Origin of the sequence: Lunatimonas lonarensis, assembly GCF_000390185.1 — a bacterium.
GTDB lineage: Bacteria > Bacteroidota > Bacteroidia > Cytophagales > Cyclobacteriaceae > Lunatimonas > Lunatimonas lonarensis.
Genome location: NZ_AQHR01000096.1, coordinates 1 through 57,671, shown reverse-complemented (window position 1 = coordinate 57,671; position 57,671 = coordinate 1). Strand labels below are relative to the sequence as shown.

Here is a 57,671-nt window from a genome sequence, read left to right as displayed (position 1 = left end):
AGCTATAGAAGAAGCGTTTTCCAACGCCAATCGAGTCACCTTCGTAGGATCGATTACACCAGCCTCAAACAGGTCTTCGTACTTGTCTGTTCTTGCATTGTATCCATAATCGCCTTCGCTCTCTTTGATTCTGTTCACCACTACTGAACCTTCTCCGCCTGAATTGGCGACGATGGTACGAAGTGGAGCTTCTACTGCTTGACGAATGATGTTTACACCCGTGTCCTCGTCATCATTGGCACCTTTTAGGTTATCAAGGACTTTGGCTGCCCTGATCAAGGCAACGCCACCGCCTACAACTACACCTTCTTGGACGGCTGCTCTGGTAGCATGAAGGGCATCGTCTACGCGGTCTTTCTTCTCCTTCATCTCAACCTCCGTAGCTGCACCGATGTATAGAATAGCTACCCCGCCAGAAAGTTTGGCAAGCCTCTCCTGAAGCTTCTCTCTGTCGTAATCGGAAGTTGTCTTCTCGATTTGGGTTTTGATCTCGTTAATACGGCCTTGGATGGCTTCTTTGGCACCTGCACCGTTTACGATGGTTGTATTGTCCTTGTCGATGTTGATCTTCTCGGCTGTACCCAAATAGTCAAGGGTTACATTCTCCAATTTGTAACCTCTTTCTTCAGAGATAACTGTACCACCGGTTAGGATGGCGATGTCTTCCAACATGGCTTTTCTTCTGTCGCCAAATCCTGGAGCTTTTACAGCAGCTACTTTCAAAGCTCCTCTGATTTTATTCACCACCAAGGTAGCCAATGCCTCACCATCTACATCTTCGGCAATGATCAGCAAAGGACGTCCAGACTGAGCCACCGGCTCAAGCACAGGAAGCAATTCCTTCATTGCGGAGATCTTCTTGTCATAGATAAGGATGAATGGATTGTCCAATTCAGCCTCCATTTTTTCGGTGTTGGTAGTGAAGTATGGAGAAAGGTATCCTCTGTCAAACTGCATACCTTCCACTGTTTTCACTTCTGTTTCGGTACCTTTTGCTTCCTCTACAGTGATCACACCATCTTTGCCAACTTTTTCCATCGCGTCAGCGATCATGTTTCCGATTTCTTCGTCGTTGTTGGCAGAAATTGTTCCCACTTGGGCAATTTCTTTGCTGGTGGAAATTTGTTTGGATGAATCCCTTAGAGAATTGACCACCGCTTCTACGGCTTTGTCGATACCTCTTTTCAGGTCCATTGGGTTGGCGCCGGCGGCTACGTTTTTGATACCTACAGAGAAAATCGCCTGAGCAAGTACGGTTGCAGTTGTAGTTCCGTCTCCAGCATCATCAGCCGTTTTGGAAGCTACCTCTTTTACCAATTGGGCACCCATGTTTTCGATACCGTTTTCCAGTTCAATTTCTTTGGCAACGGTAACACCATCTTTGGTAATAGCGGGTGCTCCAAATTTTTTATCGATGATAACGTTTCTTCCCTTAGGACCCAATGTGACCTTTACTGCGTCAGCAAGAGCGTCTACGCCTCTTTTCAGTCTGTCTCTAGCGTCTGTTTTGAAAAATAATTCCTTAGCCATTTTTCTTTCTTTTTTTGTTTTTTTACTATTGATGAATAATGATTAAAGGATAGCGAAGATATCTGCTTCCCTCATGATCAAGTAATCAGTGCCGTCAACACTCAGCTCGGTGCCTGAATACTTGCCGTAAAGCACGGTGTCACCTACTTTAACTGTCAGGGGCTCGTCTTTTTTACCATTTCCCACTGCTACGATAGTGCCTTTTTGCGGTTTCTCTTTCGCAGTATCAGGAATGTAAAGACCTGAAGCGGTTTTTTCTTCGGCTGCAGCGGGTTCTACCAAAACCCTGTCTGCTAAAGGCTTAATGTTCACTTTTGACATTTTTTTAGCTATTTAATAAAGTTAAAGTTCTCGAATTACAATTCCCTACTAAGCACTTTTAATGCCAATCAGCCAAAAAAGCCAAATACTGACATTTAGTCCTACACAAGCCCTGCATGTGTCAGGTTCTGACCGCCCCGGTTGGGAATTGGTATGACATTTTTTCTACAAGGGGTTGATCGGTTTGACAGTTTTTCTTAAATTTTGATTCGAGAATTACGTTTTGTAACCTATGAATAAGTTGTCTGAAAATTGGCTGTCCGAAGGATGGATGGACTTCGAGTACAAAAAATACCTATTGCTTGCCTACTTAAAGCATGTGGATGATCAGTTTAAAGAGGTGAAGCTTTATCCTCCCCTGGCTGATCTGATTTATCACTATGAAAAACTAAAGGCGTTTGAGTCGGGTAAATCCATGCTCAAGTCGTCGTTTCCGAAAAGGCTGGATGGAATATCGATGGAGAATCTAAGCCTATCCTACAAGGAGAAGGTACAGGATGAAGATTGGGTTACGGAACTGCAATCCATTGTGGAGTACGCCATTCCGCAAATTAAACATCAAATCGAAGAGGGGAAGGCGATCTATGAAATTATCGAAAGAGGAATAGCCATAGAGCCGGTAGGTATTACACCCATCTATCAGCGGGAAGGCTATGCCCTTCTTACCTTTGAAAAATGCAGGGATATCTTTATTTACAGATATACCGTCAGCATCTTCCATCACAGCGGAGATGTGTTACGCGGCATTGCCATGCAATTTGTAGAGAAAATAAGGCAATCGTTGGTCAATACATTTCAGCGGATCAAACTTGACTTGGCCAAGCGGTACTCCGATCTCCCGAATCCCTCAGCGTGGAGGATTCACTCCGAAAACCAAGTTCCCTTTGAGGAGAGTTTTATCCCCATCAGTAAACGCTTACTCCTTAAAACAATCAATGCCTAAACGGCTGCCGTTTAGGCATTGATTCAAAGTATTTCCGACTCGACGTATTGAAATCAGTCTTCTTTTTTCAAAAGTGATTTTTCTTCTCTAGTAAGAACGGGAGAGGGGCTGAGTTTTGTCTGCTCCAGCTCCATTTGCTTGGCTTTTTCCTTGTTTTTGATGATTTCAGCTCCTGGTTTGGAAAACAGGATTTGATATCCCTCCGAAAAACTTTCCGCCTTCTTCAAATCCTTGAAAATATCAATCCATTCGTGGAAAACCAGGTAAACGGGGTTGTAGGAGTCAACGTTTTTGGTGATACCGTACGTTGGGCGTTCCTTCTCAGGCATAAATGTGCCAAACATCCTGTCCCAGATAATAAATGTAGATCCGTAATTTTTGTCAAGGTAATGCGCGTCACTAGCGTGGTGCACCCGGTGGTGCGACGGAGTAGTGAAGAAAAACTCAATGGGTGCCGGTAATTTTTCGATGTATTCTGTATGAATCCAAAACTGATATAAAACAGCAATTTGATGGCAAATGAAGAACACAAATGGATCAAACCCCATCAGCATTACGGGGACAAAAAATATGATTTTGATGTGCTGCGTCCACCCCAAGCGAAACGATACGGAGAAGTTGTACTTCTTTGAGTTGTGGTGGGTAATGTGGGTAGCCCACCAAAAACGCTGCTCATGGGATATTCGGTGCGCCCAGTACCTGGCCAAATCCACGGCAAAGAAGCACAGAATAAATGACCACCAGGTCGCTTCTATCTTGAATGGGCTGATGTTCCAGCAAAAAAGGGCTATACCGAAGGTGAAAACTTTGATCAGAGCACTGATGCCCACATTTACAAGGCCTATGGTAGCTGCGGCCATAAAATCTTTGCCATCGTAGGAGTCCCGATTTTTGTACAAACTAAGTCCCCATTCGGCAAATACGAGCAGGAACATAACAGGAGCGGCCCACAGGATTATATTGGGCCAATTCTCTGCGCCTAGGTCCTGCATGGTTAAGTGATTTTCAAACATAAGGTAATAAAGGTTGATGTTAGTTGATTCGATATTCCTAAAGGTACTAATAATTATGTTCTTGTCAACAAGTGATGTGTTTTATGTGTACAGTCTCGATCAGGGATTTTCTTGGCGGGAAACTGTTTAGAGGGGAGGCATAAGGTTATAACGTCTTTGTAGGCTGCTTCATTATCACTCAAAAAAAACTCCCTAAAGTTTTTGAAACTTTAGGGAGTAAATGGTTTATCACTAACCAATCGCTTTTACTCACTGTCCGGCGTCTCTTCAATAATCGGAGCTTCATCGGATGGGCTGGGCAACAGCGAGTTGTCGTCAAAGCTGGGAGTGAGAATTTGCTTTCTGGCATTCTCAATATTTGGCGAAACAACAGAGGAAGAGGTCCCCCCACCATGGAAGGCCGAAGAAGCCAACGACAAAACAAGTATGCAAATGGCCAGTATCCAAGTCGTCTTTTCGAGGATGTTTCCGGTTTTGGTGACGCCCATTATTTGGGATGCACCTCCACCGAAAGCGGCACCGACCCCTCCCTTAGAGTTTTGTCCCAGGATAACCAAAACCAATAGAACTGCTAATACGATAATAATACCGATAAGAATCGTGAACATGCTGACAGTTATTTTTTTTCCAGTTTTTTAATACAATCCGCAAAGTAAGCTTTTTTATCTGGATATTTCAACTGCAACTTTCCATAAATTTCGATGGCCTCTTGGAGTTTTTTCTGCTTTACCAAGATTTTGGCAAAACCCTCGGAGATCATAGAATCGTTGATTTGGGTACTTTTTACCGAAAGATCCTCCACATCCACCGGTGGTTCCATTGGGTTGTCCAAGGGGCTTAACCTGATCGATTTATTCGCAAATTGACTTATTATCTCTATTTGCTCCCGCCCTTTGTCGTTGGATATTTCTTTCTTTTCCCGTTTTTTGATAGATTCAATCAGTTCATCTGTAGACTGGGTTTGGTTGGCAGGCTGTGAACTTTTTGGTTCCGAAGGGTTTTCCAATCCGTTTTTTTGGAGCTTTGAGAGGTTTTCTTCCAGTTGCTTTAAGATGTCCATTCTGTTTGCCACTGGTCCTGCCGAAGGCGACTCATCAGGTTGGGTTGGCTCGATGGATTCCTCTTTCAACGTCGATGGGTCAGCAACCAAATCCTCCGGTACCTCCGTTTGCTCCATCGGTGTGGGTAACGGTTCATCCGATGGAATGCGTTCCGGGGTAAATGTAGGTACAGGGATGAATGTCCATTCCTCGTAAATCAGCTTCTTTAGTCGGCTTCGGTTTGGCACCCGGATAGCCGCCTGCGAAATATAGAAGGGGGCATTTTCGTTTTCTGTCCGTGCAGCCGCTTTTGCTGCCACTATTTGCGGAATTGAAAAATATGGAAATTCATCTGCCAGTTGCCGTGCTTTGGCCAAATCTCCGTCGTCAAGGGTATTTCCTCTATTTATTATCCTCAAAAGTTCCTGTGGCGTCACGGTATTAAGATTGTTTTCCCTAAAGATAAAAATTTATACGGTAAAATCACCAGTTTGCAACCGTGGAAGTAAACACATCTTGAATGATATTCTCGAAAATAACCTCCACTAAATCGGTTTCCACTTGAAGCAAGGAGGTATTGCGGGGATCATAGTCTTGAAAAAACGAAAAGGTTCGCTTCATGTTTTCCGATTCATCTGCCAGATTGACAAATTCCACCTCTACGCCTATGGTGATTCTCATCTGACCGGCACGGTCCGGTTGGGTGGGACTTTGACTGGATACGGTGGCCTGCGGTGTGATTGTGTATCGGCTTATTGCCCCCGAAAACTGCAGATCCCCATTGTTTCGAATTAACTCCAATTGGGTGTTTCGTTGAAAATAGTCCTTGAGGTTTTCTGTAAATAGCTGCCCCATATTTGCCGGTCCCCCGCCGGAATCATTGAAGAAGTTTTCGACAGAAAATGTCTTGGTAATGTTATAGTCAAGTGTGGTTCCCGTAAAGCTATACTCTACCCTGCACGATATCAACAGGAAACCTAAGCAGATGGAAACCAACGATGCCAAACAGGGCTTATTCCTCAATGTCATATTGTTTGATTTTTCGGTAGAGGGTTCTCTCAGAGATCCCCAAATCCTGTGCTGCATATTTTCGTTTGTTCCCGTGTTTTCTAAGGGCGCGGATGATCAGCTCTTTTTCCTTTTTTTCGATCGAAAGCGAGTGGTCGTCTTCCTCATGGGCTATATCCTCGATGATCTCCTCTTTATATTCCCTTTTGGCTAGGTTGATGTCCTGCGTTTCTTTTTCCGGAAGATTTTCCAGTACGAGCGGAAGGTTCGGGGACAGCGATTCCTCGGAGGGGAAGTTATCTACTTGCATGTCCATATCCTCGAACAATCCCTGGTGTTTTTTAATGATGGCTTGATTGAGCCCCCCCGATTGGAATGATTCCAACACCATCTTTTTGAGTTCTGTCATGTCCTTTTTCATGTCAAAAAGAACCTTGTACAAAAGCTCTCGTTCCGAAAAATCCTGTTTATCAGACCCAAAGCTTTGGCTTGGCAGCGAAGCGGGCAAATTGTATGTGGTACTGGGAAGGTACTTGGCAAGAGTTTCTGCATCCACTTCACGGGTGGATTCCAGCAGGGAGATCTGTTCCGCCAAATTTTTGAGTTGGCGAATATTTCCCGGAAATGGGAACTTCAAAAGCAAGGCTTTTGCTTCATCGGTCAGCGATATGGGCTTTACCTGGTATCTGTCAGAGAAATCGGAAGAAAATTTACGAAACAGAAGAATGATGTCGTCACCACGCTGTCGTAGCGGAGGCACATAAATGGGTACCGTGTTCAGTCGGTAATACAGGTCTTCGCGGAATTTCCCCTTTTCCACCGCTTTCAATAGGTTTACATTGGTAGCGGCGATGACCCGGACATCTGTTTTTTGTACTTTCGAGGAGCCTACCTTGATAAACTCGCCGTTCTCCAATACCCTCAGGAGTCTAGCCTGCGTTCCCAACGGCATCTCCCCAATCTCGTCCAAAAAGATCGATCCCCCGTCGGTTACTTCAAAATATCCCTTTCTGGCCTCGTACGCACCGGTAAAGGATCCTTTTTCGTGGCCAAACAATTCGGAATCAATCGTTCCCTCGGGTATCGCACCGCAGTTGATGGCTATGAATTTACCGTGTTTTCGGGTGCTGAGCGAATGGATGATTTTGGAAAAAGATTCCTTTCCGCTCCCGCTTTCACCGGTGATCAATACGGTCATGTCGGTAGGAGAAGCCTGCATGGCTACCTGAATGGCATGGTTTAGCAGGGGACTGTTCCCAATGATGCCAAAGCGCTGCTTTACACCCAGAATCTCCGCGTCACTAATCATCATCATAATAAACGGGCAATTATCCGACTACCTCACCGAAGAGCGTTGCCGATGAGCAATCTGTTATCTTTACTGTGACGTATTGCCCGATTCCTAGGTTTCCTTTCGGTACAATCACTACTTTGTTTGCCGTATTACGTCCCTTAAGGAAATCTGGGGACCGTTTGGAGGTGCCTTCTATCAGGATTTCCTGAGATTTGCCTATATCCATTTTGTTTCTCTTCAGCGAAAGCTGGTTTTGCTTCTCGATGATTTCCTGAAGACGGCGTTTTTTGGTTTCCAGCGGAATGTCGTCGGCGTATTTTTTGGCGGCCAAGGTGCCCGGTCGCTCCGAATAATAGAACATGTAGGAAAAGTCGTATTCCACCATGTCCATCATGCTTAGCGTATCCAGGTGTTCCGATTCAGTTTCGGAGCAAAATCCCGCGATCATATCGGAAGAAATGCCGCATTCCTCTCCCAATATTTCCCTTATTTTCGCTACACGCTCCAAATACCATTCCCTGTCGTAGGTTCGGTTCATGAGCTCCAGAATTCGGGAGTTGCCACTTTGAACAGGCAGGTGAATGTATTTGCAGATATTGTCGTACCTCTTCATCGTGTAAAGCACCTCATCGGTGATATCCTTGGGATGCGAGGTGGAAAACCGAACCCTCAGGAGAGGACTTACCTGGGCAACCATTTCCAGTAAGTTAGCGAAATTTACAATTTCCGTTTGAGGAGCATCCAGTTTGTTCAGTCGGGCTTTGTTGTTCTCTTCGGGAGACCATTTGTAGCTGTCCACGTTTTGCCCCAAAAGGGTTACCTCTTTATAACCTTGAGCTACCAAAGCTTCGGCTTCGCGTACGATGGAGAAGGGATCCCTGCTTCGTTCTCTTCCTCGGGTAAAGGGCACCACGCAAAACGAACACATGTTGTCACAGCCACGCATGATGGAGATGAACGCAGAAACGCCGTTTGAATTCAGGCGCACGGGTGAAATATCCGCGTAGGTTTCCTCTCGAGATAGAAAGGTGTTTACACCTTTTTGCCCATCTTCGGCGGCCATCACCAGGTGGGGCAGATCCCTGTAGGCATCTGGGCCCACTACGACGTCCACGAGCTGCTCCTCTTCGAGCAATTTCTCCTTAAGGCGTTCGGCCATACACCCCAACACACCAATGGTAAGATCCGGGCGGTTGATTTTGACCTGATTGAATTGCTGCAGGCGCTTACGTACGGTCTGTTCGGCCTTGTCTCTTATGGAGCAGGTATTTAAAAATATCACATCGGCCTTTTCAAACGAAGACGTGGTATCGAAGCCATGCTCTTTCATTATGGATGCGACGATTTCACTGTCCGAAAAATTCATCTGGCAGCCGTAACTTTCAATGTAGAGCTTTTTGGACCTTCCGGTGTTTTCTTCTTTGGTCACCTTGTATTCGCATGCCTGCGCGTCTTCAGCGGGTAATATATCTATGTCTTTGATCAACTCTTCCATGGGAGAACATTCGCGAGCAAGCAAAATTAGCAAAAATCGGACAAATTGACAGGGATCGCATCAGATATTAATCGTTGGCCGTCGCAGTCGGGGACAGGGCTAATCTGCATTTGACCGGGAAAAATGCTACATCGGCCGATCGGAATAGAACTAAAGGGATTTCTCCCGGCAAATAGAAAGGGCTATGGGTCTGTACGCTGCAAGCTTGCCGACGTCCGCCACCGAGACGGGGAGAGGTAAAGATTCTGGTCATGGCGGCAAGCGAACTTAACCAGAATTTTATATAAAGTAAGGATCGCCCGTTTCGGTTTCACTAGTGGTAGGTTTAAGGCTTATGTACAAATTGGCCCTACTAGGATTTCACGTGCAGCAATTGCCTCCGTACACCATAAATCCGGGCGATTTGGCTTATATTGTTCCTAAAAAACGATGGGCAAAGAGGATAAAGCATCAAGTAAGAAACAGAAACGGTGGGAAGGTAAGGAGAAAGTACTGAATATCTCCATTTATGTGTTGACACCCCTTGCGGGCATTTTAGCCTTACTTTCGGTTGGCTCGTTTTATATTTATTCCAGATGCCATATTTGGGTACATAGCATTTTTCCAAATAATACCCATGACTACGCAGTTGGCATCTCGGTAACCCTTGCTTCCCTTACAGGTGTAATCCTCATCTTCGTCGCCTTCCTAGGCCAGCGCCTCCAGCTCATCTATCAGCAACAAGAGCTACGGGATAATAGGGATGAGATGAAGAAATCCACCACCCAATTAAAAAAACAGGCAAGGGCGCTGAATAAGCAAATCAAACAAATGAAAGAGGACTCTATAGTTCAGACCTTTTTCAGGATATTGGAACAGCATTTTCTTATTAGGAATTCTGTTGTTTTTAGATTGGAGGAACAAACAGAAACCGGAGATAAAGCCTTTCACCTCTATTTTGATCATTTAATAAATTGGATGTCTGGAAGGATAGACGCATGGAAATATCCTAGAGATATTGTTCAAGCAGACATTTTTCTAAAAAACCATGGATATAATTGGGTTCCCATGAGGCTTGAGTTGGAAGGAGTATGGAATCTGTTTTTTGCGATGAAGGAACCTGAATACCCTCTTCTTAAAAATGAGGTGGCGTTTTTAATCCGTACAGCTCTCCGTGAAACGTCTTTTGGTTCCTACCAACGATCCTATTACTACCTCTTCAGGTACATGATGGATAACGGTCTAGAGAAATATCTTGACGCGGTTGAGGCTGGTATGGGTCAGTGGGAACGGGTGTTCCTTTTCTATCATATCGTTACCCGATTTGACGTAGACGAGCGTACAGACCTAAAAGACTGGCTTATAGATCACCGCTTCCTTTCGAGCATAGAAAGAAAGCATCTTATTTTCCCCAGCCACATGGAATGGATCTATCCCATCGGCTCAGAACCACAATTTAAGGAAATAACCCAAAACGACTAAACCCCACCACCTCGCTCAATCCCGCCCGAAGGAGCTATTTCCACCGCTGGCGATATTTCGCCCTCGGGGCTTATTTCCATTAAACCCACCAATCCTATAATTGACAAAAACGCCCATACTACCTCCGGAAATGGCCGAAATCGTCTTGTATTTAGTTTCAAGAGGCCAATAGAAATTCAGGTCGGTTTCTTTTTTTTCTAAAAGTACAGAGAGGTAGCGTAGCGCCTCGCGCTTCTGCCGGGCCGGATGCGTTTATAAAAAGGTATATCTGGCTGGCGTATTTTATGCATATTGAACCAAGCTATTCAAAAAATCAACCCGAGCCATATAACCCAAATAACGCAAAAAGGGCGCTTTTGACGCCCTCTCACCGTTATACTCTTTAAATGTTGACCGACTAGGGCTCGAACCTAGACTCTTCTGAACCAAAATCAGACGTGTTGCCAGTTACACCATCGGTCAATTTACCCCGCTTTCGGCTTTGGTGTCACAAATGTAGGACGTCTTTTTTTTTAATGCAAATTCATTTTGCGTCAAATTTTGTAAAATTTCGATGCAGAGAGGCTTCATGGGCCACTTTATATTGCAGGTTTCACACAAATGGATAATTATCAGTGGTTTATTTGGTGATTGCTTCGGATTTGTGTTTTTTCTAAAAATTTCTACCCTCAATTTTATTTGCCGGAAGCAACCCACAAAATGACCATATAACACCTGAATAGGGCTTTAACATAAAACAAATAGGTAAGCGGGGAGGCGTTGTCCAACTTGCTGAAAATTTATCGTATTCATTGCAAATTTACCCATTGATGTCAAAGTATTTCTTTTTTTTCTTTCTTATATGCTTTTCCAACCAGGTTCTAGGGCAGGAGTTTTTTACAGGCAAGGTGTTGGATAAACAGACTAAGGATGAGCTTTTTGGAGCCTACGTGTTTTTGAAGACGGACGACGGTGAAACCCTAAGTTCCACCTACACCGATTTTGATGGCTCCTTTCGAATCAAAAAGCCAAGTGAATCCGAGTTTTTCGTAGAGGTTTCCTTCATTGGATATAAGACATTTCGCGAAAAGATGAAAGCTCCGACTGGAACGCTGCTCGGAACCTTCGAAATTGAAAGTGATGGACAGGAACTGGAGGCATTTGAAATTTCTGCGGATGCGCTCGGCGGTGAGGTACGTGGCGATACGGTCGCATTTAATGCTGCGGCATTTAAAACCCGTCCCGAAGCCGATGCCGATGAGCTGGTGCGAAAAATGCCCGGCGTGGTCATTCAGAACGGGGTGATTCAGGTCCAAGGAGAAGAAGTGAAGGAAATACTGGTGGATGGCCGCCCTTTCTTTGGGGATAATCCTGCGGCCGCACTAAAGAACCTGCCCGCAGAGGTCATCGAACGGGTAGAGTTTTTAGACAGACGGGGCGATGAGGCACAGCTTACAGGGGTTGATGACGGAGAAACTATCAAAACGATCAATATCATAACCAAGCCGGACAAAAGGGCCGGGAGGTTTGGCAAATTCTACGGAGGCTACGGCACAGATGGAAATTACCTCGCGGGCGGAGCGTTGAATCTTTTCAACGGCCCGCAACGATTGTCTATTTTGGGGTTGAGCAATAATATCAACCAGCAGAATTTTGGCTCTGATGAATTGGGGAATCTAGAAACCGACGATAGTAGGCGAGGGGGCGGAAGTGACCTTACGGTAGGAAATCTGCCGGGCATTACGAATACAAACGCGCTGGGGGTGAATTTTTCCGATGAATACCTAGATGAAAAGATGAAGGTGACGGGTAGCTATTTTTTCAATAACAGGGATAACGTACTAAACCGCCTTTCTTCTAGGGAGTATATACTTCCGAATGACAGCCTGCAATTGTACAACGAAAGCCGTTATAGCCAAACGGTCACGCAGAGCCACCGTATGAACGTCCGCATCGACTACAAAATAAATGAGCGCCACGCGATCATCCTAAGGCCGCGTTTTGGATACGATAAGAGTAACTCCACCAATATTCGGGACGCTGTCAATTTGTTCGACCGAGATAATCCCATAAGCCGGAACGACAATATCACCGATCATACCCGCGAATCGATGAATTTTGGTAACTCTTTCATTTATCGGTATCGGTTTGCAAAAAAAGGTAGGGCCCTCTCTACCAGCTTGTACACCAGTACCTACGATAGCAAGAGCAATTCGGATCTGGTCGCGGTAAACGAAAACTACCTGTCAAATAGACTGGATAGCCTCATCCAGTTTAGAAGGAACACGTATAACAGTTTGTATTACAGTGCAAGTGTGAATTTTTTCGAACCCTTGGGCGAGAAGTCAAATCTGAGGTTCAATTACAGAATTACCAACAATCTCTCGGACACGGATCAACAGGTGACTGCCAGGGAGCAGGAAAGTGGGATCATCCGATTGGACAGCGCGCTAACCAACATTTTTGAAAATGGCTACATGACGCAATGGGCCGGTGTTGGATACAGCTTCCGGTCGGAGAAGGTTTCGGTTTTCTCCAATTTGGATTTCCAATCCGCGAAGATCGACAGTGATCGGCTATTCCCTGGTTTTGAAAATACCCAGCGGGACTTCACCAACGTGCTTCCCCGATTGGTGGTCAATTATCAAGTGGGAGAGCTCAGTAGCCTCCGGGTAGACTACAACACCCAAACTACCGCCCCAACCATCCGACAGTTGCAGGATGTAATCAGTAATTCCAACCCGCTTCAGGTATCCAATGGAAATCCTGATCTGGACCAAGAGTATAGTCACCGAATGTTTGTTCGCTTCCGTAGGATCAATCCGGAGACCAACCGGTCATTCATGGTTTTCGTCTACGGTAATTTCAGGAATAGCTTCATCGGAAACGAAACCTTTGTGGCCAACAGGGATACCTTGCTTCAAGGCGAGGTGCTGTTGCCCCAGGGAGGACAGTATAGTCGTCCGGTAAACTTGGACAATTATTGGTTTACAAGGGGACACATGAGCTATGGTTTTCCGCTGAAGTTTATGAAGAGTAATCTAAGCGTAAATTCAGGCTTACGGATGAACAACCGGCCGGGTATCATCAATGGATCGAAGAATTTCAACAGAAATACCGGATTGTCTCAGGGTATCAATCTGAGCAGTAATATCAACGAGCGGGTTGATTTCAATCTCTCATCTACCGGAACCTATACGATGGTCAGCAGTAGTTTACAGCCGGACTTGAACAACAACTTCTACACCCACAGTACGAGGGCAGACCTTTTCTGGAATTTTGTGGGAGGCCTGTTTATTGGGGGCAGTACAAATCACCTGGTATACTCCGGGTTAGGAGAGGACTTTGACCAATCCATTTTGTTGGTAAATACCGAAATAGGCTTTAGGATTCCGCCAAGCAGAAAGACAGAAATAAAGTTAACGATTTTTGACCTGCTAAATCAAAATACCAGCATAGATCGAAATGTGACGGACGTATTTGTGGAGGATGTTAGAACCCAAGTGCTGCAACAGTATTTTATGCTAACACTCACCTACAATCTACGCCGTTTTGGTGGTTACAATATGAGCTTGTAGCAAAAGTACGAAGAGGCCAATCATTCATTATTCAGGCGTTTCGTAGCCTTCCGGCAGGCTCTGAAAATTTTAGAAGTCCAGTCATTGACTAGACTTCTTTTGGGCTATTTTCCAGCCAATTTTTCGCATTTATAAATGCCTGTATCCAGGGAGTCAGTGGCTGTCCTTTCAGGGAGGAACCAACATAAGGCCAGTTCCAAGTGAATAGTGAGCGCTCGATGTGGGGCATGATGGCCAAATGACGACCGTCTTTGGAGACAATGCCCGCAGTCGCATAGTCAGACCCGTTGGGGTTTCCAGGATAGGCTGAATAGCTGTATTGGAGTGCAAATGCGTATTCTTCTTTAGGCATGGGGAGGTGAAACTTGCCTTCACCATGAGCTACCCAAACGCCAAGCCGTTGGCCGGAAAGCGATCCAAACATCACGGACTGATTTTCTGGAACGGTCACATTTACGAAGGTCGACTCAAATTTGTGACTGTCGTTGTGAAGCATTTTGGCAGGGGTAGCATGGTTTGGGTACAGTAGACCCAATTCAACCATCAGTTGGCAGCCATTGCAAACACCCAGACTCAGCGTGTCCTTTCTGGCATAGAAGGCATCCAACGCCTGCTTGGCTTTTTCATTGTACAAAAATGCCCCAGCCCATCCTTTGGCAGATCCAAGTACATCGGAGTTGGAGAATCCGCCCACGAAGACGATCATATGTATATCCTCCAACGTTTCTCTTCCATAAATGAGGTCGGTCATGTGTACGTCTTTGACGTCGAATCCTGCCAACCATAGTGCATAGGCCATTTCACGGTCACCATTCACTCCCTTTTCCCGAATGATAGCAGCCCGGATTCCACTGGGCTCTTTGCGTTTTGGGTTTAATCCCAAGTGTTCGTAACTGCCATTCCAGTTAGCTGATAGCTGGTAGTTCAGCGGCTGCTGGGCAAAGTTTTTATATCTGGCAAGGGCAAGCTCGGCACCACTCTGCTTTCTGTCCAACAAGTAGGATGATTTAAACCAGTATTCCCGTAGTGAGTGGATGTCAAATTCTTGGTCAGCTGGATGGAGGGTCAGTTTTCCGTTTCTCGTTACCTTACCGAGTTTTCTGGCCACGAGTCCGGCCTTTGTCAATCGATCTGCGAGGTTCAGGCCCGAATCAACCTGGATCAATACGCCCGGGTTTTCGGAAAAGAGGACGGTGCAGATATCTTCAGACCATGCGGAAATATCGATGTCCAAGCCTAGGTATTCGCTTGGGAAGCACATTTCCAACAGGGAGGTGATCATGCCGCCCGCGGAAATGTCGTGCCCTGCGAGGATATCCCCGGATAGCACCAGCTTTTGAATGGTTCCAAATGCTTTCGCGAAGTAAGCCGCATCGAGGATATCCGGTACCTCATTGCCAATTTGGTTCAATAGTTGTGCAAAACTGCTTCCTCCAAGTTGGGGCGAATCACCGGAAAAGTCGATCCAGATTACCTCAGTACCCGCTACATCTTTGAGGTCGGGGGTGACGATCTTTGTTATGTCAGCACACTCACCTACAGTGGAAATGATGACCGTACCGGGCGAGTAGACGGTCTTGCCGTCCGGATACTTCTGCGTCATCGAAAGCGAATCTTTTCCGGTAGGAATATTTATGCCCAGTGAGATGGCAAATTCACTGACCGCTTCCACGGCACGGTAAAGGCGGTCGTTTTCGCCCGGGTTTTTGGCCGGCCACATCCAGTTTGCGCTTAGTGATATACCGGTCAAGCCATCTTCGATAGGAGCCCACACCAGGTTGGTCAATGCTTCGGCTATTGCCAACCTGGAACCTTTTTCCGGACTGGCAAGTGCTGCTACGGGTGCATGGCCAATCGAAGTAGCAATACCACGGTCGCTGTCAAAATCCAGTGCCATCACGGCCACGTTGTTCAGGGGCAGCTGTATGGCACCGGTGGTTTGTTGTTTGGCAACCCTTCCTGTTACCGAACGGTCTACCTTGTTGGTTAACCAATCCTTGCAAGCGACGGCTTCCAGCTGGATCACCTCGCGGAGGTATTCCTGCCAATCTTCGGGGGAGTAGGAAAGGGCCGGAAAGGATGTGGTATCTCCATTGTCTTCTAGGACAGTCTTTGGAGAGGACCCAAACATATGGGTCAGCTGCCAATCTACCGGCTTTTCTCCCGTCTTCTGGTTTTCGAATGAAAAGTGCATGTCACCGGTGGTTTCTCCCACCTGATAGAAGGGAGCCCTTTCCCGTTCAGCGATGCGCTTTAGTGTGTCAGCGTCTTCCTTACGAATGACCAAACCCATCCGTTCTTGGGATTCATTTCCAATGATTTCTTTTGCGGAAAGGGTAGGATCGCCAACGGGGAGTTTATCGATATATATCCTTCCGCCGGTTTCTTCCACTAATTCGGACAGGCAGTTCAGGTGTCCTCCGGCACCGTGGTCGTGAATTGAAATAATCGGATTTTCATCGCTTTCGGCCATGGCACGGATGACATTGGCCACTCGCTTTTGCATTTCGGGGTTGGATCGTTGCACGGCATTGAGCTCGATGGCATTGCTGAATTGCCCGGTATTCACGGAAGAAACGGCGCTTCCCCCCATGCCTATGCGGTAATTGTCGCCTCCCATCACGACGATCTGATCTCCCTTGGAGGGTTTCTGTTTTTGGCTGTAGGGCGCGCGGGTGAATCCGACACCGCCCGCGAGCATGATTACCTTGTCAAATCCATAATGTCTCTCACCTTCTTGATGTTCGAATGTGAGCACACTGCCACAGATCAGTGGCTGCCCAAATTTGTTTCCGAAATCACTTGCGCCATTGGACGCTTTTATCAGTATTTCTTCCGGGCTTTGGTAGAGCCACTTTCTGGAGGGCTGATCTTTTTCCCAAGGGCGCTCAGCTTCAGTCCTCGCATAGGAGGTCATGTATACCGCTGTGCCGGCCAAGGGGATAGAAGCGATCCCTCCTGCCATCCTGTCGCGGATTTCGCCTCCGGTTCCGGTGGCCGCACCGTTAAAAGGTTCCACAGTCGTTGGGAAATTGTGTGTTTCTGCCTTCAGGGACAGTACCGTTTCTACAGGTGTAATATCAAAGAAATCCGGTTTGTCCTGGGACTTGGGGGCAAACTGGGTTGCCACCGGGCCTTTTACAAAGGCAACGTTGTCCTTGTAGGCCGAGACAATCCGGTTGGGGTTTGCTTTGGATGTTTTTTTTATCAACTGAAAGAGGGTCTCCTCTTTCTCAACTCCGTCGATTCGAAAGGTACCGTTGAAAATCTTGTGGCGGCAATGCTCCGAATTGACCTGACTGAAGCCGAAAACCTCGCTGTCTGTCAAGGGCCTGCCCAGTTCCTTACTCACATGCTCCAAGTAGCTGACTTCCTCATCACTGAGTGCCAGCCCCTCCTGCTGATTGTAGGCAGCGATGTCGCTTACCTGCACCACTGGGTCAGCTTTAATGGCAACCGTGAAAAGTTCCTGGTCCAATCGGGGATAGCTCGCTTGGAGCATGGGGTCATAGGAATACCCATCGGCCACTTTCTCAAATTGTTCAATTCGACCTATGCCCACAAACCCCATGTTTGCCGCGATCTCGACGGCATTTGTCGACCAAGGGGTGATCATTTCCCTTCTGGGACCAACGAAAGTACCGGTGATTTCTTTTTCCGTTCGCCTTTTTGCTCCTCCAAAAAGCCAGCTCAACCGTTCTGTTTCTTCTTGGTTTAGTGGTTTCTGGGTACTGAGTGCGTAAAAGATGTTTTCAGATGATTGGAAAAAGATAATCATATCAGCGTGGATTGAATGGCGACTTTTGAGCCACAAATGTAGCAAAAGCGGTATAAAATAGGTAGGTGATTTGCCAAGTATTTCCATTAGTCGTTGGTAGGCTTCGCTAAATGACCGGATTCGAGGCAGATTTTAATTTTTATGCCCGATATCGGACATACGGATTCGCCGGGATCTGTAATCATTAGGTGTATCAAAACGGCACGGGGAAAAAAAATCGCTAATTTTTTCAGGTTGGGAAATAAGTTCAATGATTTGATAGGTTGCTCGGGGTTGTTTTTTTATTTGGTAAATATGTTTTTTATTGGTTTAATATTTTGTTCATGACTGAAATGATCGTGTATGTTGCTTCAAAATTCCGGTTAAAAACTACGGAAACTATGAACCTTCTGCTGGTTTCCGAGGTTTTTTGGTCTGATATTTAGCAGAAGGAAGTTTGGAGACAAGGGACAAGATCATTGCGGTAGCCATTAGGGAATTTTCAGCCAGCGGCATAAAGTCGGTAACGATGGACCGTATTGCGCGGGAAGCGGGTATTTCAAAGAAGACCATTTACCAGGAGTTTACAGATAAAAAGGAGCTGGTATATGAGACTTTTTTCCGGGAGTTGGAAAAAAATGCCTGTAAGCTCAAGGACATGGAGGTGGACGCAGATGGGGTTATCGAACACCTTATTGAGTTTTCCAAGTTTTTGCGTGAGCGGTTTACGGATATGCATCCGATGGTATTGAATGAGATCAAGCGATACTACCCGGACAGTTGGGCTCTTTTTGAGCAGTTTAAGGAAGAGTATGCGCTCAAAAACTTGGAGGAATTGATGGAGCGGGGAAAGGAGCTTGGGTATTTCAGACCGGAAATCGACTCCAAGCTATTGGCCCTGATGCGTTTGGAGCAAATTTCGCTCCTTCTGGATCCATCAAGATTTAATCCGGCCAGGGTAAATCTCGCAGATATTCAGCTACAAATGTTTGAACATTTCCTTTATGGGATTTTTACGGAGAAGGGTAGGATAGCCTACCAGGAACAAATGAACCATCAGCTTTAAAGAATATGATAGACAAACGACCGGTAATTTTGATTCTATGCACGCTGCTTTGGCATCTGCCGGGCAGGCTTTTTGCGCAGGAGGCGATTCGCCTTACATTGGAGGAGAGCATTCGCTATGCATTGGAAAACAATGTAGAGGCAAAGAATGCCCAATTGGAAGTGCTTATTTCGAAGGGGACCATCGGCGAGCAACGCGCCCAAGGCCTGCCCCAGATAAGCAGTACGTTGGAATTTACCAAAAACCTCCAGCCACCCTTATTGATCCTTCCTGCGGAGGCGGGTGACTTTATAGGCGGTGGTGGAAACGGAGATCCAGGAGGACCTCCCGCAAATGATCAGCCTTCGGACATCTCAGTGCTCCCGTTTGCGGTTAATTACCAGTCGAGCCTAACTTCTACCGTGGAGCAGATGATTTTCAACGGGTCTTATTTCGTGGGGTTGAAGGCGGCCAGAACCCTAAAGCAGTTAACGGATTTTGATAAGGAAAAGGCTGAGATTGACGTGATCGAAAATGTCAAAAAGGCCTATTATACCGTCTTGGTAAATGAAGAGCGAAAAGGGCTGATAGAGAGTAACCTCAGGCGCTTGAAGCAGCTATTGGATGAGACCACTGCCATGTACGAAGCGGGTTTTGCCGAGAAGTTGGATATTTCCCGAATCAAGGTACAGTACAATAACGTTTCTACTGAATTTGACCGATTGATTTCAGCCATTGAAGTGAGCAAACAGCTGTTGAAATTGCAGCTAGGGGTTCCCTTTGAGTATGAGGTGTTTTTAGAGGAGTCGTTGGATAATATGGCGTTGGAAGACGGTGCGGTCTACTCGCTTTTGGAGGGGGAAATATCCAATCGGGTCGAAATAAATCAGCTGGAAAAAAACATTGAACTGGCTACGTTGGATCTGAAAAACAACCAGGTTCAGTACATTCCCAATGTGACCGCTTTCGGAACCTTTCAGCGGGTCACCGGTGCACAGGATTTCAGGAATGTTTATCAAGCCGATCGCTGGTTTTCTTCCTCCTTTGCTGGGGTAAGGATGAGCATTCCCATATTTGATGGATTTAGAAAGAGTTATGCGATCCAGCAGAACCGGGTGCAGATTCGGCAGTTGGAAAACCTGAAGTTTAACACCGAGCAGAGTATCAAGGTAGAAGCATTGCAGTCCAAGCAAAACCTGATGAATGCCATTCGGGCCTTGGAGGTTCAGCGCGAAAACCGCGAGCTTGCCAGCGAGGTGTTTAACATGACGAAGATCAAATATCAGGAGGGAGTGGGTTCTAATTTTGAGCTGGTGGAAGCAGATGCTGCTTTGAAGGAGGCCGAAACCAATTACTATTCGGCGTTGTACGATGCGTTGGTCGCTCAGGTTGAGGTTGAAAAATCACTGGGTATTTTAAAATAACTGCAGATCAAAAAATCAAATAATCAACTGCCCATTCGAGAAGTTCCCCAAAGGAGAATGACATGAATGGGTTCCATACCAACTTGGTAAGGGAATAGGTTCTGACCATTGAAAAAACACTTATAAAACAGATGAAGAAATATCATGTACTTTTCATTGTGACACTTCTGTCGGTGTCATTTGCCTGCGAAAAAAAGGCCGAGAACATCGATCTTAAAAAGGCTGAATTAGAGCAGTACCAAAAGGAGGCAGCCGAACTAAAGGTAAAAATAGACGCGTTGACCGCGGAGATAGCGGCGATGGATCCGGCGTTTGGTAAAGCACAGCGTAAAGAGGTGCTGGTAACTACGCTGAGCCCCAGAAAGGGTTATTTTGCCCACTTTGTGGAGGTGACCGGCTCCGTCCTTTCCAAAAAGAACGTAAACATCAGTGCTGAAGTGGCCGGTAGACTGCAGGAGGTTTCTGCGGTAGAAGGCATGCAGGTAAAGCGAGGCCAGGTACTGGCTAGGATTGATGCCGAGGCAGTGGATCGGAACATCGATGAGCTAAAGAGCCAATTGGAGCTCGCAGAGGTCTTGTATCAGCGGCAAAAGAGGCTATGGGAACAGGAGATCGGTACGGAAATCCAGTTTTTGGAGGTGAAGAACCGAAAGGAAAACCTTGAAAAGTCGCTGGCATCCCTGCAGACACAAAAGGATCGTACAGAAGTACGGGCGCCTTTTGATGGAACTGTCGAGACAGTGATGGTGCGTTTAGGGGAGCTGGTACAGCCGGGGTCTCCCATGATCAATTTCGTGGGCGATAGCGATTTGTTTATAGAAGGCGATGTGTCTGAGCGCTATGTGGGTGTGTTGCAAAAAGGCGATTCGGTGGAGGTTGTTTTCCCGTCGATTGACCGAAGGTTGGAGACCAAAGTCAGCGCGGTAGGATCCGTCATCAATCCCAACAACCGCACGTTTAAGGTAGAAGTGTTTCTGCCAAAATTGCCCTTGGTGAAGCCAAACATGATTTCTGTATTGCGCATAAATGATTACCATAAAGACGACGCTGTCGTCATACCGAGTTATCTGATCCTGCAGGACAACAAGGGCGATTACGTGTTTGTGGTAGAGCAGGGCAGTGCGGTAAAACGGTATATCAGGAGAGGTATGACCCAAGGCGATCAGACCGAAATACTGGAGGGATTGGCAGGAAGCGAGCAGCTCGTGGACAAAGGCTTTCGCGAAGTGGGCAACAACACACCGGTAAAAATTGCGACCTCATAATTTCAAATCATGGAGGATAATTCTAAAAAGGAAATAATTAGGGAGTTTGGGCTGTCCACGTTAGCGGTCAGCAACCGAACCTCTGTGGTAATACTTACCCTGATCATAGCGTTTTTGGGGGTGTTTGCGTATACCACCATGCCGAAGGAGAGTTTTCCGGAGGTGGTCATTCCTACCGTATACGTAGGTACAGCCTATCCGGGCAATTCACCCGTGGATATGGAGAACCTGATAACCAGGCCGATTGAGAAGGAATTGAAGTCTATCAATAACATCAAAGACATCCGCTCCACCTCTGTCCAAGACTTTTCGTCCATTGTTGTGGAGTTCAACCCAAATGTCGAAATTTCCAAGGCCTTGCAGGATGTGAAGGACGCGGTAGACAAGTCGAAGAGCGAATTACCTACCGATCTGGATAGGGATCCGGATGTGATAGAAATCAATACATCCGATTTTCCCATCATGAACATCAATATCTCGGGGGACTATTCAGAGGTAGAGCTGAAGAAATTTGGCGAGTTTTTGGAAGATGAAATCGAAAAGTTACCGCAGGTTTCCAAGGCTGAGCTCCGCGGAACGGTAGAGCGTGAAATCCGGATCGACGCCGATATTTACAAAATGGAGGCCATGGGTGTGACCTTCTCGGATATTTCCGATGCGGTAAGGGCGGAAAATATAACCATATCCGGAGGTAATCTCCTTGCCGGGGATTTCAGACGTTCCCTCCGAATCACGGGAGAGTTTGAGAAGGCTTCCGACTTAGAGGATGTGATCGTAAAGACCGAAGAGAGTAAGATCGTGTACCTTCGGGATGTTGCCATCGTCAGGGATACCTTTAAAGAAAGGGAAAGCTATGCGCGCAGCAAGCAGCTTCCCGTGGTAACCGTCAACGTGGTGAAGAGAAGTGGGGAGAATCTACTGGACGCTTCCGATGAAATCAAACGGATTATCGAAAAGGCCCAGGCGCAGCGGTTCCCGGACGATCTTGAAATTTCCATCACCAACGACCAATCAAAGACTACCCGCGCACAGGTTAAGGACTTGGAAAACAGTATTATTTTAGGGGTTATTTTTGTGGTGTTGGTACTGATGTTCTTTTTGGGATTCCGAAACGCACTCTTTGTGGGGATCGCGATACCGCTGTCCATGTTTATCTCCTTTCTCGTTTTGAACTCCCTAGGCATCACCCTGAATCTGATGGTGTTGTTTTCCTTGATACTGGCATTGGGGATGTTGGTGGACAACGGAATCGTGGTAGTGGAAAACATCTACCGTTTGATGCAGGAAGGCAAGTCTTCCATTCAGGCTGCCAAAGAGGGAGTTGGGGAGGTGGCATGGCCTATTATTACTTCCACGGCCACCACGTTGGCGGCGTTTCTTCCCCTGGCGTTTTGGGATGATATTGTCGGGGAGTTTATGAAATACCTGCCCATTACCTTGATTATCGTTCTATCTTCCTCTTTGTTTGTTGCGTTGGTGATCAATCCGGTGCTCACGGCCATGTACATGAAGGTACAGGATTTGACCAAAGACAGACCCAAGCGTAAGCAGGTTATTTTTGCGGCCGTACTCGGCGCGATAGGTGTTTTGTTTTACTTCCCAGGCTACATTGTTTTTGCCAATATCCTGGTGTTGATCGCGTTGTTGACCTTGGTAAATGTGTTCCTGATGCGCAGGGCGATCGTATGGTTTCAAAATGTGTTTTTGGCATTTTTGGAAAGTATTTATGAGAGGACATTGGTATTTGCGCTAAAGGGTAGAAACCCAATTTGGTTTTTCTTAGGTACGCTGTTCTTGTTGGTCTTTTCCATTGCCTTACTAGGTATAAGAGCTCCGAAGGTGCTGTTTTTTCCCGATAACCAACCCGCTTTGGTAAATGTGTATCTCGAGAAGCCAATAGGTACCGATATTGAGGCGACCAACTTGTTTATCAAGCAATATGAACAGGGTCTGGCCGATGTGTTGGCACCCTATGGGTCAATCATCGAATCCGTCATTACCCAAATCGGCGAGGGAACCGGCGACGCCATGGAGGGCCCTAGTGGTGCTGCAACACCCCACAAAGCAAAAATTACCTTGGCTTTTGTGGAGTATCAGTTTCGGGATGGTATCAACACCAACCGAATCATGGACGAGATCCGGGACTATTCAGAGCAGTTTCCCGGTGTTCAGATAACGGTTGGAAAGCAGGCGGCAGGTCCTCCCGTGGGTAAACCCATCAACATCGAAATCAGCGGCGAGGTGTTTGAAAAATTGGTAGACTTTGTCGCAGAGGCCAGACGTATTATCATTGAAGCCAATATCGATGGCATTGAGGAGCTGAAGTCAGACTTGGAATCGGGGAATCCGGAACTTATCGTGCAGATAAATCGGGAGAATGCCAGGCGATTCGGTTTGTCTACCAATACCATAGCCACTGAGTTAAGAACAGCGCTTTTCGGATTGGAGGTTTCCAAGTTTAAGGAAGGAGAGGATGATTACCCCATTCAGTTGCGATTGGCGGATGAGCACCGCTACGATGTGGCGACTTTGATCAACAAGAAGATAAACTTCAGGGATAAGTTTGGAAACCTGAAGGAGATACCGATTTCTGCGGTAGCTGATTTGGAATACAGCTCGACCTTTGGATCCATAAAACGAAAAGACCTGAACAGAGTAATCACTTTGTCCTCGAACGTAACCGACGGATACAATGCCACCGAAATCAACCAGCGAATTCAGGCTCTTTTCAGCAATGTGGAAATTCCCGATGGTATCACCGTTAAGTTTACCGGTGAACAGGAGGAACAGGCCAAGTCTGCGGCGTTCTTGACGAGGGCATTAATGATCGCCGTCTCGATCATTTTCTTGATCATTGTGGCGCAGTTCAATTCAGTGGCAAGTCCGTTTATCATCATGGGTTCTGTGATCTTCAGTACCATTGGGGTGTTTTTGGGATTGGTCGCCTTTAACATGGACTTTGTGATTATTATGACTGGCATAGGTATCATCTCTCTGGCGGGTGTCGTTGTGAACAATGCCATTGTACTGATCGACTACACGAATTTGGTTCGGGAGAGGAAGCGAGAGGAATTGGGTGTTAAAGAAGGTGAATTTTTGCCCTATAATGAATTGCTCGGCAGTATCATTCAGGGAGGAAAAACCAGACTAAGGCCAGTGTTGTTGACTGCCATTACCACGGTTTTGGGCCTGATTCCCTTGGCCTTAGGTATGAATATTAACTTCAGCACCCTGATGTCCTCATTTGATCCCCAGTTTTATACCGGAGGCGACAACGCAGATTTTTGGGGTCCGATGGCTTGGACAGTAATATTTGGTCTAACCTTTGCTACCTTTTTAACGTTAGTGATAGTACCTGTGATGTACTTGCTTACAGACAAGGTAAGTGCGGTTTTCAGGCGTTTAAATTAAGATTTATTAAAGGTTGGTGGTTTTTTAAGTGTTCAAACCCCAAGGATTTTGTCCTTGGGGTTTTTTAATTTCGGTAGGGAGATCTTTTCGATGCCAATATGCGGTGTATCCCCGTTAATCAGCGACCTTTGCCAAGTAAAGGGATGTCGAAATAGGAAATGAAGATACTGATAGTTGAAGATGACCTACGGGTTTCCGATTTGATAAAGCGTGGTTTGGAAGAGAGAGGCTATGCCTGTGAGGTTGCGTACGACGGGATGGTTGCCCAAAAACTGCTTGTCCAGGCTAGCTTTGATCTGGTGATAATGGACATTATCTTGCCAAAAATTAACGGAATCGATCTTTGCAAAGAGGTCAGGCAACTATACCCGGCTCTTCCAGTGATTCTCTTGACGGCATTGGGGACCACTGACGACAAAGTTGAGGGTTTCGATGCCGGGGCGGATGATTACTTGGTTAAACCCTTTGAAATGAGGGAGCTCGCCGTACGGGTCAGAGCCCTGTTAAAGCGACAGGGTCAAGGTCTTCCACTTCCTGATGTGCTACGCTATGCGGATTTGGAGATGAACCTGCAGACCAAAGTCTTGGTGCGCCATTCCAAAGAGATCAATCTAACACCTAAGGAGTTTAAACTGCTTGCGTATTTCATGAAGCATCCCGAGCGGGTCATATCCAGGTCAGAAATAGCCGAAGAGGTATGGGATACGCACTTTGATACCGGCACTAATTTTATTGATGTGTACATCAATTACCTTAGGAAAAAAATTGATAAGGATTTTGACTCAAAGCTAATCCATACAAAGTCAGGCATGGGTTTTATACTGATGCAGGGCTATGGTCAATCCGAATAAAACCGCCTTGACGCTACCAATGACCATACGATCGAAACTGACCCTGCTGTTTACTTTTCTTTCTGGCACGGTCTTATTGGTTTTTGCCGCGGTGCTGTACCTGCATTCGAAAAACAGTCGGGAAAAGGAGTTTTTTGATCTGTTGGAGAAGGAGGCAATCACGAAGGCCAATTTGTTTTTTACCGCGCAGGTGGACGCAGAGACCCTCCAGAACATTTATAAGAATAATCGGGAGATTCTTGATGAGGTAGAAGTAGCTATCTATGATAATAGCCAAAAGCTCCTGTATCACGACGCCGTGGAGATTGATGTGGTAAAGGAAACTTCCGAAATGCTCGAAAGGATTTTGGCGGAGGGAAGGGTCCAATTTTACCAAGGCAACTGGCAAGTGATTGGTTTGTCGTTTGAAATGGAGGGATCCTTCTATGCGATCACTGCTGCAGCTTTTGATAGTTATGGCTTCAATAAGCTCGACAGGCAGCTGAACAGTAGTGTTTTGGTGTTTATGCTTTCGGTGTTGTTCATCTACTTTCTGGGGCGTTTTTTTTCGGAGAGAGCACTAAGGCCGGTAAATGAAATAATCGGAAATGTAAAGCGTATTTCCGCATCCAATCTGGGCCTACGGCTGAGGGAGGCCAGTGAAAATGACGAACTTGGCCAATTGGCCCAAACATTCAACAATATGTTGGATCGGTTGGAGCGTTCTTTTGATTCCCAAAAGCACTTTGTTTCCAGTATTTCGCATGAAGTCCGCACCCCTTTGGCAGCCATTATTGCCGAACTGGATCTTGCGTTGGAAAGAGAGCGTACCCTGGAGGAATATCTAAAAACCTTATCGTTGGTTCGGTCGGATGCGACCAAGCTTGCGAAGCTATCCTCTGCTCTCTTTGACTTGGCCAAAGCCAGCTACGATCCTTCGGAAATATTTTTTGGGAAGATCCGCCTAGATGAGGTGCTGCTGGATGCCAGTATCGAGCTCCGGCGCGCAAACGACGCCTATCAAATACACCTACGGACCGATGGCGAGTCGGACGACGAAGAGGATGTTTCGGTAGTGGGAAACGAATACTTGCTCAAGGTAGCATTTATCAACTTGATGGAAAATGCCTGTAAGTTTTCCGCCGACAAATCGGTATCGATTCGCATTTCCTTTAGCGAGGATGCCGTTTCCATTTTTTTTGTTGACCGTGGTGTTGGCATTCCGGAGGAGGATTTGCCGAAAATCTTCGAACCTTTTTTCCGTGGGGAAAACCAGTCTGTTTCGGAGGGAAGCGGCGTGGGGCTATCCCTAACCCAGAAGATTGTCCAGTTGCATAAGGGCAAAATTGAGGTAACCTCAACGAGGGCCTTGGGCACGGAAGTAATTCTGCGCTTTCCGCGCTTTGCCTGAGTCATCACCTTGTACCTGCCTAGGTAGCAAGTACTCCCGTAACTGACAAGAATCAACACCAAATCAGGTAAAAAAGCCAAAAGGGTGGATGCCCTTTTGGCTTTGACAGCAACTTATTTATCGAATCGGTTATTGTCCCGATTGATATCCGCCATGCGTAGCGACGGATCTATCTCGATAGATCGAATAGTGGAAAGAGGGCGATCGATCTGAATGGTTTTCTCCAAATGTGTCCAAGGCCAGCGTTCTGTATGGATGCGGGCGGGCATACCGGCTTCTTGGGGTTTTTCACCGCGTTGTATTACCAGAGGGAGATACACCATTTCCTGGCTGCCATCGGTATAGGTAATCACCAGGTCAACGGGCATGGGCATCAGGCCTATACGCTTCAATTGAACCGATGTTTTGTTACCGTCAGCTACTACGGATTCTATGGCATAATCGATTGTCTTGGTGGAATAGACCCAGTATTCTTTGAACCAGTCGAGTTCAAGGCCACTTTGTTTTTCCATCACACGGATCACATCATTGACGTTTGGATGTTTAAACTGCCAGGTGTCCCAGTACCTCAACATACCTTTTGCTAGGTGGTCTTCCCCCATGATGTAGCCCAGCTGTGAGAGAAACAGTGCTCCTTTTGAGTAAGCGGCGGCACCATAGGCGGTGTTGGTGTGGTAGTGGTCAGCATGAGTGGACATTGGTTCTTCCAAGCCAGAGGTAGCTAACCGCTCGTAGCTGGCATAGGAGCCCCGGTGGGGAAAGTCTGAAGGTTCCTCGGCAAAGATTTCTGCCATCACCAGTGCACTGGCATAGCTGGTAAAGCCTTCGTCCATCCAAGGATAGAGGCTCTCGTTATTTCCCAATACACCATGGAACCAACTGTGAACCAGTTCATGTACCATCACTCCCACGAGACTTCCCAGTGGACGCTGACCGGTGATCAGCGTGGACATGGGGTATTCCATGCCTCCATCACCACCTTGTACCACCGAAAATTGTTTGTAGGGATACTGGCCAAAATGCTTGTTCATAAACTCGATGGCAGCCGGGGTATAGGTTTTGAGCTTTTCCCAGTTGCTGGCGGTTTGGGAGTTTTTGATGTAGAAGTGGTGCACCGTAATGCCATTATCCATTTCTATCCGATCGTGGGTGTATTTGGGATCTGCTGCCCACATAAAGTCGTGGACCCTCGGCGCGAAAAAGTGCCAGGTTAGTTTGTCTCCGGTGGGCGCTGCAACCACCACACCGGCGTCTTCGTACCCATGTCCTATTTCATTGGCATTCTGAAGGTAACCGGTTCCACCAAGCGTGTAGGTTTTGTCGATGGTGATTTTGACATCGAAATCCCCCCAGATACCATAAAACTCCCTGCCAATGTAGGGATTGGCATGCCACCCCTGGTAGTCGTAGTTGGCGATTTTCGGATACCATTGGCTCATGGAATAGCGGACGCCTTCCTGACTGTCTCTTCCCGATCGTCTTACCTGTAGCGGTACCTGTGCTTCGAAACTGGTTTCAAACAATACTGTGGTATGTGGCAAAATCGGATGGGGTAGTGTCGCTTCGAGTATCGTTTCGACCTCCTCGAATTCGACCGGCTGTCCGTTCATGGTTAGCGATTGGATCCGCATGTACCCGATTTCGTTGGGCTTCAGCTTGGAAATTCTGTCTCCGACTCTGCGGTCGGGGTCGGCAATCGTCCGTGACCGCATGTCCATCATGCTGTTTGGCTGAAAGGCATTGTAATACAGGTGAAAAAAGATCTGGTCTAGGGTGTCGGGGGAGTTGTTCGAATAAGCGATGGTCTGCGTTCCCGTGTATTGATTGGTCACGACGTTCATTTCCACATCCATTTTATAGCTTATTGATTGCTGCCACCGTTCAGCTTGGGCAAAGATCTGTAAGGGGGGTAGAAGGAACATGAGGCTCGCCGCGGCCCAAAGCACTAGATGTGGTTTTTTCATTCTTGTATGGTTTGTTTTTATGGTTGTCGTTTCCAATGCCCCATCCGGATGTTTTCGCCGAATCAAGGAGTTTGCGTTTTTGGTCGTTTGGGGAAATCAGGACCCCAACCTACAATGTTTCCCGACCCATGTTTGTACCTGATTTTACGACAGGTTAAATATAAACGAAAATTGGCTCAGGCTACAAAGAAAATTGGAAAAGCGCCACTGTTTAGGCCATTAATGGTTCTAACGCTGGTTCCTGAGTGAAACTTTTGCCGAGATAGGATAGTGGTCGGAGTAATCCACCTCTCTGTGTGTCCTAAACTGATGGACCTCAAACGCCTCATCCGTAAAAATATGGTCGATACGTAAAAAGAAGAGTACCCTGTTGTAGGTAAACCCGAACCCCTTGCCTGCCGATTCAAAGGCGTTTCGTAGAACAGACCTAACGGTGAAGTACGTATAGCTGTACGGTACGTCGTTGAAATCCCCGGCCAGTATTACAGGATAGGGAGAGTTGGAAATGTGTTCCATCAGCAGTTTGACCTGGGTGGCCCGCATCACAATGCCGTTTTTGAGCTTTCGGATGGTTTCGCGGTAATGTTTTTTGATTCCGTCCAGTTCGCCGAGCTGCTCCGCAGGAATATTCATCGATTCCAAATGGGTGTTATATATCCGGATCGTGTCTTTATTAACCTTAATGTCCACGAAGATAGAGCCATTGTTCTGCTTATTGTCAAATACGGTTCCTTCATTAACGATGGGGTATTTGCTGAAAATGGCAAGACCTTGGGATTTTTTTTTGCTGCCGCCAAAGGGGTGGTACATATGTTGGAAGTGCCCCTCCTCACTGATCAATTTGATGGCATTTCGGGAAGGGGTGGAATAATCCTGTTGAAATTCTTGGAAGCATTTTACGTCAGCGGGGAATTTTCGGGCCCATTCGATGGAATTGGCGATGGATTCCTTACTCTTGGGGCTCCACGCTTGGTTAAAGTACATAGCGTTGAAGCTTAAGATTACAAGATCGTTCTCGGCGGAGCTCGGTTGGTTCCACTGGAATGTAATGGGGAAAAACTTCCAACCGACCAATAAAACCACTATCGGATAAATGATAAGGCGAATTCTGCCAAAGAGAAAAAGGATGGCCAAAAATAAATTTAGTGCGATAAAAACCGGTATCAATAAGGGAAGCAGCCCGGTATAGGGGAAAAATTCCGGAGACACGTAGACGCTGGAAAACAAAATCAGAGATGTCATAAAAAAGAAAACCACCAATAACCTCATACGCTTACCTCTGCTAAACTCCCGCTTATCCCTACAAACATAACTTTAGTAAAGTTAGTATACAATTTGATCTTTTCAATCAGGGGCATTTTTGCTGTGCCTCAATTGGATATATTCCATTACACGACAACTTTTCCTTCCAAACATCCTTTTGACGGTTAAGGATTGGCATAGGGATACCTTTTTTATAGTAGCTATTTTAAAAATCGTGTTTTAGTTTACTTTTTCGAAATGGCTAAATTTCATTCTTAAAGACCTATTAGCAGAGCTGGAAAAATTTAATTAATTTCGTCTGAAATTTAACCAAATTTAAAGAAATGACAACTAAGTTATCCGTATTGGCCATCGTTTTGGGAATCTCGTTTTGTTGGCTCCTGTCATCCTGTGGAGAGCAAAAATCCACCGTAGAAAATGACCTTTCTGAAGCTCCATCCGACGAGGTTGTTGAAACCCGTGCCAGTCCTCTGAGGAGGGTTGAGGGTGCGATAGGAGGGAAGCAGGTAAAGGTTCAATATGGGTCTCCTGCCGTAAAGGGAAGGAAGATCTGGGGTGATTTGGTTCCCTACAATGAAGTGTGGCGTACCGGTGCAAATGAAGCCACACACATCGAATTCGCTCAGCCTCTACTTATTTCTGGGCAGACATTGCCGCCCGGGAAGTATTCTATTTTTACCATTCCGAGAGAGTCGGGACCATGGACTGTTATTTTTAATTCAGAATGGGACTTGGAGCACGGGCATTACCAATACAAGGAGGAGCACGATGTACTCAGGGTTACCGCAGAGCCTACCTGGGAGAGTTCCAGTCAGGAATCGCTATCGATAGAGGTAGTACCTCAGGGCTTGGTAATTAAATGGGAAAAGCTGAATTTGCCAATAACCATTGAATGAAATACGTAGGGTTTATTATATCCCTTTTCGTCACCTTGGCTTTGGTGATGGGTCTCTCACTGGATCTGGGAGGTGTCCCGCCAATCTCAGACCTCCTGGATCCTTTTCGGGGGTTTTGGCAAAACCAATACAGTGAAGACCAACGAGCAAGGGAATCCCTGCCTGTTTCCGGTCTTCAGGAGGAGGTATTGGTTCGGTATGACTCCCATCTGATCCCCCATATTTTTGCCCAAAATGAATTCGACCTATATAGGGCGCAGGGCTATGTCACCGCGCAGCACCGACTGTGGCAGATGGAATTTCAGATTCTGGCGGCAGCAGGCAAGATTTCAGAAATCGTAGGCCCGCAGGCGTTGGAGTTCGATCGTCTGCAGCGTAGAAAGGGGTTGGCATTCGGAGCAGAGGCAGGCCTTCGGTTTCTCGAAGATAATGACCCCGAAACCCTGCAAAAACTCCAAGCCTATGCCGAAGGGGTAAATGAGTACATCGACCAACTTCCGTTTTCCAAACTACCTATAGAGTATAAACTTTTAGGCTATAGGCCTTCTCCCTGGGACGCGGGCAAGACCGTGCTGCTATTGAAATACATGGCAGATATGCTGGTCGGTGATTTCGACATTGAGTATACCAACCTGCGGCTAATGCTTGGGGAGGATTGGATGAATAAACTCTTCCCCGATTTTCCGGATGTGGTAGATCCAGTCATCGATACTTCTCACGTTTGGACTTTTTCTGGCGGACAGCCACAGGTTCCCGATGATTTGAGCTACCCAGACTCTCTTTTGTGGCTAAAAACGCTGAATAAACCGGAGCCGGGTACGGGATCCAATAATTGGGCGGTTTCCGGTAGGAAAACGGAAAGCGGGAATCCCATGCTGGCAAATGATCCTCATTTGAGCTTAAACATGCCATCTCTCTGGTATGCGGTTCAGCTCAGTACTCCGGAGTTTACGACAAAAGGAGTGAGCTTACCTGGTGCCTTGGGCGTTATCAGCGGGTTCAACGAATACATAGCATGGGGAGTAACCAATGCCACACGTGACGTAAGAGATTCCTACCTGATCAACTTTAGAGACGATAGTCGACTGGAGTATTTGTACAATGATCAGTGGATACCCTCCGTGGTGAGGGTAGAGCGTATCAAAATAAAGGGAGAGCCGGATTTTTTGGATTCTGTAATCTATACGCATCATGGGCCGGTAGTGTACGACCGGGATTTCTCCGGTCGTCATCAGCTGGTGAATGTCGCTTTGAAATGGACAGCACATGAAGGCTCGAATGAGCAAAAGACTTTTCTGTTGCTCAATCGGGGAAGAACCCACTCCGATTACCTTGAAGCACTTGACCACTTCACCTCGCCCGCCCAAAATTTTGTATTCGCCAGCAAGTCAGGAGATATTGCGATCAAGGTACAGGGCAAGTTTCCGGTGAAGTGGAATGAGCAGGGGAAGTACCTGATGGATGGCAGTGACCCCCGGTTTGACTGGGGCGGGTACATTCCTTTTGACGAAAACCCTTCCTCACTAAATCCAGCGAGGGGATTTGTTAGCTCTGCAAATCAGCATTCTACGGATTCTACTTATCCGTATTATATGTTTGACCATACGTTTGAACATTACCGCAACAGACGGATCAATAGTCAACTTTCGAGGATGGATCAAATCTCTATTTCCGACATGAAGGCACTTCAGCTTGATGAGTACCATTTACATGCCTCTGAAATATTGCCGGTATTGTTGCAGTATCTGCGGGATCAATCAGAAGACGAACCCCTTTCCAATCGGGTGTTGGATTATATGGGTATCCTGGAAGATTGGGACTATTCTGCTGGCGCAAATCAGTTGGGTGCTACGGTTTTCACCGTATGGTGGGATCAGCTGAAGGAGATGGTGTTTGCAAAGTGGACTAGGGATGGCCTGCCTACCGTGCAGCCGTCCAATTTTCAGTTTTCCAGACTAATAAGCGGGGAACCCGCTAGTGAGCTTTTTGATCTGCCGGAAACGAGTATAAGAGAATCCGCTGTGGAACTTGCTATGATTTCGTTTCAAAAAGCCGTTGATAGGCTGGAGGAAATCAAAACGGAAAAGGGGAGCTTGGAATGGCACGTTTACAAAAATACGCAAATCAGTCACTTAGTGCCCAATTTCGGTTCATTCGGCTTTCAAGGCATAAAAACAGGAGGGGGTAAGGGCATTGTCAATGCAACCGACAGTCGCCATGGAGCGAGTTGGCGTATGGTTGTCGAAATGGGATCCGAAGTGCAAGCATTTGGGGTATACCCCGGCGGACAATCCGGTAATCCGGGGAGTAGGTTTTACGGGAATTTAATCCCCATTTGGGCGTCCGGCGATTACGTAGACTTTGGTCTGATGAAACGGGTCGATGCAAAGCCTTTTCTATTTGAAACCCGCTTAGATCCCCGTTGATAGTATGAAATTCGCTATATTATTTGTTACGTCGGTTTTGGTTTGGATGCTCTTGGGGTTTTGGTTGCCCTACTGGGCTATCATGGCCGTTCTTTTTTTGGTAGCCGTTTTTGTAAGGGCAAACCAAATCACGGCATTTATGGCCATCGGGTTGGGGGTTGGGGCCGTATGGTTGTTTTTTCCACTGTACCTATGGCTCACAACAGATTCGCAGTTGCCTATGCGAATGAGCGAGATCTTTGGGTTGAAAAACAGCAGCTATTTGCTGGGAATCACGGGAGTGATTGGTTTTTTGCTGGGTGGATTCAGCGGGTTGACCGGGAATTTGTTGGGGAATATTTTCCACAGGAGGTAGGCCTCCTTCAGGGCTCATTTAGTTCATTTCTTGAATATACGAGGTATTTTGGCTAACTTCGGATATATCGTGTCCGAGTGGGCATAGGATTTGACTGCAATTGGTGCAGATTCTTTTTTCGTTTTAAAATACAAGCATGAACAAGACTATTATTGTTTCGAACCGATTGCCGGTTAGTTTACAATTGAAATCGGGAAAATTTGAGTTCAAGGCCAGTGCCGGAGGATTGGCAACCGGCTTGGGATCTATTTATAAACAAGGAGAAAACCTTTGGATTGGTTGGCCCGGCAACGCTGTGGAGGACAGGCAGCAGCAAGTCGAGGTAGCGGATGAGTTGAAAAAGCTGAAAATGGCTCCAGTTTTTCTGTCAAAAGAAGACATCGAGCTATACTATGAAGGCTTCAGCAATGAAACCATTTGGCCAGCCTTTCATTATTTCACCCAGTACATCAACTACGAAGACGCCTACTGGGAGGCCTACTGTGCCGTCAACAAGAAATTTTGCGATGCCATACTAGCCGTGGCCGAACCCACAGATACGATCTGGGTACACGATTATCAACTGCTTTTGCTCCCTATGATGCTTCGGGAGGCGTTGCCCGATGCGACGATAGCCTTTTTTCAGCACATTCCGTTTCCTTCTTACGAAATTATCCGGATGCTGCCATGGCGAAAGCAACTGTTGGAAGGAATGGTCGGTGCCGACCTGATAGGCTTTCACACCTATGATGATATGAGGCATTTTTTAAGTGCCGTTGGTCGTATTCTGGGGTTGTCCAATGAAAGTGGCTACATCCAAGCAGATCATAGGCTGGTAAATGTGGATTCTTTTCCCATGGGGATCGACTATGATAAGTTCGCCCAAGCGGCCCTTAGCAAAAAGACCCTGTCGAAAAAGAAGAAATTTAAAGACCAACTTGGTGATCAGAAGCTGCTGATCACCATCGACCGCCTGGATTATTCCAAGGGTATTCCACAGCGGATCAGGGCATTTGATAAGTTGTTGGAGGAGCGGGAGGATTTTCATGGCAAGGTCTCGATGATCATGGTGGTGGTTCCGTCCAGAGCCAAGGTTCAGTCCTACATGAAACTTAAAAAGGAGATCGATACGCTGGTAGGCCGTATAAACAGCAAATACAGTACGCTGAACTGGGTGCCTATCCACTATTTTTACCGAGGCTTTCCCTTTGAAGAACTCAGTGCCTTTTATTCCATGTCTGATATTGCGTTGGTTACTCCGCTGCGGGATGGTATGAATTTGGTGTGTAAGGAATTCGTCGCTTCTAAAACCGACCAAGACGGTGTGCTGATTCTGTCGGAAATGGCCGGGGCCAGCAAGGAACTGGTGGATGCCATTTTGGTAAATCCAAATGATATTTTGGCGGTAAAGCAAGCGATTATCGATGCATTGACGATGGAGGAAGCGGAGCGTAAATCCCGGATAGGCTCCATGCAGGCTAGCCTACGTCGCTACGATATTTTTCAGTGGGTGGACGTGTTTATGGATCGCCTTACGCATGTCAAACAGAAACAGCAGGAGTTTCAATCCAAAGCGATCGATAAGCCATTGATAGAAGAGATGGTGGGGAGATTTAGGAATGCCAAACGGCCCATCGTATTCTTGGATTATGATGGTACGCTGGTAGGGTTTAAGACGAATCCGGGGGATGCCTACCCCGATCAGGAACTGCTGCAGATAGTAGATAAGTTGGCTAGTAAATGTGAGGTGGTATTAATCAGTGGTAGGGATAAGGAGACGCTCGGAAAATGGTTTGAGAAGCAGCGGGTGGAAATGATCGCGGAACATGGCGTTTGGCTGAAGAAATCTGATCAAGAGGACTGGGAACTCTATGCCAATGTGGACGATGGATGGAAGGAGGATATTCGACAGGTGATGGAATACTATGTGCTCCGTACTCCTGGGGCATTTATCGAAGAAAAGCACCATTCCCTCGTATGGCATTACAGGAAAGTGGAGAGTGGGCTGGGCGACCTGCGTATGAGGGAGCTTTTTAGCCACTTGAAATACATGGCCAGCGGGCATAATCTACAGGTATTGGAGGGAAATATGGTGCTGGAAATTAAGCGGCCCGATATTAACAAGGGTAGGGCGGCAACTGCTTTTATGCGTGGCACAGCCTATGACTTCATATTGGCGCTTGGCGACGATTGGACCGATGAGGATACCTTTAAGGCCATGCCGAAGGATTCCTACACGATTCGGGTTGGATATGATTACACCCAAGCCAACTATAACATCAAGAATCCCACGGAAGTCAGAAAGCTTTTATCCCTCATGGTAAGTTAGTGCGTGTATTGATTTATCTCGCAGAATGAAACTGGTTTCAACGGATAAATTTTTAAAAAAGAGCTTATTCCGATTTGGAAAATTGCTGTTTTTGGGCAACAAAAACCCAAAAATATTGGTTTGGTTTATGATACTGTTTTCGCCAATTTGATGTGCATTTAATCGTTTAGTAACACATTAACCCCCAACCCTATGTTTTCAAAAGCCTGCCAGTACGGCATCCGATCTGTGATTTATATTTGGAAGCAAAGTCTAAGTGGACTTCGTGTGGGCGCAAAAGAAATTGCCGAGCATGTTCAGGCTCCGGAGCCTTTCACCGCCAAAATTCTTCAGGATTTGGTTAGAAAAAACATCGTTTCCTCCCAAAAAGGGCCATCGGGCGGATTTTACGTTGAGGAGGAGCAGGGCAAATTCTCACTTAAGGATCTTGTCGTTGCAATCGACGGCGATGAGCTATTTACCGGGTGTAGTCTAGGGCTTAAATATTGTTCCGAATCCAACCCCTGCCCTATGCACAGTGACATTGTCAGGATTAGGGTTCAACTGGAAGAGATGCTCACGCGAAAAACCTTGAAGGAGATAGCCCAGGAAGTGGAAAACGGGGATTCCGTTTTGGCAAGGTTTGCATAGGCTGTCGTGGTGAATGTGAAATCTACCTTTATTGGATCCAAACGAAGAGGCCTGATTCTGTGTTGCTCAAATGCAGCTTTCAGGGCCAAGCATTCTCCAAATTCAGCAGCGTAATGGGTCGATCGGTTTTTGATGGGTGCTAATCAGCAGGAAGGCTTACGGTTTTTTCAAAAGCTTGCAATGCCTCGGGCTTGCCAACCAAATAGATCACGTCGCCAAGCTTGAGCCTGGTTTCTCCCGTTATATTGGTTTCCGTGACCCCCTCTCGTTTGATCGCTACGAGGTTGACGTTTGCTTTTTCGCGTAGGTTGATGTCTTTTATGGGCTGTCCCAAATAGGGGCCTGTGTCTTTTTCGATCTTGACGCTGACAAAGTTGATTTCGGGCACATCCAATGTAATCCCCGGTCCTTGTTCGAGCGACGAATACCGGAACATCTCGTAGTTATGGGTTCTTACGTCTTCTGTAAATGCCGCAATGCTGCGTTTGGGAACCAGATACTTGTTAAGTACCCGGGTAAAAATCTCTATGGATGTTTCGAATTCCTCCGGAATGACCTCGTCTGCGCCTAGGTGCATCAGGGATTCTATTTCATTTACATAGCGGGTTCTGACAATCAGACTTGCATTGGGGTTGAGGGACCGCACGTGCAGAACGATACTTTTGGTTGCTTCGCTATTTGAAATGGCAACTACCACAACCCGCGCCTTATGGATATTTATGTGTTCAAGTACAGCCCCATTGCTGGCATCACCATATACGATGGGTTCGCCTTTTGCTGCTTCATCCCGAACCGTCTCAGGATTCATCTCGATTATTGCAAAAGGAATGTCAGCGGTTTTCGCAGCCCTTGCGAGGTTTCTTCCGTTTAGGCCATATCCTATAATGACCAAATGGTCGTTTAGTTTTTCTTCGTCCAATTCAATGGGCGCAGGTTGGTTGCTGTCCAGTCGGTTTTTGATTTTAGATGGCAATGGGGCGTTCAGGATTCGGCAAGCCAAAATTTCCCGGTTTTTTAGAAGAAAAGGTGTGATGCCCATGGTGAGGATCGAAATGGCCAAAAAATACTGGTAGGTTTCGTTATCCAATAAGTTATACTTCAGACCTTCCTTAGCCAACAGCAATGAAAACTCACCCACCTGAAAAAGGGAAAAACCTACTATAAAGGCTTCTTTATATCCCGAGCCTATTGCCCGCACAGCTAGTGTGGCCGCAGTGAATTTCAGCACAAAGGTCAGCAGTACCAATAACAGGATTACAAGTAGGTGATCGTACAAAAAGGAAACATCGAACAGCATGCCCACCGAGACAAAGAAAAAACTTAGAAATATTTCCCGGAAGGGCAGGATCTTGCCAGTCGCATGATGGCTGTATTCAGATTCACTGATAATGAGGCCGGCCAAAAACGCACCAAGACCAAGTGATAGGCCAAGCAATGAGGTGGCATAGGCCACGGCAAAGCAAATGACGATGATACTCAACAAAAACAGCTCTTCGTTTCGCGTCCGCGCCACCCGAAACAGTATTTTCGGTATCACGTATTTGGCACCTAGAATGGTCAATACAATGACAACCCCTCCTTTGAAGGCAAGAAGAAGCAGAGATAGCAGAATATTGTCCGACTCTCCAGCGAGCATGGGAGTGAACAATACAAAAGGCACGATGATTATGTCCTGAAATATGAGAATGGCCAATGTAGTCCTACCGGAAATGGTATTTACCTGTCCGGCCTCCTGCAAAATCTTCAGGACAATCGCCGTACTGCTCAACGAAAAAAGGAAACCAAAAAAAACAGCTATGGGCCAAGAGAAACCAAAAAGGTAGGAAACCAGGGTCGTAAAGCCAATCGTAAAAAGCACTTGTAAAGCTCCTCCTATAAACACGGCTTTCTTTATGGCCATGAGGCTTCGTAGTGAGAACTCCATCCCTATGACGAAAAGCAGTAGGATGACCCCTATCTCTGAGAGAACCTCCACAGCGGTGGAAGCATCTACCAAAGAAAGGCCATAGGGCCCTGCAATGGCACCGGTGAACAGATACCCAATGATCGTCGGCAGCTTTAACCGCATAAAAAGGAGTATCACCAAGGTGGCCAACCCAAAGATGACGACAATATCAGAAAGGAGGGGTATTTCAGCTGCTGCGAGTAGGGTTGGAAACATAAAAGCTGTTGTAAAGGATTGTTTGGGTTGGAAAAAAGGAATCAAGCAACAACTTCTCCATCTAGATTATGCAATGATTTCCTTTTTTTGAATTCCATACCTTTCATATAATTCCGTGGTTAACGAACCAGCACTTCTTGGGTAAAGTTAACCAAATCGGAGTAAAGATCATGCCATTTATTCGACAATACAAAAACCTGTCCAGCAAGCCGCTTGATAAAATTCATCTAAAAAAATTCTAAAGGTGGTATGTAGGTATGCTATCCGGGTACAAAGCACGCTATATCTGAAAAAAAAAGGCCAAACGTAGTTGCTTGGCCCTTATCAATAGGATTATCGTCTACTTAAAGCGCTGGAACCAACCATTGGGCTACCAGCTTCCCTGTGCTACCATCGCTTTGGCGACCCTTTCAAAACCTGCAATGTTGGCGGCGTTTAGATAGTCCTGCTTATCGAGGGAATATTTTTTCATGGTATCCAGACAGTTTTCATGGATTCCCTGCATCAGCACCCTTAGTTCGATTTCCATTCGATCTCGGGGCCAATACCTGCCCAATCTGTTTTGCGTCATTTCCAGACCGGAGATGGCTACTCCGCCGGCATTCGCAGCCTTGCCGGGTGCATAGATGATATTGGATTTTTGGACGGCTTTGATCGCAGGATCCGTCAGGGGCATGTTGGCGCCCTCGGCTATCAACATGACTCCGTTTTTGTCGAGGTCTTTTACGTCGTCCGCATCCAGTTCGTTTTGGGTGGCACAGGGAAAGGCACAATCCGCCGGAACGGACCAAATACGTTTTTCGGTTCCCTCGTAATAGGTGGCTGATTTGAATTTTTCGGCATAGCCCGCTACGCTTTCCCGTTTGGTGTTTTTCAGTTCCTTCAGAAAGGCCAGCTTTTCCGCATTTAGACCCTCTTCATCGTGGATGAATCCCGTTGAGTCGGAGAATGCGACTACGTTGGCTTTGTGCTCCAGTAGCTTTTCGATGGCAAATTGGGAGACGTTTCCTGAACCTGAAACCAGGCAGGTTTTTGCTTCCAGGTTTTCACCGATTTCAGTCAGCATGTATTCGGCAAAGTGTACCAAACCATAGCCGGTGGCCTCGGGCCGAAGGAAAGATCCGCCCCAAAGAGGGCCTTTCCCCGTGATGCTTCCCTGAAATTCGTTCCTGATTTTTTTAAATGCACCAAACAGATATCCGATTTCCTTTTCTCCTACGCCGATGTCTCCGGCCGGGATATCGGTGAAATGCCCTATATGACGCTGCGCCTCCAGCATCCAAGCCTGGCAGAAACGCATGATTTCCCGGTCGGATTTGTGCTTGGGATTGAAATCCGCGCCTCCCTTGCCAGACCCAAGCGGTAGCCCCGTCAATGCATTCTTGAAAGTTTGTTCGAAGGCAAGGAACTTGAGGATACTGAGATTGAGGCTGGGATGAAACCGGAGGCCTCCTTTATAGGGGCCCATGGCGCTGTTCATTTGGACCCTATAGCCCCTGTTGACTTGGATCTGATTGTTGTCATCAGTCCAGCAAACCCTAAAGGTGATGATCCGCTCCGGCTCCGCCATTCGTTCGAAAACCTTTTCCTCCAGGTACTTGTCGTTCTTAGAAAGAATGGGCTCAATACTCTCGAAGACTTCCAACACCGCTTGGTGAAATTCGGGTTCACCGGGATTTCTATCTTTTATTGAATCAAGTACGTGATTGATTTTTGTCATGTAGGCTGGGGTTTATTTTCAATAGCTATTGGTATGGATGTTAGTTTGCTGCGCTAATCAGGGTATTAGCTCCAAAAGTTAAGCGGTTTTTTGGAGGGGAATTTCCATTTCAGGCAACAAGCCGGTAAATATAACCAAGATTGTAGTTATAGATTGTCAAACACCTCAAAAATTGCCTGCGATTTTAGCAGGCACTCTTCGTACTCGCTGTTCGCATCGGCATCTATGGTGATGGCACTGCCAACCCCAAAGTAGAAGGTTCCGTGATGTTGGTCAATCACTACACTGCGGATGATGACATTCCAATCGAAGTCTCCCTTGGTGTCTATATATCCCATACTGCCTGAAAACCAGCCACGTTTGAAGTCCTCATAACGATCAATCAGTTCCATTGCTTTTATTTTTGGGGCGCCGGTCATACTGCCCATGGGAAAGGTCTTGGAGAGTATCTGGGCAAAGCTCACATCATCTGGAAGCGTGCAACTGACGCTGGAAATCATTTGCGAAATCCTTCTGAACCGGTATACCCCAAACAGTTCATCGACGGTGATGCTTCCGATCTTTCCCACTCTAGCCAAATCATTGCGCATGAGATCTACGATCATTAGGTTTTCGGCCTGTTCTTTTTCACTGTTTCGAAGCTTCGAAACCAGTTCTTCATCTTCCTCCTCCGTTTTCCCTCTGCGGGTGCTTCCTTTAATCGGTTGGGCTAAGAGCGTGTTTCCTTCTTTTTTCAAAAACCGCTCAGGCGATGCGCTTATAACAGCCCGGTCTCCCGTAACAAACAGCCCGCTGAATGGCATAGGGGACAGCCCGTTGAGTTTGAGATAAATTTCGATGGGATCAATCACCTCAAAACGTCCCTCATATCCGATACAGTAGTTCATCTCGTAAATGTCCCCTTCACGAATGTGTTCCTGAATCCGTGCAAAGTTTTGGAAATACGATTCCTTTGAGGTAATAGGCTTTATTATTACGTTTGAATTTCTTGTATTGGAGGAGGGTAACGGGAAGGATCCTATTTCGTCGATAATTTTCGCAGCATTCGGATGGAAAACATGTGCGTTGCCGAATTCAAATTCCACGCGAAACGCAGCACGAAAAAAAACTGCGTCAGGGCATGACGCCAACGATCTGTTTTCACTAGCGAGGTGCTCGTACCTGTTTTTTTGATCATAGCTCACTATGCCTGCAGCGTAGTACCCGCTGTGGGTATGAATGGATTCCATGTCAATTGTCTGATTTCCAGCTAATAGAAGATGTTTAAATCCGCCACGCGGATAGTGCACCTGGTTTGGGTTAAAATAACTAACATAGGTATAAGTCTTTCTCGACCAGTAGAGCAGGCGTTTGATCCATTCATTGTCCCAAACAACCGTGGCCCGAAATACGGCAATATCCATGTGGCGAAATTACATAAAAAAAGGGCTAACGTTCCCGCTAGCCCTTAGATACCTGACATTCTAATTAATTTGCATTGATTTCGAAATCAACGCTTACGGTGTTATATATAAATTGGTCTTTAGCTTTGTCTACTGCATTGGCTTCGTTGCCGTAAGAAAGACCCCACTCCGTACGATCGATATTGAAACCAGCTTTGGCACTCACACCACCATCATTTACAGCAATGCTTGCCGGAAACTTAATGTTTTTGGTTGTTCCACGCATAGTCAGGTTACCGCTTACCCAATGTGTTGGGTTGGATGGAGCGATCTCGGTTGCACTTTTTGGTGTGTTTTCCGTTTCAAACTCCTCACTGTCCTCGATGCTTCCGGCACTGAATGGCTCGATGGAGGTAATTTCAAAGGTAGCTTGAGGGAAATTCTGCGCATCAAAGAAGTCGTCCGACTGTAGGTGTCCCCACAATTTCCCGTAGTTCTCCGAGCCTGCCTCAAGATCGTGGATTTCCAATTTGGTGATGTCGAAGGTAAAGTTACCCGCGGTGATCGCGTTGCCATCCACTTTCAGATCGCCCGCTACTACTGGGATGATGCCGAAGTGCTGACCACTTGGCTTGTAGCCTCTCCAATTCACTTTACTGGCATCAGTGTCCAATGATAAGGTAACACCGCTTCCTGCCGCTACTTCAGCCGCTTCGCGGGTCTCTACAGTATCTCCGCCCTTACCACAGGCAAATGCAACAATGGAAAGAGCAAAAAGGTACGTTGAAATTTTAAATAGTTTCATAGTTTTGAAAGATAGTTTAATTGGCTTAGAATTAAATGTACATACATGAAAACTATTTTACCCTCAAAAAGTTCACCGCTGGGTAAAAAAAAATTATTGATTTGATTGGTTTATCCACGTACATCCAACTAATGTAAACGAAATAATGGCGCTTATTAAGAAGGTAAATGGCAAGTCCCCGGTTTGGGGCGAGGGGTGCTTCATCGCAGATAATGCCACCGTGGTGGGCGATGTCATAATGGGAGATAACTGCACGGTTTGGTTCAATGCCGTCGTGCGGGGAGATGTGCATGAGATCAGGATAGGAAATCAGACCAACATCCAAGATGGGGCGGTGATCCATTGTACCTATCAAAAGGCGGGCACTTACATTGGAAGCAATGTGTCCATTGCCCACAAAGCCATCGTGCATGGGTGCACTATCCATGACAATGTCCTTATAGGCATGGGGGCAATTGTGATGGATAGGGCGGTGGTTCAGGAAGGAGCAGTAATTGCTGCCGGAGCAGTGGTATTAGCTGATACGGTAGTTGAGCCTAATAGCGTCTATGCCGGCATACCTGCAAAGAAGGTAAAAGATACCGGTGAGTTTATGAAAAGTGAAATTCAGCGAATAGCCGGCAATTACCCCATGTATGCCAGCTGGTATGAGTGATTGCGCTTGCGTTTAGGCATGAGTCCACCATTCCATGCGGGTTCAGATTTTTTCGTGGGGTCGGAAACGGATGCTTTCCGGGTAGGGAAAGGCATGGATCAGCTCTCCCTGATTGAGTTTGTCCTGTATGCTTTTCCAATGGTTTGGGTCAAATAGATGTTTGTGTACCTCAAAGAAATGATCCCGTACGTCCGTTCGCCCAATCATAAATCGCTTGAAATCCTCGGGAAACACATCGTTTGGCGCAATATCGTACCAGGGTTCTGAGGCATAGATCTGTTCGAATGTCTCCGGTCGCGGTTTTTTCCGGAAATTCATGTCCCTCATGAATTCGATCTCGTCGTAATCGTAAAAAACCACCCTGCGCTGTCTGGTAACCCCAAAGTTCTTTACCATCATATCTCCGGGGAAGATATTTGCCTGCGCCAACTGCATGATGGAATTGCCGTACTCTTCCACGGCCTGTTTCGCTTCCTCTAAACTGCACTTTTCCAAAAAAAGGTTGAGGGGTTCCATCCTTCGTTCGGTATATAGGTGTTTGATCACCAAGGTATCTCCCCGTTGCTCCAAAAGTGAATTGGCCGTGTTTTTGAGTTCCAAGAGAAGCTCCGGATGGATCCGTTCCAGCGGTATATGGAAGTCCTCGAACTCATGCGTATCGGCCATCCGGCCCACCCGATCGTGAAGGGAAACAAGCTTGTATTTTTCCCGCACCTGTTGGCGGGTCATGTTTTTCGGGGGATCAAAGTGGTCCTTGATCAACTTAAAGACAATGTTGTAGGAGGGCAAGGTAAAGACGGTCATAACCATGCCCTTGATCCCAGGTGCAAGGATAAACTGATCGGAACTGGAGGCAAGGTGATCAAGGAAGTCCCGATAAAACTCCGTTTTTCCATGCTTATTGAAGCCGATGGCATTGTAGAGTTCGTGTTTTTTTTTGTTTTTTATTACTGAGGTCAAAAAGGAAATGACCTGCGCGGGAATCTTGATTTCCGCCATGAAGTAGGAGCGGGTATAGCTGAAGATACCGCTCATGATGTTGGGATTGAAAATAAGCGTGTCTACAAATACCCCCTTCTCGTTGTGCACAAAGGGTATGAGGAAGGGCATCCACTTCCCGCCGATGAAAATTCTTCCGATCAGGTAGGCGGCCTTGTTGCGGTAGAACACGTTCTTTAATACCTGAATAGTTGTTTCCTCAGACGCAAGGTATCGGGTGAGGATTACCTCCCTGAAGCCTTTTTCCAGAAATTCTATGTCTTCCGCCTTGTTGAAGAAGGGAACCCCGAAGTCAAAATCAACCAACAATTGCCTGAAAATCCGCGTAAGCTCCCATTCGCTGGGATAGGTATAAAATAGGGAGGCATCTGGATCGGGTTCCTTTCGTGCAGTCCCCGGGTGCACGAACATGATGGCATTGTCGATGGAGAGGTTTGGGACTACCTTCCTTATCACGGAGTTGAAAAAGGACTCTGCCAATTCCTCATCGGGTCGTCCCCCAATCGAATGCGAAAAGCGAGATTTGGCCATGGACCACAGGGATCGGTCTCCTGCGCGAGTTCCCAGCAGTGCTTTACAGTTGTGTATATTAATATGTAGCAGATCTTTGTAAAGCCTCAGGCGCTTTTTGTGGTTTTGTTGCAGTTCATTCCAGTTGCGGTCCCTGAAATTAACCGGAGCAAGCCGTGAAAATGCGTTAAACTGGTCGATGTAGGACTCGTAGCCCGAAAGGATTTCGCTTATCAGGCGGTTGATCAATAAGTTATCAGACTGGTTCATACATCTTTTCTTTTGCCCTGTTACCACGGATCGAATGATCACCCGACCATTGGTGGATAATTTGATTTTTCGTGATTTTGGTTTTTTTGCATAAATCGAATTTATGCTTAACTTTCAAGCAAGTTTATTCATTCTATGAATAAAACCCAATAGGTTTAATAGGTTTGATAAGTGAAAAAGGTTTGGGCGATGTCCGAACCTTTTTTTAATTTATTGTATTTTGAAGGAAATTTAAAACGGGAAGGACGGCTTATGGTTCGGTTACGGGTATCAGGTGTTTTGCTGGTTATTTTTGGATTGTTTACCCAGGGTTGCGGTTCTTCCGAGTCGGAAAAGGAAGTGGTTGTAGAGCGACAGGAAATGCAGGATATCAGCAACCAAATGCTGGCGGATGGTCTTTTGTTGCTGCCTGACTGGCTGGGTTATTGGCGTGAGCAGGGCTTTTCTGGATACGCAACGGACTTTGACCTGGCCCAATCCAGCCCAATAGAAAATTTGGAGCGCCCCGAGATCAACCCACTTAAAGAATCTGAAAGTATGTTGGCAAAGCACCAAATCAGGCACCCGAAAGGGTTGGGGGTGATAGATGTTTTTGACTACAAAGTCCGCATCGATGAGCAGGGAGGCATTCTTTACGAGCCTGATTCGGAAGTTATTTTTTACAGGGAAAACGGCATGAGGGAGAGGCTTCTGTTTATTGGGCCTTCTGGGTTATTTGAAGATGCTGCTTGGATCGATGATCAACACTTGATCGTAGCGGGTTTTTTTGAGGGGGAAAGTGGCTTTTCGCCGGTTTTGTGGATCGTTTCCTTAGACAACGGCTTCTATCATATGTTTGAGTCCAGTTATACCAATCCGGAGTACCTGCGCCACGGATACCTGGAAGAAAAGTTAAGTTTGCCCCGGTAAATGATGGATTTGTATCAGGTAGTAGATCGGTTGACCGAGGCATTGAAAAACCCGCTGCCCGGTAGGCTGGGACAACAGGAAATGGCTCCCCTGCCCTTGGATGACCGGAGGTTTGGACAGGGGAAGGGAAAACGCCAAGGTGCCGTTTTGGTTCTTTTCTATTCCGGAACAGATGGATGTAGGGTTCCGTTTATCAAGCGGCCTGTCTATCCTGGTGTACACAGTGCCCAGGTGTCTCTACCGGGAGGGAAGTGGGATCCTTCGGATCCAGACCTTCAGGCTACTGCACTCAGGGAGACATCCGAGGAGATAGGTGTTTTTCCCGAGGAAGTAACGGTTTTTGGGCGATTGTCCCATCTGTATATCCCACCAAGCGATTTTTCTGTTTACCCCTTTTTGGGATACACAGAAAAGCCACCCCTTTTCCAGCCCGATCCAAGGGAGGTCGACCGCCTCATTACCTGTAGTTTTGATCATTTAACCCAAAAGCAGACCCGTAAAACGGCACCTATCAGGGCCGGGTCTTTCACGATTTCGGCTCCTTATTTTGATATAGACAATGAAATAGTATGGGGTGCAACCGCCATGATATTGAGCGAGCTATTGTATCTTTGGGAAAATCGGTGATGAATTCCCCCCCCCCCCCTCAAGCGTTGGGTTGCTGCCGGTGCCCTCGTCCGACCGAAGGCATAAGGGAAGGCATCCCCAAAGGCTGGGAAAAATTATGGACGATTGCAAATTATTGATATACAAAAAGGTTCAATCGATTCGGAGATCAAATCGGTTGTCCAGGTAGATAAGATAGGCTAAGCTAAGGTGTTCATGGAAGAAAGGATTCCCCTCGTAACAAATGATGCGGTCGTTTTGGCGATCTTGGTGGCTGCACTCGGATTGATATTCCATACGTCCTCTTTGAAGCACCCCTTTTTTCAGCGGTTTTACCGGGTTGTTCCTACCGTACTTCTTTGTTATTTTATTCCGGCGCTCCTCAATACGTTTGGTGTAATCTCGGGAGAAGACTCCGGCCTGTATTACGTAGCCTCCAGGTACCTTTTGCCCTCATCCTTGGTGTTGTTGACGCTCAGTATTGATCTAAAAAGCATCCTAAAGCTTGGCCCAAAAGCGGTTATTATGTTTTTTGCCGGCACAGCGGGAATTGTCCTGGGTGGTCCTTTGGCGTTGTTCACGGTATCGCTAGTTGTGCCGGAGGTGTTGGGAATGGAAGGGGCGGACGAAACCTGGCGTGGACTGGCGACGATAGCAGGCAGCTGGATAGGGGGCAGCGCCAACCAAACCTCCATGTTGGAGGTGTTCGGGGCAAGCCCTACCTTATTCAGTCAAATGATAGCCGTTGACGTCATTGTCGCGAATGTGTGGATGGCGGCCTTGTTGTACGGTGCCGGGATGCCGGATAAAATCGACCGATTCTTCAAAGCAGATAATTCTGCGATCATCGAACTGCAGGAGAAAGTGGAAAAATACCGGCAGGGCATCGTTCGGGTTCCCACACTTTCAGATACCATGGTACTGGTGGGTTTGGGGTTTGGGGTTACCGGGCTTTCCCATTTGGTGGGAGATACCCTGGGTCCCTACGTGCGGGAAAACCACCCCGGGTTGATCCAATACTCCCTGGACAATGTGTTTTTCTGGATAGTGATTGTAGCGACCACGGGAGGATTGCTCCTTTCCTTTACCAAGGCCCGGCAGTTGGAAGGGGTGGGCGCTTCCCGGCTTGGCAGTGCCCTTTTGTATATTTTGGTCGCCACCATCGGGATGCAGATGGATTTGGGTGCGGTGCTGGAAAACCCTCTTTTCTTCCTGATCGGAATGATATGGATGGTTTTCCATGTGCTGATCATGTTGGTGGTGGCGTATTTTATCAAAGCGCCCTTCTTTTTTGTGGCGGTAGGGTCGCAGGCTAATGTAGGAGGTGCCGCTTCCGCTCCTATCGTGGCATCTGCATTTAATGCCTCCCTTGCGCCGGTGGGCGTTTTGTTGGCGGTATTGGGGTATGCGGTCGGTACCTATGGAGCCTATATTTGTGGACTCCTCCTCCAATTAATATCAAATCTATAACAGCTCATGGGAAGGTATCGCAAGTTTGTGTTTGTATGTACAGGCTCGGATTGTAAGAAGTCGGGTTGTAAGCAGTTGACCAGGGAGGTAAAATCCGTACTCAAACTCGACCCGCATAAAGGCCGGTTCAAGTTAATCAAAACAAAATGCATGGACTTCTGTAAGTCCGGCCCGATCATGGTTTTTGAAAACGAAGTTTTCAAAAACGGGGACGTGGAAAAGTTTAAGGGTAAAATACAATAGGGTTTTAAAAACAGCACTTAATTGGTTTTTTTGGCCAAACTGCCTGTTAATTATTTTTTAATACCCTTTTTTCTAAAAAATTAACATAATTTATTACATTTAGGCAATAATTTTGGGATCATCGGTCGGCAGCCAATGATCTCAAAGCTGTTTATTTTTCAACATGGACTTAATATCTAACAGTAGGGTGGTGGAACGGAGGCTCGGTCACACGGGAGTGTTTTTGGTTTTCTCAAAGCAAGCGGTCTTGTTTCAGGGTACTCGTTTAGCCGATTTTGACCGATGGGAATCTTTTTTTGAGACCGATGGAGAGATTGTATCCAGGCTCAGGCATTATTTTGATTCGAATGACCGATCAAGGTTTGATTCGCTTTCCGGGGTATATGATGACAAGCTTTCGATGGTCTGGGATATACAGGCTGCTTACGTGGAGGGAATCGGCCCGCTAGGTTTTGCCTTTGGAAGGGGTAAAGTGGGTACGGATGCTGTAGACCCAACGAAAGGAGGGGCGGTTTCGGAAACAGGGGCCCACTATTCTGGTACGTGGTTCGCGCTTTCGCCTTTGTTGAGTACCCTTTCCAGGTTTTTCTTGGATATGGATGCGCAGTCCTGGTCGGCTATGATTCCTTTTGCGCTGAACCTGATCGGAAATGAACTGCATCTTAACCGCTGTGCGATACTGCTGTTGAATAGTGCTAAAAATGGATTGGAGCGAGAGTCAGAGTGGCATAGGGAGCACCTGGCCGGATCGGCGCAGCCAATCAGGTTTGTGTCCTTGGAAGGAAAATCCGATTTGATTCGGGACTTACGTGCCCAAGGATGGATGCGAATACCTTCGTTTGAAGGAGGTTCCTTTTTGCCTTTTGAAGAGCCGGAGCTTAGGGATATGGAGTTAGGTTCTGTTTTGCTAATTCCAATCACTGCCAAGGGCGTGTTTTTTGGGGTTCTCTTGCTGGGCAGTCCCGAAAAGGATGCCTTCCAACCGGATCGGACTAATCCGTTTCCGATACTGCTACAGGTAGGAGACCTGTTTGGTGCCGCAATGGTCAAACAGCGGGAGAAATCAGATCTTTACCGAGGGGAACGGCTTCTGCAGGAAACTGAGTTGCTCGCCAAATCAGGCTCCTGGAGATTTCTACGTTCGGAAAAGCGTATCTACCTATCCCAAGGTCTGCGTAAGTTGTTTGGTTTGGATGCTTCCCTTGAGTACATGGGGATGGACGATTTTTTCAAATTGGTCAGCCCTGAAGACCGTAAATTTGTCCGGCAGGAGCTCAAGAGGGTGCTTCGCACCAGTAAGGTGGTCTCCGGAGAATTTAGATACCAGGATCCTGCCAAGCAGGAGCGGGTAATCGCCTACAGTATTCAGGTCAATGACCTAAGTCCTACCAAGCAATTGGAAATTTTTGGGTTCTGCTCGGATATAACCGAGCGAAAGGCACTGGAAGAGGAGCTTTTATTGGAGTCCCAAATCCTGGCACAGGTCAATGAGGCCATTTTTATGACGGATGTGCGATTTAACGTCATCTACATGAACCAACAGGCGCGGATCATTACCGGTAGGTCCTCCGGGTTTAAGGGAAGCATAAACGAGCTTTTTCAGTTGCCCGAGTCCCCGTCTCCGTTGCTGACCGATCTGGCGAGTCGATACCTACAGGAGGAAGTTTGTAAAGATATAGTACGCCTTCAGGAAGTGCAGCAGGGTTCGGTGTTCGATTGTAGGATGGTTTTTTCAAAAATCTGGTCAAAAAAAGGAGAGCTTCTCGGCTACACGCTGCTGCTCAACGATCTGACCGAGGAAAGGGAGCGGGAGGAGTTGGCGAAGAAAGCCAAATTGATTGTCGAGAAAAGCCCCGCGATCCTCTTTACCCTCGATCCTACCAAGCATTTTCAGATCACCTATGTAACTGAAAACATTGTCCAATTTGGGTATACGGCAAAGGACCTGATTCTTGGAGGAATAAGTTTTTTGGATCTTATCCATCCGGACGATATTCAGCTCTATCTCCGATCGTTTAAGGAAGCGGAGAAGCATGCAAATACCCGGGAATACAGGGTGAGGACCTCTCGGGGCAAGTACCGATGGGTAGAGGATAAGGTAAGTGAGATTAGGGTGGCCAACGGAGATATCGTGTGGTACGAAGGATTGTTTCAAGATATCACGGAGCGAAAAAAGGACAGGGCAGAAATCGAAAAGGTTAAGAACCAATACCGGGTGTTGGCCTCCAATATTCCCTATACCAATGTGTTTTTGATCGATCCGGACTACCGGTATGTGGTAGCTGAGGGTCCCAACTTCGAGTACTGGGGCTTGGATAAGGAGTACTTTGAGGGCAAGACCATTGAGGAGGCGAACACAACTAATTTTGACAAAATCCTGCCGCTGTTTAAAAAGGCAAAGAAAAGCAGAAATCTGGCCAGTATGGAGCTTAAGTACATGAAGCGTACCTACCAGCTGCTCGCTATGCCTATTTTTGATGGAAATGAGCTGGCCTATTTTCTGGGCATCATTCGGGATATCACGCGGGAGCGCAATACCCAGCAGGCACTGGAGAAGAGCGAACAAAAATACCGGAATCTGGTCGAGGAATCCACCGAGTTGATCTTTTCCATAGATACGGGGCTATCGGTCAGCTATGTTTCACCGAATATCAAGCAGTTTTTGGGCTATGAGACCTTCGAATTCACCGGAAGGGCATTTATGGATCACCTGCATCCAGGCGACCGGGCCGTTATGGAGGAGCACGGCAAGCAAGCTCCCTTTGGGTATTTTAAAAAGTACCCGGTGTTTGATTGCAGGATGCAGCACCGGGATAAATCCTTTCGGATTTTCAGTGTCAGCGGGAAGCTGATTTATGATGAAAATGGGGAAATAAAGTATTATACAGGAGTTGCCAGGGATAATACGAAGCTAAAGGAAACCCAGCGCGAGCTGTTTTTGGCCAAGGAAAGAGCTGAAAAGGCACTGGAGGCGAAGTCACAGTTTCTGTCCATCATGAGCCACGAAATCCGTACTCCGATGAATGCGGTGATTGGCTTGTCCCACCTGCTGTTGGAGGAGAACCCCCGGGAGGATCAGTATGAAAACCTCCGAACGCTGCAGTTTTCGGCAGAAAACCTATTGGGGTTGATCAACGATATTTTGGATTTCAATAAGATCGATTCCGGCAAGGTTGAGTTGGAATGCGTGGTTTTTGACCTACGGCATTTGATCAACCGGATCGTGCGTTCCTACGCCTATCAAATCCGGGAGAAGTCGCTTGATCTAGTGCTTGATTTCGGATCGGAGTTGCCGGCCTATATCATGGGCGACCCGGTGCGGCTGTCCCAAATCCTGAACAATCTGTTATCGAATGCGATAAAATTCACCAAAGAGGGGAACGTCTCGATTCAGGCCAGGCAGTTGGCCAGATCAAAAACAACTGTTTCCGTGAGGTTTCAGGTGAGCGATACGGGCATTGGCATTCCCGCAGGTAAGCTGGATTATGTGTTTGAGGCCTTTACCCAAGCCAGTTCGGATACCACCCGAAAATTTGGCGGAACAGGCCTGGGACTTGCGATTGTCAAGAAATTGATCGTTTTGTTGGGGTCGGAAATCCATGTGGATTCGGAGGAGGGCAAGGGCACTACTTTTTGGTTTGACCTTGATTTTGATCTGGCAGAAAGCCATCGGAAAAAGGGTTCCACCGAGGTTCGGTTGTTGAAAGACCTGCAGAAATCAAGGATCTTGGTCGCGGAGGACAACGTGGTCAACCAAGTGTTGCTAAAGAAATACCTGAAAAAATGGGGGGTGGGCACCATCGAGTTCGCCCAAAACGGTCAAGTTGCCCTGGAGTATTTTGAACAGGGAGAGTTCGATCTCCTGTTAATTGACCTGCAAATGCCCGTAATGGACGGTATCGAGCTGGCGAAGTTGGTCAGGGCAAAGGAAAGGGAGGCTGATCGCCGGGTTCCCATAATCGCGTTAACGGCCTCATCTTTCTCAGAGGTACAGGAGCAATTGGAAAAAGCAGGAATGGACGATTACGTCTCCAAGCCCTTCAACCCTCCTGATCTATACACAAAGATCATCAAGTATATTTGATCAATTCGGTATCTACGACGCCACGGGTTTGAACAGTGAAATGGTTCTAATACTGTTCCTTTGGTGCATATTTCCAATTTTGGGTGTAGTTTTGTCGCAGGATGTTTGCTATGCGATTTTACATTTTACTTGTCTGTTTTTGTGGGTTGATTTCTGACTTGAACGCCCAGGAAAGTAGTTCCCGTCGTTCCTCTTTGTTTTTGACCTATGGGCCTTCTGGTGCAAACGTTCGGGAATTCAATGAAATGCTGGCAGAGAAGGGTATCTCACCCCTTCGAAATGGGTATTCCATGATTGGGTTGGGATACCACACCCGAATCAACGACTTTATTTTTGGAGCGGAACTGTACCAGGGGAGTGGTCCGAAATCGCTCTATGGCGATTATGAAATCGATTACAGGACGTCCCGGTTTTATTTCAATGTTGGCTACGCACTCACCGAAGAGGGCAGGGTGCAGTTTCTGCACTACATGTCGATGGGGGTTGGGTACATGAATTTTCAGATGCTGAAGGAAGGAAGGCCCAGCGATCTGGAGGCATTCCTGTCAGATCCGAGACAGGGTTACATCTTACGGAAAAACAACATCCATAAGGGAGCCCATTATTTTGGAGGCTTTCTTACCGAAATAGGGTTTCAACTGGGCTATGATTTGGATATTCCGAATATGGCCGAAGCCATCTCCTTGGTATCGAAATTCGGGTATTCCTTCAGTCCCTTTGAACGTGCCTGGAACCTTAACGGCATTGCGTTTGACAACATCCAAAGTGGGGCTTTTTTGAGAGTGGGTGCCGGGATCTCCCTGCCGGATAGAAACGTTTTTTACGGTGATGCCACCATGAGTTTCCATTTCTTTTACGGACAAAATCAGGTTACGACAAGTGGGATCAACGAGACGTTGGAAGAGCAGGGGTACTTGCCCCTGCCCAAGGTGGGAGGCAATCTCGGTATAAAAGTGATCGGGGAGAATGCCCGCAAGATGTACGGCCTGGAAGTGTGGAACCTTTCATCCTATGGGTCGGCCACCGATGATTTTGCCCAGACGCTAAACAGCATTCGCTTTTATACCAATTTTGGCAGGCAGCTTCTTAAGATCAGAAACCTGGAGCTGGGGGTATTGGGAGGTATGGGATTTGGTACGATACGCTATACCCTCGAGAACCGAAACAAGCCCGATTTCCCCAGGCTTTTTGAAGAACCACTATACGACGGGACCCTCGTAAGCCGCGGACTGATGGTGAAGCCCGAAATGGTGATTTCGTATGCGATGCCTTTGACGTCTATCAAGCTTTTTGATTTGGTTTACGGGGTTCATGCAGGTTACGAATACCCCTTAGGCCAATACAACCTGGGGGGGCTAAGCATGCGTGAATTTATGCAGGGGCCCTACCTCCAGTTCAGTTTGGGAATACGGCCGTGATGTTTTTTTTCTAATATCCCTATTACCTCTCCGAAAAATGCCTCTACCTGTCGGTAGATAGGTTCGGCGATATAGAAATGATATATGCTTCGCGATATAGGTGGATATATGCCTTCGGCGATATATGGAGTTGCGGATAGGAAGTTAGGATCGCTTCGGATTCATGGTTTTGGAAAGGATGTTGGATGGTAATTTTTGCGAATCTCATATCTCATATCTAACGTCTTATGTCTAACGTCTTACGTCTTAAGTCTTGCGCCTTACATCTTACGACTTACGTCTCCGATACCGAAAATTACCCCGATCAGGGTATTTTTTGGGCGGGGATTAAGTCCTATCTTTATCGGTAGCTGTCGGCAGTGGATCCCGCTAAAGGTTGTTGGGATCCATGAGGGAGATAAGATTTACCTGACGGGCGGCGATAAAATAGGCGCAACCGACATGCGCCTATGCAACCATATTAAAGAATAATAGGCGCAACCGGGTTGCGCCTATAAAAGAGTTGGCGGTAATTAAAACAAACGAATATGGACTACAATAAAGTTGGAATTTGGCTTAAAGGATATCTTGATGCAATTCAAAGCGGAGAGGAAGTAACAAAAGCGCAACTTGAATTGCTCATTTCTCGGATAAAAGAGTTAATTTCTGAGGTCGAAGAGAATGATACTGCTTCTGTAACAGAAAGTGAAGATCTAGAAGATGACGATTTACCATTCTAAACAAATTAATAATGAAAGCAATAGAAGAATTATACTACTTATTAGGTCGGCTCGAAAGCTTAAAAATGAAAAATGAAGTTAAGGTGGAAGAAATGGGTTTTGTGCGAAATATTCTTGAAAAAAATCAAATTTTTAAAGAAGCGGATGACGAATTTGACCCCGAGTATGACCAGGATGAATACTCTTCTGATTATGATGACAGCGAACCTTTTATGATGGGAGATCCTAGGTATGATAGTAGTGAAAATCCATGGATAGATGTGTTTGGTGAAGGAGAAGAAGCAGAAGCAGCATATTGGAATACTGAATAAATAAACAAAATATGGATTTTTGATTCTCGTATAAAAAAACTAAAGAGCCTATGTACAGGAGTTGAATTGTATTGTTCGATTGTCATAAGCATGGAAGTATGGTTTAGCTTCACAATCTTTTCAATAATTGTTGGACTATTAAAATCAGAAACTATGAATACATTAAAAAGCGTAATTGCCGGAGTGGGTACTATGATGTGGGGCCTATTGCAACTATGACTTATGAAACTGACAAGAAACTTCAGCTTATTAGGATTCTAGTAAGGGGGTTCGAATCCCCCTCCCCACTCCCTTAATATCGAAAATATGTTATTTAAAGACATCTTAAATAAAAAGACATGTGAATTACAACCAGAATTCGATCTGTTGTTTGATGATATTTTAAAAAATCAGACTCATAATGGGGACTTGTTATTAATCCGCGTAAATGGGTTCTACAATCCAGAAGTACATACATGGACAAATCTTTCTGAGAAATTAAGCCCATACATGATAGGCCCAAACAAGGAAGGCCATTCTGATTATCTTCACTATGAATTCATTCACAACTATAGAACAACAGGAATTGTGGCCTTAAACCATTCTGACTATCTTAAACAGCATGAATGGTCTCAAGAACGGGAAAAGGAAATTGACGAAATTGTGGATCATGAGTCAATGACAATTCAACTTGAGATGTTGGTATATCTAAAAATTTGGGAAGCAGATTTCTTCATAAAAAAACTTTATCAATTGACAAGACTTTGCTTAGGTGAGGCTTATGATTGGCATTTTCGAATTTCTGAAAGTAATAGAGATAAAGAAGCAACAGGAACACGGGAAAAAATTATCCGAAAATTAGTACGAGACAGATTGGAAAAGAGATATCCAAAAATTTATCAAGCTATAAAAAATGCATATCGAACCCAAATAAGAAATTCGATTGCACATTCGAAATACTCTTTTTTATCCAGAAACATTCATCCAAATAACTTCATTAAAAATGATCCCGCATCGCAAATAAAATCCTTGACATTTGATGAGTGGATTGAGATGTTCCATGACACAATGGTGATTTATAATTTAATAATCCGACTTTTTAACCAAGTTGATAAATTATATGAAAAAGTAGCTTTTGAGAATGACTTGTTAATGGAAGTGAGAGTGAGCAGAATTGACCCTGAAGAAAGAATCGAATTTTATCTTTTAAAATATCGACCTGAATGGAAAGATTGGCATTGGAAAAGGATTGATGAATAACTACCGCCAACAGCACCTAAGAAAACATGGGGCGGTCAATAGTATATGAAAGTTTGTTCCTCGAACTAACTTTAGCTATGGTGAACAGGAAATTGCTCCGAAAAGCCCCACGTTTCTTAGCTGCGGACCGTTGGCAGAAATATTAAAAGACACCGTGTAAATGGAAGAGAAATACAAACAATACGAAAAGACAATTAAGAAGAAGCATAGTTTCGCTTGGACACCAAAATATGCCTCAGAATTTACCACGAGACTAAGTGCTAAGGAATTTATTGCAATCGCAGAAAAAACTTTTAAAGACTTAGGTTGGGACATTGTCTATCAAGACGACAAATCTATTGAAGCAAAAAGAAGCGAAAAATCATTAGGGACAGAACGTTGGACAGAAGGAATTACAGCAACTTTTGAGTATGGAAAAATTAAAGTAAAAAGTGTGACACTTGGAAATGAAATGTGGGATGTTGGCAGAAACTCAAAACGTGTTCAATTATTCATTTACGCATTCCAAGAAACAGAAAAATCCTTTGACAGAGAAGAACTCCAAAACCTTGTGAGTGAAAAAGAAACTATAAATAATTGGGACGATTATGAAGTTCCCGACTCTCTACCCAAACCTGACGAAGTTAGAGAACCAAAATTTTACATTCATATTGTTGGTTGCTCAATACTCACAATCTTAATTGCTTTTTTACTTGCAAAGGTTTCAATAAGTGGTTTCTACATTATTGGACTTTTTGAGTTTTTAGTCGGATTTGTCATAGGCTTTACTTTTAAGTATTTAATTAAGTTTTCAAACTTTACTAATTACGACAAACTCCATTATGTAATATTAGGGACAGTTGGCTTGACATATCTTTTAAACCAATACTTTCAATACGAGATTATATTATATGAGAACAATTATGACAGGATTGGTTTTTTTGAGTTTTTAAAAATCAAATTTGAACAAGGACTTACAATAAAAAAACTAAATACAGGATGGATTGGCTTATTAGTTCATTGGATTTTACAACTTGTTATTACTTACTATGTGACAGTAATGGCAGTTATACGAAATCTAACCAAATACCAACTTGACAGAGTTCCGCCAGAAGTTGTTGACTTTGCATTTTACCACTTTGTAAAAGATAAAACAGAAGACCAAGTAAGAAAGGAATTAACATTAAAAGGTTGGAGGGAAACGCAAAATCAAGACGAAGTTTTTGAAGCTATCGGAGCCTTACAAACAACTCAAGACGTAAATAGAATGCAATGAAAAGAAACATACAAGGGCTAAACCGAAGTGGAGCGCAGCGGAATTTCGGGCTTAGCCTGTGTTGACAGAAACGTAGCGGGTTTTTTGTGGGAAGGTATCTATGGGGATTGAAAAGTTGGGGTGATTTCGGTGGTGTGAAAAATGGTGCTGCCGGGCGTTGGTTCTGCGGCATTTTGACAGGTTGTTTTTTTCTTTATGCTTTCCGGGTGGATTTTGTTGGCTGATTTTACCTTGTTTTTTGGTGTTTTGGGTGTTTTCGGCCGTGCAG

General features: G+C 46.1%; 42 protein-coding genes and 1 tRNA gene (1 of these 43 running past the window's edge). 25 read left to right on the top strand and 18 right to left on the bottom strand.

The window, feature by feature from the left end; translation table 11 throughout:
- Both groL and ADIS_RS16710 read right to left on the bottom strand, forming a co-directional pair.
- A protein-coding gene (groL, locus tag ADIS_RS16715; protein WP_010855830.1) for a chaperonin GroEL crosses the window boundary here: on the bottom strand, nucleotides 1-1,530 show its 5' portion. The gene continues 102 nt to the left of window position 1, outside the view; the window shows 1,530 of its 1,632 coding nt (coding positions 1-1,530); the start codon lies at nucleotides 1,528-1,530; its stop codon lies off the left edge, out of view.
- A 42-nt stretch (nucleotides 1,531-1,572) separates the two neighbouring features.
- Nucleotides 1,573-1,851: a co-chaperone GroES gene (locus ADIS_RS16710; protein WP_035806597.1), complete on the bottom strand. Its 279-nt coding sequence runs from the start codon at nucleotides 1,849-1,851 to the stop codon at nucleotides 1,573-1,575.
- Between the two features lie 232 nt (nucleotides 1,852-2,083).
- Here ADIS_RS16710 and ADIS_RS16705 point away from each other — a divergent pair, with 232 nt between their 5' ends.
- Complete coding sequence (locus ADIS_RS16705) at nucleotides 2,084-2,794, top strand: hypothetical protein (RefSeq protein WP_010855828.1); 711 nt, start codon at nucleotides 2,084-2,086, stop codon at nucleotides 2,792-2,794.
- Nucleotides 2,795-2,847: 53 nt separating this feature from the next.
- On the opposite strand, the gene ADIS_RS16700 is transcribed toward ADIS_RS16705, so the two are convergent.
- From ADIS_RS16700 to miaB, 6 genes are all read right to left on the bottom strand, one after another.
- Complete coding sequence (locus ADIS_RS16700) at nucleotides 2,848-3,807, bottom strand: sterol desaturase family protein (RefSeq protein WP_035806594.1); 960 nt, start codon at nucleotides 3,805-3,807, stop codon at nucleotides 2,848-2,850.
- Between the two features lie 245 nt (nucleotides 3,808-4,052).
- Nucleotides 4,053-4,415: a preprotein translocase subunit SecG gene (gene secG / locus ADIS_RS16695; RefSeq protein WP_010855826.1), complete on the bottom strand. Its 363-nt coding sequence runs from the start codon at nucleotides 4,413-4,415 to the stop codon at nucleotides 4,053-4,055.
- A gap of 8 nt (nucleotides 4,416-4,423) precedes the next feature.
- Entirely contained in the window at nucleotides 4,424-5,284 is an 861-nt protein-coding gene (locus tag ADIS_RS16690) for a hypothetical protein (protein WP_010855825.1), read from the bottom strand.
- 46 nt (nucleotides 5,285-5,330) lie between these two features.
- Complete coding sequence (gene lptE / locus ADIS_RS16685; RefSeq protein ID WP_035806587.1) at nucleotides 5,331-5,876, bottom strand: LPS assembly lipoprotein LptE; 546 nt, start codon at nucleotides 5,874-5,876, stop codon at nucleotides 5,331-5,333.
- Nucleotides 5,860-7,164, bottom strand: a complete 1,305-nt coding sequence (locus ADIS_RS16680; RefSeq protein ID WP_035806630.1) for a sigma-54 interaction domain-containing protein — start codon at nucleotides 7,162-7,164, stop codon at nucleotides 5,860-5,862. Before ADIS_RS16680 ends, lptE begins: the two co-directional genes overlap by 17 nt.
- Nucleotides 7,165-7,183: 19 nt before the next feature.
- Entirely contained in the window at nucleotides 7,184-8,644 is a 1,461-nt protein-coding gene (gene miaB, locus ADIS_RS16675; RefSeq protein WP_010855822.1) for a tRNA (N6-isopentenyl adenosine(37)-C2)-methylthiotransferase MiaB, read from the bottom strand.
- 429 nt (nucleotides 8,645-9,073) lie between these two features.
- Here miaB and ADIS_RS16670 point away from each other — a divergent pair, with 429 nt between their 5' ends.
- Nucleotides 9,074-10,105, top strand: coding sequence for a hypothetical protein (locus ADIS_RS16670; protein ID WP_010855821.1), 1,032 nt, complete (start codon nucleotides 9,074-9,076; stop codon nucleotides 10,103-10,105).
- Nucleotides 10,106-10,494: 389 nt separating this feature from the next.
- Here the strand turns inward: ADIS_RS16670 and ADIS_RS16665 are convergent.
- A tRNA-Gln gene (locus tag ADIS_RS16665) sits at nucleotides 10,495-10,567 on the bottom strand.
- A 347-nt stretch (nucleotides 10,568-10,914) separates the two neighbouring features.
- On the opposite strand from ADIS_RS16665, the gene ADIS_RS16660 reads away from it, so the two are divergent.
- The gene (locus tag ADIS_RS16660) at nucleotides 10,915-13,662 is read left to right on the top strand and encodes an outer membrane beta-barrel protein (RefSeq protein WP_010855819.1); all 2,748 of its coding nucleotides are present in this window, start codon (nucleotides 10,915-10,917) and stop codon (nucleotides 13,660-13,662) included.
- A gap of 88 nt (nucleotides 13,663-13,750) precedes the next feature.
- Here the strand turns inward: ADIS_RS16660 and purL are convergent, their stop codons facing one another.
- Nucleotides 13,751-17,440 (bottom strand): phosphoribosylformylglycinamidine synthase, encoded by a 3,690-nt coding sequence (gene purL, locus ADIS_RS16655; RefSeq protein ID WP_035806585.1) that lies wholly within the window; start codon nucleotides 17,438-17,440, stop codon nucleotides 13,751-13,753.
- Nucleotides 17,441-17,876: 436 nt separating this feature from the next.
- On the opposite strand from purL, the gene ADIS_RS16645 reads away from it, so the two are divergent.
- The 6 genes from ADIS_RS16645 (at nucleotide 17,877) to ADIS_RS16620 (ending at nucleotide 26,805) form a co-directional block, all read left to right on the top strand.
- Nucleotides 17,877-18,485 (top strand): TetR/AcrR family transcriptional regulator, encoded by a 609-nt coding sequence (locus ADIS_RS16645; protein WP_010855816.1) that lies wholly within the window; start codon nucleotides 17,877-17,879, stop codon nucleotides 18,483-18,485.
- A gap of 5 nt (nucleotides 18,486-18,490) precedes the next feature.
- Nucleotides 18,491-19,888: a TolC family protein gene (locus ADIS_RS16640; RefSeq protein WP_035806582.1), complete on the top strand. Its 1,398-nt coding sequence runs from the start codon at nucleotides 18,491-18,493 to the stop codon at nucleotides 19,886-19,888.
- 131 nt (nucleotides 19,889-20,019) lie between these two features.
- On the top strand, nucleotides 20,020-21,153 hold the full coding sequence (locus tag ADIS_RS16635; protein ID WP_010855814.1) for an efflux RND transporter periplasmic adaptor subunit: 1,134 nt from the start codon (nucleotides 20,020-20,022) through the stop codon (nucleotides 21,151-21,153).
- A gap of 9 nt (nucleotides 21,154-21,162) precedes the next feature.
- Nucleotides 21,163-24,564: an efflux RND transporter permease subunit gene (locus tag ADIS_RS16630; RefSeq protein ID WP_010855813.1), complete on the top strand. Its 3,402-nt coding sequence runs from the start codon at nucleotides 21,163-21,165 to the stop codon at nucleotides 24,562-24,564.
- 158 nt (nucleotides 24,565-24,722) lie between these two features.
- On the top strand, nucleotides 24,723-25,415 hold the full coding sequence (locus tag ADIS_RS16625) for a response regulator transcription factor (protein ID WP_010855812.1): 693 nt from the start codon (nucleotides 24,723-24,725) through the stop codon (nucleotides 25,413-25,415).
- Nucleotides 25,416-25,434: 19 nt separating this feature from the next.
- Entirely contained in the window at nucleotides 25,435-26,805 is a 1,371-nt protein-coding gene (locus tag ADIS_RS16620) for a HAMP domain-containing sensor histidine kinase (protein WP_010855810.1), read from the top strand.
- 113 nt (nucleotides 26,806-26,918) lie between these two features.
- Here ADIS_RS16620 and ADIS_RS16615 read toward each other — a convergent pair whose 3' ends face one another.
- A complete protein-coding gene (locus ADIS_RS16615; RefSeq protein WP_010855809.1) occupies nucleotides 26,919-28,658 on the bottom strand; it encodes a M1 family metallopeptidase in 1,740 nt (579 codons plus the stop codon).
- A 339-nt stretch (nucleotides 28,659-28,997) separates the two neighbouring features.
- A complete protein-coding gene (locus tag ADIS_RS16610) occupies nucleotides 28,998-30,011 on the bottom strand; it encodes an endonuclease/exonuclease/phosphatase family protein (protein ID WP_238325452.1) in 1,014 nt (337 codons plus the stop codon).
- A 344-nt stretch (nucleotides 30,012-30,355) separates the two neighbouring features.
- On the opposite strand from ADIS_RS16610, the gene ADIS_RS16605 reads away from it, so the two are divergent.
- From ADIS_RS16605 to ADIS_RS16585, 5 genes are all read left to right on the top strand, one after another.
- Nucleotides 30,356-30,928: a DUF2911 domain-containing protein gene (locus tag ADIS_RS16605; RefSeq protein WP_010855805.1), complete on the top strand. Its 573-nt coding sequence runs from the start codon at nucleotides 30,356-30,358 to the stop codon at nucleotides 30,926-30,928.
- Nucleotides 30,925-33,354: a penicillin acylase family protein gene (locus ADIS_RS16600; RefSeq protein ID WP_010855804.1), complete on the top strand. Its 2,430-nt coding sequence runs from the start codon at nucleotides 30,925-30,927 to the stop codon at nucleotides 33,352-33,354. Before ADIS_RS16605 ends, ADIS_RS16600 begins: the two co-directional genes overlap by 4 nt.
- A gap of 4 nt (nucleotides 33,355-33,358) precedes the next feature.
- A complete protein-coding gene (locus ADIS_RS16595) occupies nucleotides 33,359-33,709 on the top strand; it encodes a hypothetical protein (protein ID WP_035806579.1) in 351 nt (116 codons plus the stop codon).
- A gap of 136 nt (nucleotides 33,710-33,845) precedes the next feature.
- Nucleotides 33,846-36,017, top strand: coding sequence for a bifunctional alpha,alpha-trehalose-phosphate synthase (UDP-forming)/trehalose-phosphatase (locus ADIS_RS16590; RefSeq protein WP_010855802.1), 2,172 nt, complete (start codon nucleotides 33,846-33,848; stop codon nucleotides 36,015-36,017).
- 192 nt (nucleotides 36,018-36,209) lie between these two features.
- Nucleotides 36,210-36,647, top strand: a complete 438-nt coding sequence (locus ADIS_RS16585) for an RrF2 family transcriptional regulator (protein WP_010855801.1) — start codon at nucleotides 36,210-36,212, stop codon at nucleotides 36,645-36,647.
- A gap of 139 nt (nucleotides 36,648-36,786) precedes the next feature.
- Here ADIS_RS16585 and ADIS_RS16580 read toward each other — a convergent pair whose 3' ends face one another.
- The 4 genes from ADIS_RS16580 to ADIS_RS16565 form a co-directional block, all read right to left on the bottom strand.
- Nucleotides 36,787-38,808: a monovalent cation:proton antiporter family protein gene (locus ADIS_RS16580; protein WP_010855800.1), complete on the bottom strand. Its 2,022-nt coding sequence runs from the start codon at nucleotides 38,806-38,808 to the stop codon at nucleotides 36,787-36,789.
- Nucleotides 38,809-39,178: 370 nt separating this feature from the next.
- The gene (gene gdhA, locus ADIS_RS16575; RefSeq protein ID WP_010855799.1) at nucleotides 39,179-40,528 is read right to left on the bottom strand and encodes an NADP-specific glutamate dehydrogenase; all 1,350 of its coding nucleotides are present in this window, start codon (nucleotides 40,526-40,528) and stop codon (nucleotides 39,179-39,181) included.
- 146 nt (nucleotides 40,529-40,674) lie between these two features.
- Nucleotides 40,675-41,931, bottom strand: a complete 1,257-nt coding sequence (locus ADIS_RS16570) for an anthranilate synthase component I family protein (RefSeq protein ID WP_035806576.1) — start codon at nucleotides 41,929-41,931, stop codon at nucleotides 40,675-40,677.
- Between the two features lie 64 nt (nucleotides 41,932-41,995).
- On the bottom strand, nucleotides 41,996-42,715 hold the full coding sequence (locus tag ADIS_RS16565) for a YceI family protein (protein ID WP_010855797.1): 720 nt from the start codon (nucleotides 42,713-42,715) through the stop codon (nucleotides 41,996-41,998).
- Between the two features lie 145 nt (nucleotides 42,716-42,860).
- On the opposite strand from ADIS_RS16565, the gene ADIS_RS16560 reads away from it, so the two are divergent.
- A complete protein-coding gene (locus ADIS_RS16560) occupies nucleotides 42,861-43,370 on the top strand; it encodes a gamma carbonic anhydrase family protein (protein ID WP_010855796.1) in 510 nt (169 codons plus the stop codon).
- Between the two features lie 42 nt (nucleotides 43,371-43,412).
- Here ADIS_RS16560 and aceK read toward each other — a convergent pair whose 3' ends face one another.
- Nucleotides 43,413-45,149, bottom strand: coding sequence for a bifunctional isocitrate dehydrogenase kinase/phosphatase (gene aceK / locus ADIS_RS16555; protein WP_010855795.1), 1,737 nt, complete (start codon nucleotides 45,147-45,149; stop codon nucleotides 43,413-43,415).
- A 189-nt stretch (nucleotides 45,150-45,338) separates the two neighbouring features.
- Between aceK and ADIS_RS16550 the strand changes: the two genes are divergently transcribed.
- From ADIS_RS16550 to ADIS_RS16505, 10 genes are all read left to right on the top strand, one after another.
- Complete coding sequence (locus ADIS_RS16550) at nucleotides 45,339-46,058, top strand: hypothetical protein (RefSeq protein ID WP_010855793.1); 720 nt, start codon at nucleotides 45,339-45,341, stop codon at nucleotides 46,056-46,058.
- Entirely contained in the window at nucleotides 46,059-46,685 is a 627-nt protein-coding gene (locus ADIS_RS16545; protein ID WP_010855792.1) for an NUDIX hydrolase, read from the top strand.
- Nucleotides 46,686-46,880: 195 nt separating this feature from the next.
- The gene (locus tag ADIS_RS16540; protein WP_035806574.1) at nucleotides 46,881-48,134 is read left to right on the top strand and encodes a DUF819 family protein; all 1,254 of its coding nucleotides are present in this window, start codon (nucleotides 46,881-46,883) and stop codon (nucleotides 48,132-48,134) included.
- Nucleotides 48,135-48,140: 6 nt separating this feature from the next.
- The gene (locus ADIS_RS16535) at nucleotides 48,141-48,377 is read left to right on the top strand and encodes a (2Fe-2S) ferredoxin domain-containing protein (protein ID WP_010855790.1); all 237 of its coding nucleotides are present in this window, start codon (nucleotides 48,141-48,143) and stop codon (nucleotides 48,375-48,377) included.
- 163 nt (nucleotides 48,378-48,540) lie between these two features.
- On the top strand, nucleotides 48,541-52,461 hold the full coding sequence (locus ADIS_RS22435; protein WP_051113338.1) for a PAS domain S-box protein: 3,921 nt from the start codon (nucleotides 48,541-48,543) through the stop codon (nucleotides 52,459-52,461).
- A 110-nt stretch (nucleotides 52,462-52,571) separates the two neighbouring features.
- The gene (locus tag ADIS_RS16525) at nucleotides 52,572-53,879 is read left to right on the top strand and encodes a hypothetical protein (protein ID WP_035806616.1); all 1,308 of its coding nucleotides are present in this window, start codon (nucleotides 52,572-52,574) and stop codon (nucleotides 53,877-53,879) included.
- Nucleotides 53,880-54,406: 527 nt separating this feature from the next.
- Nucleotides 54,407-54,598, top strand: coding sequence for a hypothetical protein (locus tag ADIS_RS16520; RefSeq protein WP_010855787.1), 192 nt, complete (start codon nucleotides 54,407-54,409; stop codon nucleotides 54,596-54,598).
- Between the two features lie 11 nt (nucleotides 54,599-54,609).
- Nucleotides 54,610-54,909, top strand: a complete 300-nt coding sequence (locus ADIS_RS16515; RefSeq protein ID WP_010855786.1) for a hypothetical protein — start codon at nucleotides 54,610-54,612, stop codon at nucleotides 54,907-54,909.
- A gap of 306 nt (nucleotides 54,910-55,215) precedes the next feature.
- Entirely contained in the window at nucleotides 55,216-56,148 is a 933-nt protein-coding gene (locus tag ADIS_RS16510) for a hypothetical protein (protein WP_010855785.1), read from the top strand.
- 160 nt (nucleotides 56,149-56,308) lie between these two features.
- Nucleotides 56,309-57,403, top strand: coding sequence for a hypothetical protein (locus ADIS_RS16505; protein ID WP_010855784.1), 1,095 nt, complete (start codon nucleotides 56,309-56,311; stop codon nucleotides 57,401-57,403).
- A gap of 51 nt (nucleotides 57,404-57,454) precedes the next feature.
- Here the strand turns inward: ADIS_RS16505 and ADIS_RS23465 are convergent.
- The coding region (locus tag ADIS_RS23465; RefSeq protein WP_035806570.1) for a hypothetical protein at nucleotides 57,455-57,671 on the bottom strand (217 nt) is incomplete at its 5' end.

Bases quoted from the DNA above. Each gene is read 5' to 3' on its own strand.
- ADIS_RS16710 (WP_035806597.1), bottom strand. From the start codon at position 1,851: ATGTCAAAAGTGAACATTAAGCCTTTAGCAGACAGGGTTTTGGTAGAA.
- ADIS_RS16705 (WP_010855828.1), top strand. From the start codon at position 2,084: ATGAATAAGTTGTCTGAAAATTGGCTGTCCGAAGGATGGATGGACTTC.
- ADIS_RS16700 (WP_035806594.1), bottom strand. From the start codon at position 3,807: ATGTTTGAAAATCACTTAACCATGCAGGACCTAGGCGCAGAGAATTGG.
- secG (WP_010855826.1), bottom strand. From the start codon at position 4,415: ATGTTCACGATTCTTATCGGTATTATTATCGTATTAGCAGTTCTATTG.
- lptE (WP_035806587.1), bottom strand. From the start codon at position 5,876: ATGACATTGAGGAATAAGCCCTGTTTGGCATCGTTGGTTTCCATCTGC.
- ADIS_RS16680 (WP_035806630.1), bottom strand. From the start codon at position 7,164: ATGATTAGTGACGCGGAGATTCTGGGTGTAAAGCAGCGCTTTGGCATC.
- miaB (WP_010855822.1), bottom strand. From the start codon at position 8,644: ATGGAAGAGTTGATCAAAGACATAGATATATTACCCGCTGAAGACGCG.
- ADIS_RS16670 (WP_010855821.1), top strand. From the start codon at position 9,074: ATGGGCAAAGAGGATAAAGCATCAAGTAAGAAACAGAAACGGTGGGAA.
- ADIS_RS16660 (WP_010855819.1), top strand. From the start codon at position 10,915: ATGTCAAAGTATTTCTTTTTTTTCTTTCTTATATGCTTTTCCAACCAG.
- purL (WP_035806585.1), bottom strand. From the start codon at position 17,440: ATGATTATCTTTTTCCAATCATCTGAAAACATCTTTTACGCACTCAGT.
- ADIS_RS16640 (WP_035806582.1), top strand. From the start codon at position 18,491: ATGATAGACAAACGACCGGTAATTTTGATTCTATGCACGCTGCTTTGG.
- ADIS_RS16635 (WP_010855814.1), top strand. From the start codon at position 20,020: ATGAAGAAATATCATGTACTTTTCATTGTGACACTTCTGTCGGTGTCA.
- ADIS_RS16630 (WP_010855813.1), top strand. From the start codon at position 21,163: ATGGAGGATAATTCTAAAAAGGAAATAATTAGGGAGTTTGGGCTGTCC.
- ADIS_RS16625 (WP_010855812.1), top strand. From the start codon at position 24,723: ATGAAGATACTGATAGTTGAAGATGACCTACGGGTTTCCGATTTGATA.
- ADIS_RS16620 (WP_010855810.1), top strand. From the start codon at position 25,435: ATGACCATACGATCGAAACTGACCCTGCTGTTTACTTTTCTTTCTGGC.
- ADIS_RS16615 (WP_010855809.1), bottom strand. From the start codon at position 28,658: ATGGATGTGGAAATGAACGTCGTGACCAATCAATACACGGGAACGCAG.
- ADIS_RS16610 (WP_238325452.1), bottom strand. From the start codon at position 30,011: ATGACATCTCTGATTTTGTTTTCCAGCGTCTACGTGTCTCCGGAATTT.
- ADIS_RS16605 (WP_010855805.1), top strand. From the start codon at position 30,356: ATGACAACTAAGTTATCCGTATTGGCCATCGTTTTGGGAATCTCGTTT.
- ADIS_RS16600 (WP_010855804.1), top strand. From the start codon at position 30,925: ATGAAATACGTAGGGTTTATTATATCCCTTTTCGTCACCTTGGCTTTG.
- ADIS_RS16595 (WP_035806579.1), top strand. From the start codon at position 33,359: ATGAAATTCGCTATATTATTTGTTACGTCGGTTTTGGTTTGGATGCTC.
- ADIS_RS16590 (WP_010855802.1), top strand. From the start codon at position 33,846: ATGAACAAGACTATTATTGTTTCGAACCGATTGCCGGTTAGTTTACAA.
- ADIS_RS16585 (WP_010855801.1), top strand. From the start codon at position 36,210: ATGTTTTCAAAAGCCTGCCAGTACGGCATCCGATCTGTGATTTATATT.
- ADIS_RS16580 (WP_010855800.1), bottom strand. From the start codon at position 38,808: ATGTTTCCAACCCTACTCGCAGCAGCTGAAATACCCCTCCTTTCTGAT.
- gdhA (WP_010855799.1), bottom strand. From the start codon at position 40,528: ATGACAAAAATCAATCACGTACTTGATTCAATAAAAGATAGAAATCCC.
- ADIS_RS16570 (WP_035806576.1), bottom strand. From the start codon at position 41,931: ATGGATATTGCCGTATTTCGGGCCACGGTTGTTTGGGACAATGAATGG.
- ADIS_RS16565 (WP_010855797.1), bottom strand. From the start codon at position 42,715: ATGAAACTATTTAAAATTTCAACGTACCTTTTTGCTCTTTCCATTGTT.
- ADIS_RS16560 (WP_010855796.1), top strand. From the start codon at position 42,861: ATGGCGCTTATTAAGAAGGTAAATGGCAAGTCCCCGGTTTGGGGCGAG.
- aceK (WP_010855795.1), bottom strand. From the start codon at position 45,149: ATGAACCAGTCTGATAACTTATTGATCAACCGCCTGATAAGCGAAATC.
- ADIS_RS16550 (WP_010855793.1), top strand. From the start codon at position 45,339: ATGTCCGAACCTTTTTTTAATTTATTGTATTTTGAAGGAAATTTAAAA.
- ADIS_RS16545 (WP_010855792.1), top strand. From the start codon at position 46,059: ATGATGGATTTGTATCAGGTAGTAGATCGGTTGACCGAGGCATTGAAA.
- ADIS_RS16540 (WP_035806574.1), top strand. From the start codon at position 46,881: ATGGAAGAAAGGATTCCCCTCGTAACAAATGATGCGGTCGTTTTGGCG.
- ADIS_RS16535 (WP_010855790.1), top strand. From the start codon at position 48,141: ATGGGAAGGTATCGCAAGTTTGTGTTTGTATGTACAGGCTCGGATTGT.
- ADIS_RS22435 (WP_051113338.1), top strand. From the start codon at position 48,541: ATGGACTTAATATCTAACAGTAGGGTGGTGGAACGGAGGCTCGGTCAC.
- ADIS_RS16525 (WP_035806616.1), top strand. From the start codon at position 52,572: ATGCGATTTTACATTTTACTTGTCTGTTTTTGTGGGTTGATTTCTGAC.
- ADIS_RS16520 (WP_010855787.1), top strand. From the start codon at position 54,407: ATGGACTACAATAAAGTTGGAATTTGGCTTAAAGGATATCTTGATGCA.
- ADIS_RS16515 (WP_010855786.1), top strand. From the start codon at position 54,610: ATGAAAGCAATAGAAGAATTATACTACTTATTAGGTCGGCTCGAAAGC.
- ADIS_RS16510 (WP_010855785.1), top strand. From the start codon at position 55,216: ATGTTATTTAAAGACATCTTAAATAAAAAGACATGTGAATTACAACCA.
- ADIS_RS16505 (WP_010855784.1), top strand. From the start codon at position 56,309: ATGGAAGAGAAATACAAACAATACGAAAAGACAATTAAGAAGAAGCAT.